Source organism: Lysobacter sp. ISL-50 (assembly GCF_018612875.1).
In the GTDB taxonomy this organism is placed as follows: Bacteria; Pseudomonadota; Gammaproteobacteria; order Xanthomonadales; family Xanthomonadaceae; genus Lysobacter.
Genome location: NZ_JAGGRI010000038.1, coordinates 113,120 through 169,840, shown reverse-complemented (window position 1 = coordinate 169,840; position 56,721 = coordinate 113,120). Strand labels below are relative to the sequence as shown.

The window sequence follows — 56,721 nt, the reverse complement described above, 5'->3', positions numbered from 1 at the left end:
CCCCGCCATCGAAGAACTGCGATCGCCCGCTTATGCCGCCGAGTCCGCCACCGGCTGTAACGACACCAGCAAGGCGCCGCGCCCGGCATGCGCGCCCAGCGCCGGCCCGGTCTCGACCACCCAGGCCTGCTCCAGGTCCAGCCGCCGGCGCAGCGCTTCGAGCAGGCGCTCGCCGTCCATGCGCGCATCGCAATGGCCGACGATCGCGCGCCACCGCAGCCCGCGCGGGCTGCGTTTGGCGATGTAGCGGGCGAACGCCTCTGGCGCGCCGGCCTTGGCGAACAGCCCGCCGCTGACGCCGAGACGCCCATCGGGCCTGACCTTGGCGATCGGGGTCAAGCCGGTGAAGCGCACCACCGGCCCGGCCCAGGGCGGAATGCGGCCGCCGCGCACGGCATGCGAGATGTCGCGCGCCATCGCCCAGGTGGCGGTCAGCGGACGCAGGCGTTCGAGCTCGGCGACGATCGCCGCCAGCTCGATCCCGTCCGCCGCCAGCTCGGCCGCGCGCCAGGCCAGCAAGGCCTGCCCGCCGGCGGCGTTGAAGGTGTCGAACACCTGCACCCGCCCGCTGCCGTCGGCGCGTCCGGCGGCCTGCTCGCCCGACTGCAAGGTGCCCGAGACCGCGCGCGACAGGCCCACGTACAGCACCTGGGCGCGATGGCCCAGGAGGAATTCGAAGACCCGGCGGAAATCGCCGGGCGGCGGCTGGCTGGTGCGCGGCTGCTCGGCCTGCGGCCGGGCCGCGCCGGCGGCCATGCGACGGTAGAACTCGGCGGTGGCCAGGCCGACCTTGTCCAGGTAATCGCGACCGTCCACCGACACCCGCACCGGCACGGTGTGCAGGCCGTAGCGTTCGGCCAGTTCCTCCGGCAGGTCGGCGGCGCTGTCGGTGACCACCGCCACCCGCTGCACCCGTTCCACGCTGCGTTGCTGCGCCAGCATGTCGTCGGCCTTCATGCCTTCAACCGCGCCGTGGCCGGCGCAGACATCGAACAAAGCCTGCGGCGAGGCGACGTGGCCGTGCACGCGCAGACGCGTGCTGCCGCCGGCCAGCACCAGCGAGTCGGCGCCGATCGCTTCCAGCGCGTCGCGCACGGCTTCGCGCGACAGTTCGGTGCCGATCAGCAGGCATTCGCTGCACCAGCGCCGGTGCGGGTCCACCGTGTCGTGCCGGATCGGAATCTGCGCATCGCCGGCGCCGTGCGCATGGCCGGCGCAGGCTTCGTTCGCGGCCCCGGCGGCGCCGTGCATGCGCAGCGTGCGCGGCCCGCCATCGACGAATTCGGCGATGCCTTCGAGCAGATCGACGAAGCCCTGCGCGCCGGCATCGACCACGCCGGCTCGCTGCAGCAAGGCCATCTGCTGGGGCGTGCGGGCCAGGGCGATGCGGGCGCGCGCCAGCGCGGCCGCGAAGCCCGGACGCGGATCGCCGTCGGCGCTGGCCCGGGCGGCTTCGTCCAGGGCGTCGGCGAAGGCGTTGATCACGCTCAGGATGGTGCCCTCGACCGGGTGCGCGAGCGCGGCGCGGGCGTTGCCGGCGCCATGGCGCACCGAGGCGGCCAGGGTGGTCGCGTCCAGTTCCGGCTGGGTGCGCGCGTGCTCGGCGACCCCGTACAGGAACTGCGCCAGGATCGCCCCGGAATTGCCGCGCGCGCCGTCGATGGCGTCGTCGCCGATGCGCCGCAGCAGTTCGCCGATATGCCGGCTGCGCCGGCTCAGCGCCCCGTTCAGCAGGCTGCCCAGGGTGTGTGCGAGGTTGTTGCCGGTGTCGCCGTCGGCGACCGGGAAAACGTTGATCCGATTGAGGGTGTCGCGGCCGGCGATGACCCGCCGGGCGCCCGCGATCAGGGCCCGGCGCAGCGCCGGAGCGGTCAGCGGAAGACGGGCGATCGCCATGGCCGCAGTCTGGCGCAAACCTGAGCAGGCCCTTGCTGCGCCGCAGCACGCCCGGCCCGGCCGAGTCGCCGGATTCGGTATGCAATTCGCGTTATAGTCGGCAATCGCTCACGGCCTGTCGGGCCGCGCCGACCCCCAAGGATTCCGCCATGTTACGGATCTGCCTGTGCCTGCTGTTCGCTTTCGCCAGCCTGGCCATTACCGAGGTCAGCGCGCGCGAGGTCAACAAGCTCAGCCCCAACGACGCCTGCTCCGACAGCGCCGCATCGCGCAAGGACACGGCGGTACGCAGCACCGGCCGCAACACCGCTCCGGCGACCGCGCGCGACACCAAGGCCAAGCCGAGCATGCACAGCGACTCCGACAACAGCAATCGCCTGCAGTCGCCGCGCTGGCACAATTTCCTGCCGGGCATGTTCCGCTGATCATTCGGCCTTAAGTCAACCGGCTCGCCCGTTTCCACCACCGCGCTTCGCAGATCCCCTTGTTCGAGTTCCTGCGCCGTCTGCGGCGCCCTCCCGCACCTGTCGGCGACACCGTCTGGCGCGACGCCGTCGCCGCCGTGCCGTGGGCGCGAGCGCTGGATGAAACCCGCCGCGAACGCCTGCGCGCGCTGACCGCTCGGTTCCTGCACGAGAAGACCATCAGCCCGATCGGCGAGCTGGAACTGGGCCCGGCCCAGCGCGCGCAACTGGCCATGCTGTGCTGCCTGCCGCTGCTGGAATTCGGCGAAGAAGGTTTGCGCGGCTGGTCGCAGCTGATCGTTTATCCCGATGCGTTCCGGGTCAATCGAAGCCACACCGACGCGGCCGGGGTTCTGCACGAATGGCAGGACGAATTGATCGGCGAATCCTGGGACGCCGGGCCGCTGATCCTGTCCTGGGCCGATGTCCAGGCCGACTGCGAAGACCCGCGCGCGGGCTTCTGCGTGGCCGCGCACGAGATGGCGCACAAGCTCGATGTGCTGGACGGCGTGCTCGACGGCACGCCGCCGTTGCCGCGTCCGTGGCAGCGCGAGTGGGCGCGCGATTTCCAGCTCGCTTACGACGATTTCATCGAACGGGTGGACGACCGGCGCGAAACGCTGATCGATCCCTATGCCGCTGAAGCGCCGGAAGAGTTCTTTGCTGTGGTTACCGAATACCACTTCAGCGATCCGGCGGCGCTGCGCGGGCAGATGCCGGCGGTCGCCGGGCATCTGCAGCGCTTTTACGGGCCGTCGCCGTTTGCTTGAAAGGATTTTGTGGGAGGGGCGGCTCTTGTGGGAGGAGGCTCTTGTGGGAGGGGCTTCAGCCCCGATGCTTTTCGATCAGGCCTGTGGAAAGTTCATGGCGAGCTGAGAGAAAAGCATCGGGGCTGAAGCCCCTCCCACAAGAGCCGCCCCTCCTACAAGAGCCGCCCTTCCCACAAAAACAGCGTCAGCCGCACCGAGTCGATCACAACCCCGGCGGCAACTTCACTTCGAACCGCGTGCCGCCCAGTTCCTGCGACGGGGTGACATCCAAAGTGCCGCGGTAACCACGCACCAGGTCCTGCACGATCGCCAGACCGATGCCGTGGCCCTGCACGCGTTCGTCGCCGCGCACGCCGCGCTGGAGGATCGAGGCGACTTTATCCGGGGCGATGCCGGGGCCGTCGTCGTCCACCGCCAGCAGCAGGCCCGGACGGCGGTTGGCCGCGACTTCGCCGGGCTTCACCGTCAGCAGCACCCGCGAGTTCGCCCACTTGAACGCGTTCTCCAGCAGGTTGCCGAGCAGTTCCTGCAGATCGCCCGGCTCGCCGTGGAATTGCACGCCGTCGGCCAGGTCGAATTCGCACAGGATGCCCTTGGGCGCGTAGACCTTTTCCAGGCCGCGCACGATCTCTTCCGCATGCGGCTCGATCGCCACGGGCGCGGCGAACAAGGCGTGGCCGCCGGAAGCCGCGCGCGCGAGCTGGTAGGACACCAGATCGTTCATGCGCCGCAGCTGGATGTCGACGTCTTCGCGCAATTCCGGATCGATCGGCACCGGGCCGTTCTGATCGTCCAGGCGCGCGCGCAGCACCGCCAGCGGGGTTTTCAGGCTGTGGGCCAGATCGGCCAGGGTGTTGCGCTGGCGGTCGAGGTTTTCGCGCTCGCTCTCGATGAAGGCGTTGATGCTCTCGGTCAGCGGCTCCAGCTCGCGCGGGTGGCGCTCGCTCATGCGCGAGGCCAGGCCGCGCTGCACGCGCTTGAGTTCCTCGATCACCCGCTTCAGCGGACGCAGGCTCCATTGCATGATCAAGGCCTGCAGCAACAGCAGGATCACGCCGGCGCCGCCCAGATAACGCCACAGCGCCTGACGGAACACCGCGACCTGATGGCGCAGCGCGCTGGTGTCTTCGAGGATGTAGATCGTGTACTGGAACTCGGACTTGGAATCGCCGTCCACGCTCCAGATCAGGCCGCGGCCGTAGCGGTAGGCCTCGCCGGAGCGGCCGCTGATTTCGGTCAGCGGCAGCGGGCCGTCGAAGGTTTCCTGCGTCGGCTTGAGCATGCCGCCGTCGGGCAGCACCGGGCCCTGGGCCGATACCGAGTCCCAGTGGTCGTTGGGCAGGATCACTTCGGCGTACAAGCCGCTGCCGGGCCGGTCGAAGCGCGGATCGGGCGGGTCGTAGGGCGGGATGATTTCGCCGCCGCGGCCGAAATCGGTGTCGGCGGCGTAGGCCAGCGCGTAACTGGTCAGGCGCTGGCGCAGGTTGTTTTCCGCGGTTTCCAGGAAGGCGCGGTCCAGCGCCACGCCGGCCAGGGCCAGGAACGCGAGCAGGCCGAGGCTGGCGGCCAGCAACTGGCGCGCGCGCAACGACCGGGGCTGTCCCCAGCTCATGGCGTCGGGCGGGCCGTCCGGCCCGCATCGGTGGGAGGCGCGGGCCTCATGGATCGGTGAAACTCCTGGAAAACGCTCGCCGCGGGCGGATACGGCCTAGTAGATCGCCGCCGCGCGAACGCTGTCAAACCTCATCGGCGGCGACGGCCGAAGCTCAGTCGCCGCTGCGCGGGATGGCGAAACGGTAGCCGCGGCCGCGCACGGTCTCGATCGGCTTGAGCGCGCCGTCCGGGTCGAGCTTCTTGCGCAGACGGCCGATGAAGACTTCCAGCACGTTGGAGTCGCGGTCGAAGTCCTGCTGGTAGATGTGCTCGGTGAGGTCGGCCTTCGAGACCAGCTCGCCGGCGTGCATCATCAGGTACTCCAGCACCTTGTATTCGTAGCTGGTCAGGTCGACGTTGCCGCCGTTGACGCTGACCGTCTGCGCGGCCAGATCCAGCATCACCGGGCCGCATTCCAGGGTGGGCTTGCTCCAGCCGGCGGCGCGGCGGACCAGCGCGTTGAGGCGGGCGAGCAGTTCTTCGACGTGGAAGGGCTTGACCAGGTAGTCGTCGGCGCCCTGCTTGAGGCCTTCGACCTTGTCCTGCCAGCTCGAGCGCGCGGTGAGGATCAGCACCGGGAATTTCTTGCCCTCGTCGCGCAGGGCCTTGATCAGTTCCATGCCGGACATCTTCGGCAGGCCCAGATCGATGATTCCCAGGTCGAACGGCACCTCGCGGCCCATGTACAGGCCTTCCTCGCCGTCTTGCGCGGCATCGACCGCGAAGCCCTCGCGCTTCAGGCGCGCGGCCAGGGTCTCGCGCAACGGCGCTTCGTCTTCGACCAGCAGAATTCGCATGGGCACTCCCTTGATGATATGCAGCCCGACAGGATCGTTTTGTGGACTGTCGGTGCGAAGGTTAGTCGTTGTCGTTGTCTTCGCGGCGTGTAGGACGGTCGTCGTCGCGGCGCCCCCGCTGCTGCGGGTCGTCCATATAGATCTTGACCCGGCCGGTGGAGTCCACCACCTTGACCCGGTTTACGTCGCGACCGTCGAAAGGGATGCGTTCGGCGCTGAGCACCTGGCCGCCGCCGCTTTCGCGCTCGAACCGGCGGACCGAGTTGGACAGCGAACTGCGGTCCTCGCGGCGCTCGTGGCCGCGCCAGGGGCGGCCGCCGTCGTCTTGCTGCGCCCAGGCGCCGCCGGCCGCCGCCAGGGAGGCGACGAGCAGCAACAACGACGGGACGCGGGCGGACCGGATGCTCATGACGTTCGAGGATGACCCCAGCGGAACAATAATGTGGCGAAGTTGCAGCGTGCAGGCATTTTCGAAACGTTGCGGTGAATCCGATCTGAACTTTTCCGCCTTATCCCAGCCGCCATTCAGGCCGGCCGGACCCCGGTCACACGTTGCGACCGCGGCCGCCCAGGCGACAGGCCCATCAAAAGATCTCGCCGACGCAGCAGCGCAGCGAGCCGCCGCCGGCCTCGATGGCGTCCAGCTCGACCGTGGACACGGCGAACCCGGCGCGGGCCAGCGCCGCGCGCGTGGGCTCGCTCAGCGCCCGTCCGGCGGCGGCGCTCATCCACAGGCCATAGGTCGATAAAGCGATCGAATTGGCGACGAAAGCCGCATGTTCGGCCGCCGGCAGAACGATGCCGTTGGGCGCGTAGAACCCGGCGATGGCCTCGGCCACGGCCGGATCGGCGAATCCGCCCGGGCACACCAGCGCGGCGCGCCCGGCCAGCACCGCCAGGATCACGTTGGTGTGGTATTCGCCCGGCGCCAGCTCGAACATCAGGGTCGCGCGCAGGCCCAGGGCGCGGTGCATCAGCCGCGCGCCCTGCTCGTCGCAGCGCTCCGACAAGCCGGCGAAGCCCAGGCCGCGGGCGCGGTCGATCACCAGCGCGCCGGTGAGTTCGCAGGCATGCGGTTGGGTGGACAGGTCCACTTCCGGATACCCCAGCACCTCGCCGAAGAAGGCGCGGATGTCCTCGCGCCGGGCTTCGCGCTGGCGCACCGGATGGCGCATGCGCCCGACCACGTAGCGCGGTTGCGCGCCGACGGCGGCGTCGCCGCGGCCGGTGGCGAAGACGTTGTTCGGGAACAGCGCGTCCGGGGTGACCGGGTCGCCGGCGAAGCAGATCGTCGGCAGCGACAGCGACAAGGCGCGGTGCAGGTCGCGGTGCTGGGCGCTGGCGCGATCGGGGTCGAAGGCGGCGGCCTGGGCCATGTAGCGGTTGTCGCCGGCCGATTGCTCGGCGCGGGCGAAGCCGTCGGGCGCGACCAGGAACGCTGCGCGCGCCGTGGCCGGGCCGAAATCCGATCCGAGTGTGCGGGCATGGTCGAAGAAGCTGTGCAGGTCGCGGGTGATCATCGGCTTGAGCTCATGCGCAAGGGCGACAGGCGCCGGCCGTGGCGGCTGCGGCGATCGCGTTGTTGGGACGGCGGGGTCGCGACAGCGGTTGCGGAACAGCGAGCGTGATGCGGGCTCGCGCCCGCCGTCAGGTCTGCGGGCGCGGCCTCAGGCCGCATCGCGCGCGGCGAAGGATTCGGTCACCGCCAGCGCCTGCTCGATCAGCGTCCAGTCCGCGCCGGGCTTGTGCGCGCCTTCGCTGAGCACCTGCCGGAACGCGCGGCCGCCGCGCTCGCCGTGGAACAGGCCGAGCATGTGCCGGGTCATGTGCTTGAGGAACACGCCGCGTTCGAGCTGGCTTTCCACGTAGGGCCGCAGCGAACGCAGCAACTCGGCGCGACTGCGCAACTCGCCGCCGAACCAGGCGGTATCGAGCCGGTGCAGCACGTAGGGTTCGTGATACGCGGCGCGGCCGAGCATCGCGCCGTCGGCGTGATCCAGGTGCGAGGCGGCTTCTTCCGGCGTGGCGATGCCGCCGTTGACGATCACCTGCAAATGCGGGCGTTCGCGCTTGAGCCGGTAGGCCCAGTCGTAGCGCAGCGGCGGCACTTCGCGGTTTTCCTTCGGCGACAGGCCCTTGAGCCAGGCGTTGCGCGCATGCACGACGAACATGCCGCAACCGGCCGCGGCGACCTCGTCGATGAAGGCGAGGAAGCCTTCGAAGCGATGATCGTCGTCCACGCCGAGCCGGCACTTCACCGTCACCGGCACGTCGCAGGCCGCGACCATCGCCGCGACCGACGCGGCCACCAGCGCCGGCTCGCGCATCAGGCAGGCGCCGAAGCGTCCGGCCTGGACCCGGTCGGACGGGCAGCCGCAATTGAGGTTGATCTCATCGAAACCGCGCTCGGCGCCGATCCGCGCCGCCTGCGCCAGCAACGCCGGCTCGCTGCCGCCGAGCTGCAGCGCCACCGGATGCTCGACCGGGTCCATCGCCAGCAAACGCGCGCGATCGCCGTGGATGACCGCGTTGGCGTGGACCATTTCGGTATACAGCCGAGCATGCGGGGCCAGGACGCGGTGGAAGACGCGGCAGTGGGAATCGGTCCAGTCCATCATCGGGGCGACCGATAACCGAATCGCTTGCGGGGTCAACGATTTTTCTATTTTTTCAATCACTTACAAAATCCGCCCTGCCCATTGAGTCCTGCAAAATCCTGCTAAATCCGCCCCACGATGTAGTAACCAGTTTACCAAGCGCTGGGGTGCTACACCGGATGGCAACACTGCAACCGCGCGGCACCAAATGTGTGGCCATTGTCCGTCGAAAGGGCTTCAAGGCGGTAACTCGGACGTTCCCCACCAAGACCGCCGCCAAAGAATGGGCCGAACGCATGGAGCGCGATCTAGGCGCTCAAGAGGCCCGCGGGGCGTCCGCGAATTTGACAGGTGGGCCCTCGCTGGAGTGGTGGATTGGTACAAGCATTATGTCAAACCGCTGAAAACGGTCAGCAAGACTCAGACCGGAAATCTCACTCGCGTTACCGAAGGGCTCGGGCACATCGTAGCTAGCAAACTTTCGCCGGGTGACGTCGTGGAGTACACGTGGAAGCGCTGACAGGGTGAGCACGTGCCGAAAGGTCAGGCGGTCACGGGTGCAACGATGAGGCGCAGGCGTTTAGCCAGCATTACGAGCTGCAACAGGCCAAAAAACGAGAGCTAGCGCAGCACGGACAAAACCAAAAGCAAACCGATGCCATACGTCCGCAACTCTGAACACCTACCCACTCATTTAGAAAAATACGCGCTCCGTCTCGCCCCTAGCGATGGCACCAGGTAATGATGGAAAGGATTCGCGAAAGCGTGTTCAGACAGCACGCCATCGCGAAATACAACCAACGCCAAGCGGTCCCAGCTTTGAATTCCAGGGCAGGCGCGAAGTGATTGGGCATTGGGTGACACACCTCACATGGAGAATAGTGAAATGTTGCGAGCTTTATTATTTTCGGCCTTAGCGGTCGGATTCTGCGTGTCCACCCCGACATTTGCGCAAGCCAACAAAGCCACGTTAGAAGCTAGGCAGCAAGCGGTACAAAAGAATCAACAAAAGCGTCTCCAAGCGATTACGCGACGCGGCCGACTCACTACCTACGAGCAGCTACTCGGCACAGGCAAAGTACGGATTGCGTCTTCCGCGAGCGCAACCGAGACAGCATCGCGCAGCGCGGCGATCGACCTAGCAGCATTGGGTTTCACGGCGGCCGATGTTCAGGCTTATAAGAAGCGCAACATCAATCTTTTCGATGTGGCCCACAGATTTTTCGAGGGTGTGACTTCTTCATCTGAGGCAATGCTGATGGCCGACACCGTGGTGATTGCAACGGCGGGCGAAGTAAATGCGGGGCGCAGTCGCAGCGACGGATTCTTATCCGAAACCCCCTTCACTGTCGTGAAATCCCTGAAAGGCTCTCGCGCACCGAGTGATGTAATTCTCGTCCCAAGCAACTCCGGTCCTTTGCCGAACGGCAACTATCGGACTAATTCCTCTGACACCACCTTCACGGCCGGAAAAAAGTACCTGTTGGTTCTGTCGAAGAACTGGTATGAGCAGTTCGTCGCGCTGAGTGATAAGCGATCCGAAAGTAACTTCACCGCGTTGCCCTACGACGCCTACGAAGTTGCTGACAACGGCACTCTGCTCCGTCGCTCCCATTCGATGCAAGCTGGCGCCGGCCCCAAAGACCTTCGATCTGTTGAAGTGGATCTGAGCAATCTCCCCCGAAGCAAGGGCAAGATGGGGGGCGCGCAATGAATCACATTCCGCTGCGTATTCTTTTAGTTGCGGGAGCAATGGCCTGGGCGGGGTTGGCCCAGGCCGCGGCCCCCACCGCGGTAGGACATTATGTCCGCGCCTCCGTGATTTCTGGAATGCACAACTCAGTTCCGCCGAACTGCGTCGAGGCCACCACTAGCGCCATCACTACATGGAACACAGTGGGTGCGAACTTCTCTATATTCCCGGACTTCTTAGTCTCCACACCTCGGCCAGACGAGCAAACGGTCGAGTACAACGAAGCGAATATCACCATTGACACGGGGCTCTTTTCGGAGCCCCGCGCCGTCATGGGAACGGCGAGGGACGTCAACCCTACAACAAAGATCATTACCAACTCCGACATCAGGGTAGATGATAGACGCGTGTGGAATCACGACCCGTCCGTCGAGCAGCTATCTTGCTCGACGCTACCCCCTACGATTAACCAAGTTGACTGGCAAACTGTGATGCTCCACGAACTCGGCCATGCTATCGGCTTCTTGCATGACGCAAGCATCGGTTGCGCGATGTACGGGGGTGGATCGCCGGGTACGATGCAGCGCACGCTATGCGCAGATGAGAAGCAGGCGTACATAGACAATTACAAGGCCCTTCGGATCACAAGCATTCCGAATGTGTCAGGGCCTCAGCAAGTCAACATTCCCGCCAAAATCTTCTATGCCGGCACTCCAGTGTTCCCGGTCAAAAGGAGGACGCAAACCATTCAGTGCGCGAGCGGATGGTCATGCAGTGATTACAACGGAAGCTACGCCACCAGCGCCCCTTCCCCGCTGACGTTCAATTTCAAATGCACCCCGGGCGACCCACTGCCTACAGCTACATTCAAGTGGCGCACAACCTTGACCGACGCCAATGGCGTCGTAACAAACGCGGTGGACCATACGAGCACATGCACTAGGCCGGCCGGGTCGCTGAAGGAACGTCCGAGCGGCGAACCGAAGCGAATCAACCGAGTCATTATCACCGACTGACCCACGTTCCTTAGTGCAACCTGATCCGCGTCAACCGTCGCGCCATGCTCTTCGCATGGCGCGACACGTACCAGCCAGTTGCGCAAGTTGTACTCGCCAGCCGGATTACTCGATGACGCAGCTAGATAAGCTCATATGGCACGAATTTCACAACTTCGTCGCCAATCCATCATCGGCGCGACCGACAGGCGCTCGAACACGGCCTGACGCGGCGGCTTGGGGATGGATGGATCGGGAGCGGTCATGGAGGCGAATGTGACGCGTGGAGGCTAATCTCGCCGATAACGGGCTAAGCCGCCTGCCCGAAAGTGAACCGGTCCCGTTTCTGGCCATGGACCGCGCCGGTACGGACGGCCAGCATGAGCCGATCGCCCAGGCCGATCCGATGGTGCTTTCGACCTCTTGGAACCTGTTCCAACAAACCCCGCTCGCCGGTCGGCCATGAAACTCCCGCCTCCGCCGTACGCCGGAATCCCTGAGATCAGCGCCGCCCTACGATCGCAATCGGCGCGGTGCACACCACGCGCTGCAGTTTGACCAGGGCCGGATCGTGATACGTCGCCACGCCGCCGTCAGCTTGTCGCGAACTATGCGGAAACCGTGCGTCGGCATCGATCACGCCGATGCATACGCGCACCGTCGTCGGCGTGGCGATATCGACCGGTGACCGATACGGTTCGAAGCTACGCAACGGCAAGGCAACGTGCGCCGTGCCTTGCAGGCGCTGACCGGGCGCGAGCGGTTTGGCGCCGATCCGGTCTTGCGCCGCGACCGCGCCGTCGGCGGCGAACGCGCGCAGCGCGAGCACGACCGCGCCGTCTTCGCCGCGGCTCACGTAGATGGTCTGTTCGCCGGCGGACTCGTCGTGTTTGAGCGGAGCGACCAGCGCCAGCAACGGCCGTTGCCCGCGATTGAGCAGCGACCATTCGATGTCCAGCCGGGTATTGGCGTCGCGCACCGTGGCGCTGATTTCGACTGCGTCCTCGCTCATCGCCTTCCCCGCGCCGCAGGCGCTCGCTGCGAATACCTGCGCCACCGCCAACAACCCCGTCGCCCAACCTCGCGCGCCACGCCCGGCGGCGCGCGCGCGGCGCGGCGTCGGACCGTCGGCGTTACCGCAACCGGCCTGGATGCCGGTGCATGTCGTCATCGCGATCGGCGCAAGCTCATCAGCGATAGTCATTGCGCGGACCATAGCCCATTTCCTCACGGATCGCATTTTCCGTCAGGGCGGCGGGCGTGTCCGGCGCGGGCACGGCCGGGGTCTTGGGATCGTTGTCGTGATCCACGGGCAGACCGACCGCCTGGCGTTCGGCGTTCTCGATGCCGTCGTCGGACTTATTCGGATCGGCGTCGTCGTGATATTGGCCGCCCGCCCAGTTATCGCTCATCGAAGCGCGAGCGTGAGCCAGTTCGTGATAGAGCACGGTGATCGGCGGCACCCGGCCGTCGTCGTCGTCCAGATGGAAGGCCGGGTTGATCTCGGCGAAACCGTCGCCGCCGGACTGGCCGCCGCCCTTGCCGTTCTCGATGCTCAATTCGCGGATGGTGAGCTTGTTGTCGTCGTCGAACCACAGGAACCCGCCGTCGTTGCCTTGCTTGTCGAGGTCCTTGAGCATCTGCTGCCCGGTCGGCGAGGCGGCCAGGGTTTCCAGATCCGCGCGCATGCGCGCCTGGAACTCCGGCGAGCCTTCGATCTGGATCGTGTCGGGCACGCCGATGATTTCCACGGTCACGGTCTTGGCGTTGTTGCGCGTGGCCTCGTTGACCGAAAGGTTGTCCTCGCCCTGGTAATAGACCGCGTTGGTTCCGTCGAAGTCGCCGACGAAATCGCGGCCGGCGCCGGTGTAGATCACATCGTTGCCCTTGTCGCCGAACAGGCTGTCCTCGCCCTGTCCGCCGGAGACCACGTCCTTGCCGTCGCCGCCGGAGATGCTGTCGTTGCCGAGATAGCCGTCGAGGTAATCGTCGCCTTCGCCGCCATCGACGTTGTCGTCGCCTTCGCCGCCGTAAATGGTGTCGGCGCCCGCGCCGCCCTTGAGCTGATCGTGGCCGGTGAAGCCGTCGAGGTAATCGTCGCCCTCGCCGCCGTCGACCTGATCGTGGCCCGCGCCGCCTTGAACGCGATCGTCGCCCGCGCCGCCATCGACCACGTCCTGGCCTTCGCCGGCATCGATCTTGTCGTCGTCGGCGCCGCCGTCGATCTTGTCGTCGCCGCTGCCGGCCTTGATCGTGTCGATGCCGTCGCCGCCTTCGATCACGTCGTTGCCGCCGCCGCTGCGCGCCGCGATGCCGCGGGACAACAGGCTGAAATCCAGCAGGCTGGAGGAATCGCCGAGATTATCGCTGCCGCTGCCGCCGATCATGCGATCGCTGCCGAGGCCGCCGATGATGCGGTCGTCGCCGGCGCCGCCGTCGAGCGTGTCCGCGCCCGCGCCGCCGGCGATGATGTCGTTGCCGTCGCCGCCTTCGACGCTGAAGTTGACCTGCATGTCCGGCGCCACGCCGATCACGTCGTTGCCGCCGTGGGTGCGGATGGTGATGTGCTCGGCCTGTGCGGCGCTGTAGCGATGCTCCTGGCCGTTGACGTTGACCGTGACATCGCCGGTCTGGGCGTCGCGGCTGACGCGCACGTTGTCGTCGTTGTCGCTGGTTTCGACCGTGACCTGATTGCCCTTCTGGGTGACGCTGCCGCCGGGGCTCTGCCGCGCGTAGTCCTCGCGCACGGTCGCGCTGGCGTGCGATTCGACCGCTTGCTTGACCGTGTCCTTGCCGAACACCGATTCCAGCTTGGTCAGTTGCGGCGCTTCGAGCTTGCCGGCCAGGCCGTTGATGAGGTGTTCGCGCTCGGCGACCGGGAGTTTGTCGACTTCGGTCTTGAGCGCCTTCTGGCTGTCGGGCGTGAGCGCATCGATCTGCTGGCGCGCCTGCTCGGGCGTGGCGGTTTCCAGTTGCTTGACGGTCGGCGGCGTCAGCTCGCGCGTTACCGGCGGCGACGGCGGCGACGGCGGCGGAAAATCGGGGATGGCCATGCCTGCGTCCTTGGGTCATGCGGGGGATGCGCCTGTAATACGCGCGCCACCGGGGCCGCACAATCTCGGGACTACCCTACGTAATGCGCTGCTTTTCCCTGGCTTGGAGCACGAAAGCTGCCGGATCGCGCTTTGTTTCATGACCTCATGCGTCGAGGCCGCGGCAATGCACCGAAACCGCCCGAAATCGAGGTAAAACACTGATTAAAAACAATAAAAATAGAACGTCGGCCTGGCGCCTGAATGTGGAGCCAGATGAGTTCGCGCGGCAGCGGCCGGACGTTGAAATTGCGCTCGAGTTCTTCCATGGTCACGGCCGGACACTCGCGTAAACGTCCGCGGATCATGCCGTTCGAGCACGTGGACCTTCGCCGCGACCCATGCCGTCATCGACCACCGGAGAACCATCGCCATGCAGATCCACTATCTCGAAATCGTGACCAAGCACGTCGATGCCGTATGCGCGGCCTACGCGGCGGCGAATGCAGTGCGGTTCGGCGAGCCCGATGCCGGCCTCGGCAATGCCCGCACCGCGATCATGGCCGGCGGCGGGCTGGTGGGCGTGCGCGCACCGTTGCGCACGACCGAGGCGCCGGTGGTCCGGCCGTATTGGCTGGTGAAGGACATCGAAGCCGCGGTGGCGGCGGTGGTCCAGGCGGGCGGCACGGTCGCGGTCGAACCCACGCCGATACCCGGTCATGGAACCTTCGCGATCTATCTGCAGGGCGGCAACGATCACGGCTTGTGGCAGCTCTAGCCGGTTGCGCGCCTGCATGGGCGCCGGCCGCCTGTCTGCGTGCGCGGCGCTGGCCGCTTTTGCCCGCCGCTGCGATGGCGGGCTGAGGCGTCGTCCAAGCCGGGCCCGCTGCGCGGCCGTCGGCAATCCAGACGACTTGGGGCGCTGAGTTCCGCCTCCTCGCGGCACACGGGCCCTCGACGCAAGCCGCGTGTCCTCCCGCGGCCTTTTACCCGCCGATTTGCGACCCAGCCCCCGGATCGGGATTACCACGCACACTTAAATCACTCTTTTTACCCAAATTTCATCCCCGCAGGCCGATGTTGATGCCGTGCCGGAGCGCATCCATTGGGGACGCCGGCGTGAGTTGGGGATCGACATGTTGATATCGCATCGTGGCCTTCGTGCCGGCTTTCCGGCACTTACGGTTCTGGCCGCGGCGGCGTTGTTCATGTCCAGCGCCCAGGCCCAGTTCAAGGTCACCTCGCCGTTCCGCAACAGCACCGAGGCCGGCTGGACCATCACCGGCACCAACAACACCGGCATCAACGACAGCGGCATCCTGACCGGCGGCTACGGCGCCATTCCCAACAACGTCAACGACGCCAACGGCAGCGGCTGGCTGCGCCTGAGCACCAACAGCAACAACCAGCAAGGCCTGGCCCTGTACACCGGCGGCTCGTTTCCGTCCTCGCAGGGCGTGATCGTCGAGTTCGACTACGTCAACTGGGGCGGCAACGGCGCCGACGGCACCACGTTCTTCCTCTACGACGCCACCGGCACCATGGCCGGCGCCCAGCCCGGCGGCAGCCTGGGCTATTGCGGCGGCAACGGCGGTTACCTGGGCATCGGCCTGGACGAATTCGGCAATTTCTCCGGCTCGCAGCCCGGCGTCGTCGGCGGCTGTCCGGCCAACAGCAGCAGTCCGGGCAGCCAGGCCGACCGGGTGGTATTGCGCGGCCCGCTCAGCGACAACAACCGCTGGCTCTCCAGCGGCGCGGTTACCGGCGGCATCGACACGCCCACCGTGACCACCCGCCCGACCGGCGACCGCCTGCGCGTGGCGCTGCTGCCGAACACGCCGTCGCCGGGCTACACCGTGACCGTCTCGCTCGGCCTGGACGGCACCACGCCGACGGTGCTGCTCAACAACGTCAACTTCCCTTATGCCGCGCCGGCCAATCTGCGCATGGGCTACGCCGGCTCGACCGGCGGCCTCAACAACATCCACGAAGTGCGCAACTTCATCGCCTCGGTGCCGGCCAACGTCGGCATCACCAAGACCGTCTCGGCGCCGCGCGTGCTCCGCGGTCAGCCGGTGACCTACACCGTCGTGGTCAGCAATCTCGACATCAACCCGATCGTCGCCGGCAATCAGGCGCCGACGATTCCGGGCACCGACGCGCCGGACATCGCCGACGCCCTGCCCGCGCAAGTCTCCGGCGCGACCTGGACCTGCGCCGCCAGCGCCGGCTCGACGTGCTCGGCGGCCAGCGGCACCGGCAACATCGCCATCACCGGCGGCTACACGCTCGCGCCCGGCGGCACGCTCACCTTCACCGTCACCGGTAACGTCGCCAACAACGCGGTGTGCAACGCCACCGTGCCCAATACCGCCACCGTCGAGTTCTCCGCGACCGACCGCTTCGGCGACATCGATCCGACCAACAACAGCGCCAGCGCCAATTTCGCGGTGGACTGCATCAACCTGGCGATCGACAAGACCACGCCGCAGACCCAGTTCACCGCCGGCGGCACCGGCACCTACTACATCGCGGTCAACAACAGCGGCAACATCGCCACGATCGGCCAGCTCACCGTCACCGACACCTTGCCGGCGGGCCTCAACGTTCCCGACGGCGCGGTCGCCCTGAGCGGCGCCAACGCCGCCAACTGGGCCTGCACCGCGGCCTCCAACACGCTGACGTGCATCAGCAATACCGCGATCGCGGCGGCGGCCAGCTCGACCTTCGGCTTCACCGTCAACGTGGACTTCGCCGCCTCCGGCAACATGGTCAACACCGCGCGCGTGGGCGGTGGCGGCGACGCCAACTGCCCGATCGCCACGCCCTGCCCCGACCCGACGCCGCCGAGCACGCCGGTGGTGCGTCCGTCGGTGAGCCTGCGCATCAGCAAGTCCGACGTCCCCACCACGTACACGCCCGGCGGCAGCACGACCTATGTCATCACCGCCTGCAACCAGACCGGACCGGACGTAGCCAACGGCGCCACCATCGCCGACACCCTGCCGCCCGGCGCGACCCTGAGCGGCCCGTGGAGTTGCGCCGGCAGCGGCCCCACGCTCGGCACCTGCCCGGCCAGCGGCGGTGCGGCAGGGGGCAACGCGGTATCGGTCACCGGCGTGGTCCTGCCGGTAGGCGGCTGCGTGAGCGTCAGCGTGCCGGTGAGTTTCAGTTCGAATCCGGCGGATTATTGAGGCGATGCGCCCGGGCCGATTTTCGACCCGATCAAACGCTTCTTGTACAGCCGGCCGCGCAAACGCCGCTGCCTCGACCCAGGCCGAGGCAGCGGCTTGCGACCTCAGTGTGCGTTGGCCAGAGCATCCTGCCCGGCGGTAGTAACGGTGCTGCCTATGCCCTTGACCACGCGGCCATCGCAATAGAACGTCACTTCGAAGTAACCGCTGACCAACCGGACCCCGCCATTCGGGCTGAGGCATGCGCCACCTCCGGCTGCGTGCAACTCCGCGAAACCCAGCGCATTGCGGCCCGCATCCGTCGCGGTGCTGCCCATGCCGCTGAGCACCGCGCCGTTGCATTGGAAGTTGGCGCGAAACCCGCCGACGAACTGGGTCAGATCGCCCGCCTGATGCAGGCAAGGATGATTGCCCGCCGCCGCGTCGAGCTGAGCGAAGCCCAGGGCATTGCTGCCGGTATCGGTCGCGGTACTGCCGATGCCGCTGATGATTTTCCCGCCGCACTGAAAGCTGGCGCGGAAGCCGCCGGGATACTTGCCGATGTTGCCGGTGTTCAACAAACAGCTGTAGCCCTTCGGAATGAAAGCGCTGAAGCCGCCCGCGTTCTGGCTGGCATCGGCGAGCGTGGTGCCTAATCCATTCACCGGCCAGCCATCGCAGTAACGCGTCGCGATCGCGCCTCCGTCGAACAATTGCGAGGTCGCCGTACCGCAAGCCGCCGCCGCGGACTCGACGAACCCCATCTGCAGCAGCAGCGCAAACGCCGCGGCGACGAATTTTCCTTTAACGGACATGGTCTTTCTCCTGATGTTTGACGATCGCAATCCCGGTAGCGAATGCGGGATTGCCCAGCGATGTAAGGGTCCGGCAAAGCACCTGTCGAGATTGCGCCCGCCGAATCGATGAATGCGAGCCGCGATGCATGCATCGCGGCTCGCAGCCATGCTATGTAGGGCCGAATTGAAACAGGGGACGAACTGTAAAAAATGACAGTGCCCCGTATTTGCACATCGCTTATGGCTTAGGCAATCCGAACCGGTTCCGGAAAAAATTCCCGTCTCTGCGGCAACGCCAGCAAATCGCAGCGCAACTAAGAGCTGACCGTCACCCGCCAGCAACGCTTATCGACCTGCGCCCAATCGATCTCAACCGGCAGGAACTTCTCGATCAGGCGCGCGTTGCTGGACAGGTGATCGCTGATGAAGGCGGTGGTGAATTCGCCACCGCCGGCCAGCGCCATCGGCAACAGCAACTGGTCCGACAGATGCTCGCCGACCGCGGCGCTGGAGGCCAGATAGCGCTCGACTTTCTTGACCACGCCGATGGCGACTTGTTCGGCGCTGATCCCGCGCTCGCCCAGCGCGTCGAACAACTCGGTGTGCTGCGCATCGCCGCTCACGCGCAGCATCAGCACGTTGCCCGGGCTTTGCGCATCGGCGGCGCGGCGCAGATGCAGGGCGTCCTCGCCCAGGTTCAGGCGCTCGCCGATCACCTGCAGTTCGCGATAGCCGATCTGATCGTGCAAGGCCGACAACAATGCCGTCGCCTCCAGGCGCGGCGCCGGGTCGCGCCGATCGAACGCGCACGGGCCCAGCCGCGCGCCGCCCGCCACGCGCAGTTGCACGCTGCCGCCGCCGGCCGGGAAGAAACCGTGGCGCTGCAAGGCGGACGCGGTGTCCACGCCCATGCGGCGCAGCGCCGGCAGATAAGCCTGCGCGATGAAGTCCGCGCTCGGCGCGAGCGGATTGTAGGTGCCGCCTTCCACGATCAGTTCCGAGGCCTGCGCGCACGACCACAGCGCCGGCAACACGGTCTGCAGCACCAGCGTCGCCGAGCCGGCCGTGCCGATCGAGAAACGATAGCGGCCGGCCTGCACCTGCCCGGGAACGAAGCGCAGCGTGGTCGCGCCCAGTTGCGCGCCATCGACGTGGGCGCGGCCGATCTGCGCCGCCGCGCCGACCGCGGTCAGATGCTGGCGCATCAGGCCCGGGCGCGAACGCTTGGCGCGGATGTGCTGCATCTCGAACGCGGTGCCGGTGCACAGGCTCAGGCTCAATGCGGTGCGCAGCAGCTGTCCGCCGCCTTCCTGCCCGCTGATTTCGATCAATTCCATCTTGCGATCCATGACAGTGAGCGGCCTTGCGGTCGCCCGTACTCCTTATCCATTGCGAACGGTCCGCGCCGTTCGCCGATTTCGATTGCCGCGCGGTGCCGCACGCGAAAACTGATACCTCCCGCGCCGCCGCTCAACCCTTCACGCACACCACCTGACGCAGGGTATGCACGATCTCGACCAGGTCGCTCTGCGCGGCCATGACCGCGTCGATCGACTTGTACGCGGCCGGCGACTCGTCCACGACGTCGGCGTCCTTGCGGCATTCCACATGCGCGGTCGCCTTGGCGTGATCGTCCAGGCTGATGCGCTTCTTCGCCTCGGTGCGGCTCATCACGCGGCCGGCGCCGTGGCTGCAGCTATGGAAGCTGTCCGCATTGCCCAGGCCGCGGACGATGAAGCTCTTCGCGCCCATGCTGCCGGGAATGATGCCCAGCTCGCCCTTGCGCGCGCTCACCGCGCCCTTGCGCGTCACCAGCACGTCCTTGCCGAAATGATGCTCGCGGTTGACGTAGTTGTGATGGCAGTTGACCGCTTCGGCCTGCGCCTGGAACGGCTTGGCGATCACCGTGCGCACCGCTTCGACCACGTGCTGCATCATGATCTGGCGATTGTTGCGGGCGAATTGCTGCGCCCACTCGACCGCGAACACGTAGTCGTCGTAGTGCTCGCTGCCTTCGGGCAGATACGCCAGGTCCTGATCCGGCAGATTGATCATCCAGCGGCGCATGTCCTGCTTGGCCAGCTCGATGAAGTGGCTGCCGATCGCGTTGCCGACGCCGCGCGAACCGGAGTGCAGCATGAACCACACGCGGCTCTCCTCGTCCAGGCAGACCTCGACGAAGTGATTGCCGGTGCCGAGCGTACCCAGATGACTCAAGTGGTTGCTGCGCTCCAGCTTCGGGTGCTTGGCGACGATGCGATCAAAGCCCTCGTGCAGACCGGCCCAGCGCTGCAGCGAGGCCTCGGGCGGATTCGCCCAGGCGCCCTTGTCGCGCTGGCCGCGGCCGACGGTGCGACCGTGCGGCACGGCCTTCTCGATCGCCGCGCGCACTTCGCCGAGCTGGTCCGGCAGATCCTCGGCCATCAGCGTGGTGCGCACCGCGATCATGCCGCAGCCGATATCCACGCCGACCGCCGCCGGCACGATCGCGCCCACGGTCGGCACCACCGAACCCACGGTCGCGCCCTTGCCCAGGTGCACGTCGGGCATCACCGCGACCCAGCGGTGGATGAAGGGCAGCCTGGCGATGTTCTGCAACTGACGGCGCGCCTCGTCTTCCAGCGGCACGCCGCGGGTCCAGTGCTTGATCGGCACCGCGCCCGGCTCGTTGATGACGTCGTAATGGACTTCGGCGTTGCTATTGGCGTTCATGGCCTTGCTCTCTGTGTTGCGGGCCTTGCGGCCCTGCCTCCCGCCGGCGCTCGTGGCCGGCGGGAAAGTGAAGGATGCAGCGTCGCGGTGCGCGCGGCCAGCGCTGTTCAGCGCATGGGGCATTGCGACCGCTCGCGGCGGTAAAGGGCGCGGCACGATGCGACCATAAAAAGCGGAAAGTTGAACGTTGGAGGTTGTAGTTCCGCCCGCATTCGCGTCGTGACGCGCTTGAAACAAAAACCGATGCATCGCGACCAGGTGATGCGGAACATTCTGCGCTCTACCGACTGAGCTACCGTTTCGCAACGGGCGGGATTCGAACCCACGACACCAGGATTAATGTAGTTCCACAAGCATTCGCGATACAGCGGCGAAACGATGAGCGCACGGCTCGAACAGCATGAAACCGGCGCGCTGCGACAAGTTTTTCCGCGAAACGACTTACTCACCGTTCTACCCGGCTGAACTACCGCCTTGCGGCGGGCGGGATTCGAACCCGCGTCTGTGAGTCCCGATGTAGTTTCGCGAGCATTCGCAGTACGACGGCCGGACCGATCCAACCCGGCCCGAACCCACCCGCAAACCCGATGCCCTTGCACTGCGACAAGAAGCGACGAAACGTTTTCCCGCTCTATCCGACTGAGCTACCGCCCTTGCGGGCGGGCGGGACTCGAACCCGCGACCTGGCACGTGATAGGTGTAGTTTCGCCAAGCATTCGCAATACAACGGCAAACTCGAATCCTTCGAAGCCGGCCGGCGGACCCCATTGTCCGCCGGCCGCATCCTGCGCCGCCTCGCACCGGCCTGGCGCGTGCGGCGGACGGGCATCCGCTCCCGTCCTCGCGAACGCGTTCCCTGCGTTCGCGCCGCGGCGCGTCCTTGCGCCCCGGCGGCGCGATCCCTGCGCCGCCTTACAACGGTATCGATCCGATCCGATCGACCCAGCGCGCGGCATCGCTGCCCTGCGCCGCGTAGACCGCCAACAGATCGAACACCGCATCGCTGAAGCCGCCGATATGCAACACGTCCAGCGACTCGACCGCCTGGCTGGTCGCGGTCGGCTGCAAGTCGATGCAGACCAGCCGCGCGTCCGGGCAACGCGCCTTGATCCGCGCCCACTCGCGCATCGTCGCGGTCGCACCGCCGCTGCGGGTGTCGCGCCAGCTCTCGTTGTCGGACACCATCACCAACAGATCGACCTTGGCCTTCTCCCGGTTCAACTGCGCCAACGGCGCGCTCACCGCGGTACCGCCGCCGCACAACGACGCCAACTGCGCCGCCTGGGTGGTGACGCTGTCGCGCGGGTTCAGCCGCAACCGGCGCACTTCGGTGTCGAACGGCATCACCCGCGCGGCCGCATGATTGCGCTGGATGCACGCCGCGATCAGCGCCGCCACGTCCACGCACCGCACCTTGCTGGTCGCGCCCTTGCGGTAACCGCTGATCGACGCGCTCATCGAACCCGACACGTCCACTGCGACCACCACCTCGCCCTGCAGCGCCGGCACCTGGCCGGTCGCGATCTCCATCGCCTTCTGCAGGGCGGCAATGATCGGCGCCGGCAATTCGCCGCCAGCGTGATACGCGCTCAACAACTGGTACGGGAACACGCGGGCATTGCGGATTTCATCGGCGTCGGCCAGACGCGCGGCGATCTCGGTCACCACCGCCGGATCGGCGAACACCCCATGTCGCTGGAAGGTGTTGAGGTTCATGCGCAAGGTCTGCCACGACACCGTGCGCGCCAACTGGGTCCAGTGCGCCACGCTTAACGGCAGCGAGGTGAAGTACTGGAACGGCAGCTTCGGCATCGGCGCATCGGTCGAGCGCTTGAAGGCCTCGAACGCGCGCACCTTGGCCGGCAGCGCCGCTTCGTCGAACGGCTTGCCGATCAGCCACGCATACAGCGCCGCGCGCTCGGCATCGGCCGGCTTGGGATGGACCATCTTGATCACGTCGGCCAGCGAGGGCTGCTGGCCGATCGCCGCGGCCAACAACTGCTCCACCGAGGCGTTGTCCAACCACTGCCGCACCAGGCGCTTGGGCTGCGAACCCAGCGACTTGCGACCGATCCGGCCGCTGCGCACGATCTGGACGAACGTGCGCAGCATGCGGCCGTTATCAATCACCCGGCCGAACGCACGCTCGAACGCGGCGCCATCGCGGGCGGTCAGGCTGGCCAGCAGCAACGCCGGCATGTCCTTCATATGGCCGCGTTGGCGGGTGTGGATCGCGGTCTTGGCCACGAAGTCCGGCTGGACCTGCGCGCACAGGGCCAGGACGTGATCGAGCTGCTCCTCGGCGCTGGCGTAGTAAGTGTTGTTCAAACAGCCGGTGGCCGCGTACAGCGCCAGCGCCGTCTGCGGGCGGCGCACATACGCCAGGCCGCCGGCCTCGTTGCGCGAGGTGGCCGCCGGTGCCGAAGCGCCACGGGCGGAAGCGAAGAGATTGAAGTTGGCCATCGGGGCATTCCGTCTGGGGACTTGCCTGTACCAGAGCAAGTGCCGTGCCAACTTCGGAGACGGAACACCATCGCATTGATTTAAAAGAAATTTACCTGAATACCCATATTCCAATCGCGTCTTTGATCCGGAAAATATCTATACTAAAAGATAAGAATCTATCCAATCGGATCACCATGAAACGCCAAGTAGTGATCGGCATGCTCGGCACCCAGCTCGACGCGGCCGGCTATGGCCCGGGCCGCTGGGAGAAGTGGCGGCCGACCGTGTCGCTGGGCATGCATGAGGATTTCCTGCTCGACCGGCTGGAGCTGCTGGTCGATGAGCACCGCTTCGCTCAACTCGCCCATCAGGTCGGGGAGGATCTGGCCCAGGTCTCGCCCGAGACCCGCGTCCGCCGCCACGACACCTTCCTCGCCGATCCGTGGGATTTCGAAGCCGTCTACGGCGTGCTCGACGACTTCGTGCGCGGTTACGACTTCCGCCCCGAGGAAGAGGACTACTACGTCCACATCACCACCGGCACCCACGTCAGCCAGATCTGCTGGTTCCTGCTCACCGAAAGCCGCCTGTTCCCTGGCCGCCTGCTGCAGACCGCGCCGCCGCGCAAACAAAAAGGCACCGATCCGGGTTCGTATGCGTTGATCGATCTGGACCTGTCGCGCTACGACCGCATCGCCCAGCGCTTCGCCGAGCAGCGCCTGCACGATCGCGACCTGCTCAAGAGCGGCATCGCCACGCGCAATCCCGCGTTCAACCGCATGATCGAGCAGATCGAAACGGTGGCCACGCGCTCGAAGTCGCCGATGCTGCTGATGGGCCCGACCGGCGCCGGCAAGAGTCAACTGGCGCGGCGGGTGTTCGATCTGAAGAAACAGAAGCATCAGCTGCCCGGACGCTTCGTCGAGGTGAACTGCGCGACGCTGCGCGGCGACGGCGCGATGAGCACCTTGTTCGGCCACATCAAGGGCGCTTACACCGGCGCTTCGGCCGATCGCGCCGGCCTGCTGCGTTCGGCGCACCAGGGCCTGCTGTTCCTCGACGAAATCGGCGAGCTGGGCCTGGACGAACAGGCCATGCTGCTGCGCGCGCTGGAGGAGAAACGCTTCCTGCCAGTCGGCGGCGACAAGGAAGTCGAAAGCGATTTCCAGCTGATCGCCGGCACCAACCGCGACTTGCAGTTGTCGGTGCTGGAAGGCCGCTTCCGCGAGGATCTGCTGGCGCGGCTGAATCTGTGGACCTACCGCCTGCCCGGCCTGGCCGAGCGCGCGGAAGACATCGAGCCCAACCTGGATTTCGAACTCGAACGGCATTCGCGCGAGAACCACCAGCGGGTCATGTTCAACAAGGAAGCGCGCGAACGTTATCTCGCCTTCGCCCGCGGCGGCGATGCGAGCTGGAGCGGAAATTTCCGCGATCTGGGCGCCTCAGTGATGCGTCTGGCGACCCTGGCCGAAGGCGGACGCATCCGCATCGATCTGGTCGAAGAGGAGATCACGCGCCTGCGCCGGCAATGGCACGGCGCGCCGGCGCAGGCCTCGGCGCTGGAGCGCGTACTCGGCGAAGACGCCGCGCGACTGGACCGTTTCGAGCGCGTGCAACTGGAGGACGTGCTGCGCGCGTGCGCTCAGGCCAAAAGCCTGTCGCAAGCCGGCCGCGAATTGTTCGCGGTGTCGCGCGCGAGCAAGGCCAGCAGCAACGACGCCGACCGGCTGCGCAAGTATCTGGCGCGGTTCGGGCTGGATTGGGAGCGGGTGAAGGCGCGGGACTGAGGCGACGGCGCGGATCGTCCGCGCCGCCGTTCGCGCGCAATTGAGTTAGAGCGCCCCGCCGTTGCGCAACTCGGCCGCCGCCAGCACCGCCGCGGCATTGCGCGGCAGACTGCGCGGCCCGGTCACGCAGCTGACGAAGACGAAGCGGCGGCTGCCGCGGTCGATCTGGCCGACCTGCCAACTGATCGCTTCATTGCCGACCACCAGCGAAGCGCTCTTGCCGATCACCGAGGTGTCGCCGATCCGCGGGACGCGCACGATCGCCACGCCGTTGCGGCCGACCATCACTTCCGGCGGCTGGCCCAGCATGGCCTGCACTTCGGTCATGGCCTGACGGCTGGCCGGCAATTCGTTGCGGAACAGGCGGCTCAGGAAGTGCATCTGCTCGCTGGGCGAAATCTCCAGCGAACCGCCGTTCCAGTACTCGCCGCCGCTGCGGGTGTCGGCGTTGCCGTAGGTGAATCGGCTCAGGTACTCGCCCATGCGGCCGGCACCCAGGTTCTGCACCTGTTCGCGCGCGTCGCCCGGCGGCGCATAGCCCAGGGCCGCTTCGAGGTTCTGCGCGCCGCGGGTCGCCGCGTTGCCGCGCACCACACCCGCGTCCAGTCCGGCCAGGTTCGCGGCGATCTCGAAGGTCTCTCCCGGCGCGACCCGGCGCGCGCAGCCTTGCGCGGGCGAACGCCGGACTTCGCCGCCGTTGACGTCGAACAGCAGGAAACAGGCGCTGAGCGACGGTTCCTTCGGCTGCGCGGCCGGATCGGGAAAGACCTCGAAGTCGCCGGGCGGGCGCATCTGCTGCGGCGCGGCGACGACGGCGCCGACCCACAGCGTCACCACGGACATCACGGCGGCGAATCCGCCTTTCACGGCTGTCATGCCTGCATTGCTCCTTGCTCGGATACGGCTGATCGACTGCGGCTGGTTCCATCGTTAGCCCGGCGGCCATGCCGGCGCGGCGGGATCGTACAGGCACGGCGCCTTGCGGCGACACGCGGCCGCACCCAGGATGCCACGCCTCGCCCGCGCTTTTCGAGCGCGATCCCGCAGTCGCGCCGCCTTCGGCTTGACCGCAAGCGCGCTTGAGGTTCTATCCTCAGCCGCCACCGCCCGCCAAGGACCGCATGACCGCCATCCCGCCCGTCGAGACGCCCGCCGCCGACCACCCCACCGACGGCGCCGCGCCGGTCGCGCGCGCCAGCGAGCGGCGCAGCGAATGGTCGGTGATCGCCTCGCTGCTGCCGTACCTGCGGCCCTATGTGGGCCGGATCGCGCTGGCGCTGGCGATGGTGCTCGCGGCCAAGCTGATCAATCTGTACGTGCCGCTGGCGCTCAAGCATCTGATCGACCGCCTCAACGTGCCGGTGACCCCGCTGCTGTTGCCGGTCGGCCTGCTGCTGTCGTACGGCATCGCGCGCATCGGCGTGACCTTGTTCACCGAACTGCGCCAGGTGGTGTTCGCGCGGGTCATGGCGCGCACCTCGCGCCAGGTGACCTTGCAAGTGTTCAAGCATCTGCACGGACTGAGCCTGAAATTCCATCTCGCCCGCCGCACCGGCGGCGTCGCCCGCGATGTCGAGCGTGGCGGCAGCTCGATCGCCGAACTGCTGGACTGGACCATCTACACCATCATCCCGGTCTTGCTGGAAGTGGCGATGGTGACCACGGTGCTGGTGTGGATCTACGACTGGCGCTTCGCCGCCGTCGCGATCGGCACCCTGGTGCTCTACGGCGCATGGACGTTCTCGGTGACCGAGTGGCGCACGCGTTATTACCGCGCGCTGGTCGAGGCCGACACCCGCTCCAACGAGCGCGCGGTGGATTCGCTGCTCAACTACGAGACGGTCAAGTACTTCAACAACGAAGAGCACGAAGCGCGCCGCTACGACGACAACCTGCGCCATGTGGAAAATTCCATGGTGATGTCGATCAAGACCCTGGCGGTGCTCAATCTCGGCCAGAGCCTGGTGGTCGCGCTGGGCGTGACGGCGATGATGTGGCTGGCCGCGCACGGCGTGGTCGAGGGCACGATGACGGTCGGCGACCTGGTCCTGGTCAACGCGTACCTGCTGCAGCTGTCGGCGCCGTTGTTCATGCTCGGCATGATGTACCGCGAAGTGAAGCAGGCCCTGACCAACATGGAGCGGTTGTTCGGCCTGCTCGACGAACGCCAGGACGTGCGCGATGCGCCCGACGCGCAGACGCTGACCGCGGCGCAGCCCAGCGTGGCCTTCCGCGATGTGCGCTTCAGCTACGACACCCGCCGCGAAATCCTGCGCGGCATCGATTTCGAGATTCCCGCCGGCGCCACCGTCGCGGTGGTCGGCCACTCGGGCTCGGGCAAATCGACGCTGGCGCGGTTGCTGTATCGCTTCTACGACATCGACAGCGGCGCGATCGAGATCGACGGCCGCGATCTGCGCGCGCTGACGCAATCCTCGCTGCGCGGCGCGATCGGCATCGTTCCGCAGGACACGGTGCTGTTCAACGACACCATCGGCTACAACATCCGTTACGGCCGGCCCGAAGCGCAGGACGCCGACGTCGAAACGGCCGCGCGCGCCGCGCACATCCACGACTTCATCGTCGGCCTGCCCGACGGTTACGAAACCCCGGTCGGCGAGCGCGGCCTCAAGCTGTCGGGCGGCGAGAAGCAGCGCGTGGCGATCGCGCGCGCGTTGCTCAAGAACCCGTCGATCCTGATCTTCGACGAAGCCACCTCGGCCCTGGATTCCAAGTCCGAACGCGCGATCCAGGACGAACTGGACCGGCTCGCGGTGGGCCGCACGACCCTGGTGATCGCGCATCGCCTATCGACGGTGATGGATGCGGACCAGATCCTGGTGATGGACGCCGGCCGCATCCTCGAACGCGGCACCCACAGCCAGTTGCTGGCGATGGACGGGGTGTATGCGCAGATGTGGGATCTGCAGCAGCGGCAGGAAGACGAAGTGGTCGCTTAGACCTCCCTCTCGCGCTCCCTCTCCCGCTCCGTCTCCCTCTCATGCTCCCTCTCCCGCTTGCGGGAGAGGGCTGGGGTGAGGGATGAGCGCCGCAGGCGCGAATGCTGTTGCCTGGATTCCGCGCCGGCCCGCGCACCTTCAACCCAACCCCACCCCGGCCCAAACGCATAGCGTTTGGGCGTTCGCGGACGTGTGAGCCAGTGGCTCGCAAGCAACGTCCGCTCCCCCCGCGCCCCGAAGGCAGTCACCTTGGGTGGCAAGCGGGAGAGAGGCTCAATCGGGGTTCCATCAACCGGTGATCACGCCGCCGGATCGGGCTCCCAGATCATGTACACATCGGCGCGCTGATAATGCGAGCCCGGCCGCGGCGCCGGGTGATGGCGGAAGCCCACGCTTTCGTACAGTTTCAGCGCCGGCCCGAGTTTCTTGCTCGACTCCAGGAACAGCTCGCGCCCGCCCATCTGCACGAACGCTTCGATCGCCCCGCGCATCAGCTTGCGGCCGATGCCGCCGCCGCGCAGCGCCGGTTCCACCGCCATCTTGGTCAGCTCGACCAAGCCGTCGTCGTAACGCAGCAGGGCGACCGTGCCGAGCACGCGATCGCTGTCGTCCACCGCGAACAGCACCCGGCCGCCGCCGTCGAGCAGATGGGTCTGCGGATCGCCGAGCACTTCGCGATCGACCGGTTCGACCTTGAACCAGCGTTCCAGCCATTCGATGTTGAGGCGAGCGAAATCCTCGCGCCAGCGCGGATGGAAATCGACGATGCGCACCTCGCCGACGATCTCGATCGGGACGGGGTTGGCGGAAGAGGACGAGTCGTTCATGGGCCGATGATAGCCGCCGAAAGGCCTGCCGGCGCCACCTGGATGGGCGAAGCTTCGCGGCGACGATACGCACCAACGAAAGCGGCGGCCTCGCGGCCGCCGTCGTTCGGATTCACATCAAGTGGCGCAACGCTCAGCCCTGCCCCGGCGCCTTGCCGTGGCCGCGGTTCGCCGGCTTGGCCTTGTCCTTGCCGCCATGGGCTTTTTCGCCGCCGCCCTTGCCGGCCTTGCTCTTGGCCGGCGCGGCATCGGCGTAATCGCGATACGGGCGATTGGGAAAATCGCGGCGCAATTCGCTGTCGATGACGATCGGCCGGCCCCAGCGGTCGTAGGTCGGCACGAAGCCGCGCTTGAGCTTGTGGAACTCGCTCGAACCGGGCTTCACCCCGAGCCGCAGCGCCACCCCGCCCCAGCCTTCGACATGATCGCGGTCCCATTCGTCCACCACGTAGCGGCAGGGACGGCCCAGCACCTGGGCGATCGCGCAGGCGTAGTAGACATCGCCTGGCGTCCAGCGGCGGCGGTCGAGCAGATCGCTGACCAATTCGCGCGGCGCGCCGTAGTAACGCACCATCTCGTCCACGAACGGTTCGCGATAACGCGCGCCATAGCGGCTGATGTCGCCCAACCACGCATCCACCCAGCCGTCGCCGCTGCGCGGGTCCCAACCCGCCGGCAGATCCTGCGCGTGCGCGGACGCACCCAGCAAGGCCGCGATGGACGCGGTCAGGGCGAAGAAACGGGTCTTGAGTTTGTCGGTCATGGCGGGCTCCCTCGGACCGTCGGTCCCATGGCGTCTGCGATCGCGCAGCGGGCGGTGGCTATCGACTCAACTCACTAGATCGGGGGCGATGCGCCCGGATCAAACCGCGGGGCGCGCGCGCGTTCATCCGGCAGCCACCGAGCGCGCCGCGTCAGCGCGAAATCGTGAACTTGCCGAAGGCCACGCCCAGATCCCAACCCTGGCCGGTGCCGGCCAAGGCCAGCGAGACCTCGCCCTTGGTCATGACCTGGGCCTTGCTCGACCTGGACGCGCCGGCATGCGCTTCGGCGGTGGCGTAATTGCCGAGGGTGTCGCTGATGCCGTGCACGCCGGAGAACTCGCCGGTGCCGTGGTCGATGCGCGACTTGCCCACGGTCAGGCCGCCGCCCTTGGCGCTGATCTTCACCGCCATGCTCTGGCCGTTACTGCAGCTGATGGTGCCGCGGCCGGAGGAGGTCTTGTAGAACACCGACCAGCCGGACATGGAGAACTTGAGCTTGCAGGTGATGGTGCCGTGCGCCGACGCCGCGCCCGGTACCGCGATCGCCGCCAGCAGCAGCGCCGCGAGCAGCGCGCGCGGCGCGCGGCGGCGGGAAACGGTATGGATGGCGGAACCTTCGCTATCGATGCGCATGGCGAACCTCACGGGATCTGAGCTCACAATTATGGGAACGCTGCCGCGAACGGCGGCAGCAACGCAAGCGCAGGCTACCACCGCGCGATGACCGCGGCGCCTGTCGGCTCCGACAGTGGCAGCGGCATCGCCGGCCCAACGCTTCGGTCGAACGCGCCGACCGAAACGGCGACGGCGCCATGGGGCGCCGTCGCGGGGGCGAGGGTGACGGCCGGAACAGCTCAGCCGGCGCACGGATCACCGGCGTGAATCAATCGCCCCGATCAGAGACCTGGATCAATCGTCGTGGCGCCAATGGCCGTTACCGCGGCCGTTGCCGTGACCGCGTCCGTCACGGCGGTCGTAGTAGCGATTGTCGTAACGGTTGTCGTAACGATTGTCGTAGCGGGCGTCGTAGTACGTGGTGCGGCACTTGCCGTGGCGGTTGCAGTCGCGGTCGTAATAGCCGCGATTGTTGTCGTAGCGGTTGTAGCCGTAATAACGCGGCGGCGGCGCCGGGCGGTAGCGGTAATCGACGTAGCGCGGGACGTTGCGGTAATAGGTCGGGCGGCCCCAGCGGTCGCGGACCACGACCAGGCGGTCGGCGTAGCCGTAGTTGCCGTAACGGTAATAGGGGGTGTTGTTGCGCACGATCACGTCGGCGATATCGACGATCACGCGGGCCAGCTGATCGTCGGCACGGGCCGGCGCGGGCAACGCCGTCGCCACCGCGCCGAAACCGGCGGCGAGTACGACGGGTGCAAGCCAGCGAGAGAAAGCGGTCATGGCGGGGCTCCTGGGACGCCTGCATCGTCGGCAGGCACGGTGCGACTGTGAGCCCGCGACAGTGAACCGGTTTTTAATGATTCCGCCCGGGCGTCGCCGCCGCCGGATCGCGTGAGCGGCCGTTCAGTTCGCCGCGATCGCGGCCAGCTCGCGCACCGTCCGCGGCAGCTGCGCCGCCTGCTCGACCCGGCGCAGGCGCGGCGCGTCGGCGGCGATGTCCGCCTCGTTTTCGTGCGCCCAGGTGGTGTGATACGGGACATGAATGCCCCAGCCGCCCAGCGCCAGCACCGGCGCGATGTCCGAGCGCAACGAATTGCCGACCATGACGAACTGCGACGCCGGCAGATCGAACTCGCGCAGCAGGCGCGCGTAGGTTTCCACGTCCTTCTCGCTGACGATCTCGATGCGCCGGAACAGGTTGGCCAGCCCGCACTGCCTGACCTTGGCTTCCTGATGGAACAGATCGCCCTTGGTGATCAGCACCACCTCGAACTCGGCCGCGATATCCGCCACCGCTTCGGGAATGCCCGGCAGGATCTCCACCGGATGGCGCAGCAAGTCCTTGCCCAGCTCGACGATGCGATGCAGATCGGCCGCGCTGATGCGCTGGCCGGTGATCTCCACCGCCGCCTCGATCATCGACAAGGTCATGCCTTTGACGCCGTAGCCGAACACGCCGATGTTGCTTTTCTCGATGGCGTACAGGCGCTCGTGCAGGCGCGAGTCGTGCAGATCGACGTAGGCGCCGACGATGCGCTCGAAATCGAGCTGGGCCTGGTCGAAATAATCCTGGCTGCGCCAGAGGGTGTCGTCGGCGTCGAAGCCGACCATGCGGATGGGGGAAGCGCTCATGCCGGCATTATCCCGCATTGCCGCGCGCGCGGACAAAAAAAGGGCGGCCGAAGCCGCCCTTCACACAACGCAGGAACTCCTGCACCCCAAGGGCGCGGCCGGAATCAGCCGCCCTTCTTGCCGCCACCGTTGGATTGGACCTTGGCGACGTAATTCTTGTATTCGTCCGGCGTCAGCGAACCGTTGGCGTCGGAATCGGCCTGATCGAACACCTGACCCAGCGCCGGTACCGCGGCGGCCTCGGTCTTGCTCAGATTGCCGTCCTTGTCGCCGTCCACGTCGGACCAGCTCTTCTTCTGCGGAGCCGCCGCCGGCTGCGCGGCGGTGGCCGCGCCGGTGTCCTGCGCCGCGCTGGCCGCGGTCGCGGCGTCGCTGCTCGGCGGCGCCTGTTCGCCGGCCGATTGCGCGAAGGCGAGCGGCGCCGACAAGGTGGCGGCCAGAGCCATCGCGAGGATCATCGGCTTGCGGGACTTATGCTTGAAATTCATGTCGGTTCTCCTGGAATGAATGTGCTGAGCCGCGCGGTTGCGTTACCTGGGACTGGTTCGGCTTGTTCGCGCAGTGGGGCTTACCGCACGGCCCCAACCTTGCCCTCGCGCTTGTGAACGAAACGGAGCGCGCGGGTGTTAAAGCTACGTTCGCTTAACCACAGCGCGGCGCGCACGCGTTAGGCCGGCGGCCACTTGGGCGCGGACAGGCCGCAAAACGTGACCTGCGCCGGTAATTGCACAGCGCGCGGTCGGCGCGAATTCGCTGAACGCAACACAACCTTTACGAATGCGCCGGTCAACGGCGCCCGCCGCGCCGCGGCGGCCGGTTTCGAAAGCCCGGTTGACCGGATTGCGACCGCGGTTACTTGCGCACCGCCGCGAACCGCACCTCGCGCCGCGTCTGCTCCGGCGCGGCCACGCTTAGGCAATCTTCGGCCTCGGTTTCCAACGCGGCGCGGTCGGCCGCGCTCAGGCGCTTGAACGGGGCGATCGTCAAGGTCGCCAGCGCGGCCTCGCGCTGCAATTTCCACACGCCGCCGACGAAACCGTCGATCAGCACGGTCGCGGCGACCAGCCCGTTGCGGGTGAACACCGATGCGCGCCGCGATTCGGGCAGAATCCGCGCCCGCTGCGCATGCGCCAGCAGCACGTTGTCGAATTCCGGCAACAGCCGCGGCGGCGCCGGCGTGTCTTCGTGCGGGCGCGGCGCATCGGGCAGATCGAACAGCTCGGTGCCGTCTTCATCGCGGAACACACGCAATCGCGGACGCAGCCGCTGCAGATGCTGGCGCGTCGCGGTCAGCCCCGACCACACGCTGGCGTCGCGCGCGCTGGCCGGGCCGAACGCGCCCAGGTAACGCAGCAGCATCGCCTCGATCGCGGCATCGTCGGCTTCCTCGGCGATGGCCGCGCCGAGCCAGTCCTGCGCGGTCGCGAAGCTGGCGGCCTTGTGCGAATCCCAGATTCCGGCCGGCGGCACGTGCACGAGCGGCTCGACGCTGCGCACCAACAGCGCGAGTTCGTTGCTGTCGTGCGCCGGCCAATGCGCGCTCAGGGCCGCGCCCAGCGCGGTCGCGCTGAGCGGCTGCTCGCGCAAGGCGTCGGCGCCGGCCCGGCGCACCGTCGCCAGATCGAGTCCGTCGAGGGCCTTGGCGTGCGCGCTTTGCATCGACAGACGCCGCAGCACCGGCTGCAGCACCGGACGCAAGGCGCGGTAGTCGTCCGCGCTGACCAGATGCAAGGTGCCGCGCATCATCGTCGCGCGCACGATCCGGCGCTCGTGCATGGCCTGCGACAAATCGTCCAGCGAAAATTCTTGCAGGCGCGTCCACAGCCCAAGGTACGGCGGGTTCGGCGCCTGTGCCTGCAGCCCGATCAAGCGCTCGATCATCTGCAGCGGCGATTGCACGCTGCGTTCGAGCAAGGACTGCCGCGCGAGCAGGGCGCGATTGAGCGCGCGCACGCGCAAGACCTCGCCCTCGCCGCCTGACGCCGCGGCGGCGCGCGGTTTGACCGGCATCGTCCGCGGCCTCAGCGCGGCCGCGGGCAACGCGGCGGCCAACTGGCGTCGTCGCGGCCGTCGCGCCACAGGAACAGTTCGCCCGACTGCTGGTCCTTGGGACCGCGCGAGAACAGCATCGAATGCCCGTCCGGCGACAGCAGCGCGCCGATCTCGCTGGCGATGCGCGGCGGGCTCCATTGCTGGACGCTGGAGCCCGCGGGTGCGGTGGACGCGGCGTGGGCCGCGAACGCGCAGGCGAACACGGTCAACACGAGCGCTGAAAAATGCACGCGCGCACACCTCATGCCTCGTCCTCGCCGAACACATCCACGCGCGGTTCGCCGTCCTCGTCCAGGCTGACCGCGACCACGATCGGGCGGCAGCAGACCTGGCAGTCTTCGATATAACGCTGATCGCCGGCGGAGTCGTCGATGACCAGTTCGATCGGTTCGCCGCAATACGGGCAGAAGACTTCGGCGCTCGGCAACATGGCGGACTCCGGCAGCGGTGGCTGACGCAGGATGCGGCGCGAAACCGGCCGCGTCCAGTGACGTTCTTCATTCCTGGCGGCCATGGCGCAAACCCGGTCGCGGCGAAAATCGGGCCGGCGACGCGACGCCGCGCGCAGTCGGTTCAGCTGCCGAATTCCTGCTCTGTCCGCGCGCCGGCGCCGCTGGTCGCGACAAGTTTCGCGCCGTTCACCCGGCACTAACCCGCTCGGGCGGACGCTGGACATACATGGCCCGGGCTGGCATCAGCCGTCGTGCCCGTCCGGTGCGAACGGCGCTGTTCGACGGCGCCCACGGCGGCCGCGCGCGGAGAGCAAGCATGAAAACCCGCCATGTGTTCAGCACCCCCGATCTGGCCACTGCGCAAGCGGCGATGGACGCCGCGCGCGAGGCCGGCGTGCACGACAACGACATTCTTCTGATCGCGCGTGCGGACATCGAACTCGAATCGATTCCCAACGAACGCCGCGAAGCCGACACCGACCTCATGCCGGCCGCGGTGCGCGGCGCCGGTTACGGCGGCGCCGCCGGCCTGTTGGCCGGATTGCTCGCGGTGGTGATCGCGCCGATCGGCCTGACCATCGCTGGCGCCGCCGCGGCGACCATCGCAGGCGCGATGGTCGGCTGCTGGGCCTCGGCGCTGGTGGGCTCGTCCCTGCCCGATCCGATCCGGCGCAAGTTCGACGCGCATATCCAGGCCGGCCGCATCCTGGTGGTGATCGACGGCGATCGCGAAGTGCTCACCCAGGCCGAAGCGCGCATGCTCGCCAACACCATCGGCGCGGAAATCCTGCCGTTCGATTCGTTGGCCGCATTCGCTTAGCGCAACGGCATAGATGGCGTGATGCCAGTGCAGCATCGATGTGGCCGCGTTCGCGGCGCGATCTCGCATGCTTACGATTTCCTAGCGCGCAAGCCTCATTGCGCGCGTGATCGCGGTTGAAGATCGCGGGCGGTGCACGCCCGTGCGCCGCGAACTGCCGAGCCGGTCGCAAGAACGCTTCGGCTTCGATGGCACTCTCGGCCCGGCTTCACCCCCATGCTCAAGCCGGAGAACCGCAATGAAACGCTCGACGCTCTCCCTGCTGTATTCCAGCGCGCTGCTGGCCGCGTTCGCCGCGCCGGCGGCGCAAGCGCGCGACGATGCCGCAACCACGCAGGCCGCCAAGGCCAATCCGTTCACCGCGACCGAAGTCGCGCGCTTCAACGAACCGTGGGCGATGACCTTCCTGCCCAACGGCCGCTTGTTGGTCACCGAAAAACGCGGTGTGCTCAAGGTGCTGACCATCGGCGGCACCGCGCAGACCATCACCGGCGTGCCGGCGGTGGCCTACGGCGGCCAGGGCGGTTTCGGCGATGTGATCCTGCATCCGTCCTATGCCAGCAACGGCCTGATCTACATCAGCTACGCCGAGAGAGGCAGCACCAGCGGCACCGCCGGCGCCACCGTCGCGCGCGCCAAGCTCACCCTCACCAGCAGCGGCGGTTCGCTGAGCAATCTGCAGGTGCTGTGGCGCCAGCCCAAGGTCAGCGGCAGCAATCACTACGGCCATCGCCTCGCCTTCGGTCCCGACCGCAAGCTGTGGATCACCTCCAGCGAACGGCAGAAGTTCGATCCGGCGCAGGATCTGAATTCGCCGCTGGGCAAGGTGATCCGGCTCAACGACGACGGCAGCGTGCCCAGCGACAATCCCTTCTACAGCCGCGGCGGCGTCGCCGCGACGGTGTGGTCCTACGGCCACCGCAATCTGCTCGGCATCGCGTTCGATGCGCAGAACAAGCTGTGGATCCACGAGATGGGGCCGAAGGGCGGCGACGAACTCAACCTGATCGAACGCGGCTCCAACTATGGTTGGCCGCTGGTGTCGCAGGGCGATCACTACGACGGCACGCCGATCCCGCGCCACAGCACGCGCCCGGATCTCAACGCGCCCGAAGCGTGGTGGACCCCGGTGATCGCGCCGGCCGGCTTCGTCATTTACTCCGGCACGCGCTTCCCCAACTGGAGCGGCAGCGGCCTGATCGGCGGCCTGGCTTCGCAGGCGCTGGTGCGGGTGCGCTTCAACGGCAACACCGCCGCCGAAGCCGAGCGCTATCCGATGGGCAAGCGCATTCGCGAAGTCGAGCAAGGGCCGAATGGCGATGTCTGGCTGCTGGAAGACGGGACCAGTGCGCGGTTGTTGCGGTTGACGCCGATTTGAAGCGGGAATGAGTTGAGAGGAGTGAGGAGTGAATCGCGGCGAATAACGCGCTTCGGCCAACGCCTTCCACCAACCAATAAAAAAGCGGGCTTCGGCCCGCTTTTTTTGTTTCGGACAAGACAACAGCGCCCCGCTCTACTCACTCCTCTCCACTCGCTCCTCCCACTCGTTCCTGCTTCACTGAGCCGCGCGCAGCGCAGGTCCACGCGTCCCCAACGCAAGCTGATAGCGCTGATGCAGCGCCTGCACCTTGGCGATGTATTCCTGCGTTTCCCGATACGGCGGCACGCCGCCGTAGCGCGCGACCGTGCCGATGCCGGCGTTGTACGCGGCCGCGACCAGGGTCAGGTCGTTGTGATAGCGGCGCATCAGCGACTTGATATGGCGCGCGCCGGCGCTGATCGATTCGGCCGAGGAGAACGGATCGGCGACGCCGTATTCCTTCGCCGTGTCCGGCATCAACTGCATCACCCCTTGCGCGCCCTTGTTCGACACCGCCTTGGCGTCGAAGCCGCTTTCGGCGTGCGCGATCGCGCGCAGCCACGCATCGTCCAGGCCGTTGGCCTTGGCCGCGCTGCGGAACTGCGCGGGGAATTTGTCCAGTTGCGGCTTGCCGACCTTGCCCAGGCCCGGATGCGCCGGTTCGCCCGGTGGGGTTTCCACGGTGAAGCCCATCAACCGCACCGAGCCGGGCAGCTTGCGCGTGCTGTAGACGGTCTTGCCGTCCTGCTGGCGCTCGTACAGATTTCCGTTGATCACGCCCATTTCGCCCCACAGATTGGGCAGCTTGACCGCGTTGTCGTCGATCTCTTTCGGCGTGCAGCGCGAACCGGGCTCCGGCGCGGTCGCCAGGCTGACGGTGCCGTCGCGCACGCAGCGATACACGGTGCGCGCTTGCGCACCGGCGCTCAGCGCCAGCAGCACGAGGGCGGCGGCGATGCGCAGGGCGGGACGGGGCGGACGCGCGTTCATGAGCCGCGATTTTAGGGCGGCGCGCCCGCTACGCCAGCGCCACAGGTCAGGGCGGCGGCGTGGCGTTCACGTAGGCGACCGGCGCGTTCAGGCGGCGACGCGCTTCGTTCAGCGTCGGCGGCCGCGAAGACGCGCCAGGACGGATAAGCGACGGGCGGCCCCGTGGCCGCCCGTGTGATGCGACGACAGCGGCGCGAGGAACGAGCGCTGGCCCGATCCTCGCGCCGCCTTGGCTGGCCTCAGCCGCCGGAACCGCCGCCGTTGGACGGCGGCGCGGCGGTGTCCGCGGGTGCGGCGTCGGTCGCCGGTGGCGCGGTGGACGCGGCCGGCGCGTCGGTGGTCCCGCCCTTGCTCGCGCAGGCGGCAAGCGAAAGCGTGGCCACGGCGGCCGTTACGTACAGCGCGTTGCGGATGTCGATCTTCATCAGAGCGGTTACCTCCAGGAATGGGCCGGGTTCGCGGGGGACGAACGGCGGCCGGACTGCCAGTCGCGGCGGCGGCGGACGCGGTGCGGGGGAACACCGGGATCGCCCGGCCGCTCGCCGGTTACGCGTGCCAGGGGAAGCGACGGCACGCGCTGCACACTGCGGTCACCGGCATGAACGCAAACGGATGCCGCGCCGGCGTCCGCTACGTTTCCTTAACCCGGTGCGCGCCGACTTGCGTTAGCCGCGCGGCCTGAACAGCGCGAAAGCGTGAACCAGGGCTCGTTTGCGCGCATTGCGCGGCCGCGTGTGCGGCTGAACACAACAAAACGTTTACGTACACAGCGCTGCGAAGTGGTTTCTCGATGGGCCGTGGTTGTTCGCGTCGTCGAGGAACGCTAGCCCCGCGTTCGCGCCGCGCGCGAGGCGATGCCGAAGCCACGACGTGGCGAACGCGCGGCTCGCAACGATCGAACGCCTCGATCGCCGTCGCGCGCATCCGCGCCGAACCGCCGCGCGCACTCGCCTCGCCACCGCCCGCACCACCGCCCTCGCCGCCACGCCCACGCCCGGCTCATATCGCCATGCCGCGCTGCGGATTGAAACCCGCCGCCGACTCGGCCTATGGTGCGATCACAGCGGCGCAGCGCGCCGCACGCCATCGAGCGAGGGGAACCACCTTTTGAGCCAGCCGCCGAGCCAGCCGACGCCGTCGCGCGCGTCCGTTCCGTCCTCCCGTCCCGAAACCCCGGCCGATCATCCCAATACCGTGCGCGCGGTCAGCCGTTGGCAGATCGTCGGCCTGTCGATCAACGACGTCATCGGCAGCGGCATCTACCTGTTGCCGGCGACCGCCGCGCTGCTGCTCGGCCCGTCCAGCCTGTGGGCGGTACTGCTGGCCGGCTTCGCGGTCGCGCTGCTGGTGCTGTGCTACGCCCAGGCCGCGAGTTATTTCGACCAGCCCGGCGGCGGCTATCTGTACGCACGCGAAGCCTTCGGCCCGTTCGCCGGTTTCGAAGTGGGCTGGATGCTGCTGGTCACGCGCATCTCCACCGCCGCCTCGCTGAGCAACGGCCTGGCCGAAGCGGTGGCGCTGTTCTGGCCGGCGGCCAAGGGCGGGCCGGCGCGGTTGTTCGTGGTCGCCGGTTCCCTCGGCCTGCTGGTGCTGATCAACGTTCTGGGCGTGCGCACCGCGGCGCGCGCCGGCGTGGCGCTGGCGATCGGCAAGCTGGTGCCGCTGGTGTTGTTCGTCGCCGTCGGCGCGTTCTACTTCGATCCCTCGCTGCTGCATTCCGACGCGCCGCTGAAGATGGAAAATCTCGGCGAGGCCGCGTTGCTGCTGCTGTTCGCCTATGCCGGGTTCGAGAATCTGCCGGCGGCCGCGGGCGAATACCGCAATCCGCGCCGCGACGTGCCGTTCGCGTTGCTGACCATGATCACCTTGGTCACGATTATTTACTTCACCGTGCAGCTCGTCGCGCTGGGGACGCTGCCCGACATCGCGACATCGTCCAGTCCTTTGGCCGAAGCCGCCGCCCACTTCAGCGGCACCGGTCTGGCGCTGGTGCTGACCATCGGCGCGGCGATCTCGATCCTGGGCACCAACAGCAACACGGTGATGATGGGGCCGCGCTATCTGCTGGCCTTGTCGCAGGACGGCTACGGCCCGCGCGCGCTCGGCGCGATCCATCCGCGCTTCCACACGCCGGCGCGGGCGGTGCTGGTCATCGGCGTGATCGCGCTGGCGCTGGCGCTGACCGGCTCGTTCCAGCAACTGGCGCTGTTGTCGGTGGTCGCGCGCCTGTGCACCTACATCGGCACCGCGGTGTCGGTGCTGGTGCTGCAAAAGCGCCATCGCGAACGCGAAGGCGCCTTGCACCTGCCCGGCGGCCCGCTGATTCCGGTCGCCGCGATCGTGCTGTCGCTGGGCTTGTTGGCCAGCGCCAGCGCGAAGAATCTGATCGCCGGCGCGGTCGCGCTGCTGGTCGGCGCGGTGATCTACAAGCTGCGGCGCAAGCCGGACGCGGCCTGAGCGTTCGGCGATGCGGGCCGCTTCGGCGGCCCGCTCGGATGCCTGGCGGATAACACGATCGCGATCGCGCGCCGATGCCGCCCGCGCGGGCGGGGTTGGCTTGACCTCAATCTTGCTTGAGGTCGTAGCCTGCCGGCTTCTTCATCTGCGAGTGATCGCCATGACCTCTTCCCTACGGCTCGCGCTGATCCTTGGCAGCGCGCGCGAAGGCCGCTTCTGCGACGTGGTCGCCGAATGGGCGCGGCGCCGCGTCGCGCGCCACGGCGGTTTCGAGATCGACCGCATCGATCCGCTCGACTGGCCGCTGTCGGGCCGCATCGACCGAGGCGACGAAGCGCAATTGCAGCAACTGCGCGAACGCCTGCACGCGGCCGATGCGTTCCTGGTGATCACGCCCGAGTACAACCACGGCTATACGGCCGCGCTCAAGGCCTTGATCGACGCGTGCTACGAACCCTGGCGCGCCAAGCCGGTGGCGTTCGTCAGCTACGGCGCCAGTTCCGGCGGCCTGCGCGCGATCGAGCAATTGCGCCAGGTGTACGGCGAACTGCATGCGGTGACCTTGCGCGACTGCGTCAACCTGGTCCATGCCGGGCGCCAGTTCGGCGCCGACGGCGAATTGCGCGAGCCGCAGGCCGCGCATCAGGCCATGACCACCACGCTTTCGCGCCTGAGCTGGTGGGCCTGGGCGCTGCGCGACGCGCGCACGGCGATGCCGTACGAAGCGGCGGCCTGACTCAGCGCAACGGCGGCGCGGCCGGCGGCGTCGGCGCGCCTTCGGGCAGCGCCATCAATTGCCGTTGCAGATCGTAGAGGATCTCCGCATCGCCCGGCTGCCATTCGCGCGCTTCGTTGCCGCGGAAGTGACGATGGAACGCGGCCAGGGCCGCGCCGGGTTCGCGCAGGTCGTAACCGACCAGACGCAGCGCCGCCCAGGCGTCGAATCCCGGCGGCGGCGAGGGCCGGTCGTCGCGCGGCCACAGGCCGAAACCGGCCTGCGCCAGACGCGCCCACGGGAACAGCACGCTGGGATCGGTCTTGCGCGTGGGCGCGATGTCGCCGTGGGCGACGATCATGTAACGCGGAATGCCCAGCCGCGTGGTGATGTCGCCGAGCAGCTTCAGCAGGCTGCGAATTTGCGGCTCGGCGAACGGCTCGCTGCCGTCGTTGTCGATCTCGATGCCGATGGACGTCGAATTCAAATCCCAGATATCGCCCCAGCGGCCGGCGCCGGCGTGCCAGGCGCGCTGGTCTTCGGCGACCAGCTGATAGATGCGGCCGTCCTCGCCGATCAGATAGTGCGCGCTGACCTGCCCTTGCGAGTTGCGCGTGCGCAAGGTCAACAGCGAGCGCTCGACGCTGTCCTGCTGGGTGTGGTGCAGCACGATCAGCTGCGCGTGGCGTTCGTTGTAGTTCGGCGAGGGATGCCACTGCGCCAGCGGATTGTGCGGCGGCGCGCTGGCGCAACCGGCCGCGGCGAGCACGCTGACGGCCAACGCGAAGGCGAACGGATGCCAGGAACGGAACGGAAACGTCATGCGACTGCGCTCGTGCTGCGATCGAGCGGTCAGTGTAGAGGATGCCGTGGCGGCTGAATGCGCGCGCGCCGATGCAGGCCGCGAACATTTGCCATCATCGGCCTGTACGCGCCGCATCGTTACAACTGTCACCCGGCGCGGCTTTGGTGACGCGCTGGACAGTTCGGCCGACTCGGCGGACCTACAGTGCCGCCGACGCGGGCCCCTGCCCGCGCGCCGGCGACCGCGCCCAACCGATCGCACCTCGTCGATCGCGCGGCGGTCGGAAATCTCGCCACGACAGGAGGATCGCGCATGAAACGCAAGTCTTACGGCTATCTGGCCGCGTTCGCGTTGGCCGCTTTCGGATTCGGATTCGGCGTGCAGGCCGCGGGTTCGGCCCCGCCGGACAAGGCGCTGTGCAGCATCAAAGTCTGCCAGGACCGCTGCGGCGGCCTGCCGGGCTGGAGCCCGGGCAACGGCGAGCCTTGCCGTTGCTGCGATTGATCGCCGTCAGTGGCCGGCGCTGCTGAAGCCGGCCCGTCGAAATCCATCAGGTGCATCGGACGCCGCGCGGGCCTTGCCCGCGCGGCTGCGCTTGGCCTCAGTTGCGAACGCCGGGCGTGTCGAGCTTGGGATCGACGCGGTTCTTCTGCTCGTCGCGACGCTGCGATGCGCTCTTGCACACGCGCTCGACGCGGTTGCTGCCGATCGCGCGCACGCGTTCGCAGGTGACCCGGTCTTCGACCTTGTCCGCCCCGGCCGACTGGATCCAGCTCAGGTCCTGATGGGCCTGCTCGCGATCGCCGGCGCTGAGGTCTTCGTAGCGGCGGCCGTCGAGCAGCTTGCTCAGACGGTCCTGGCGCGAACGCAGCTCCTGGCGCGTGGCCGCATTCAATTTGCCGTAGTTGCCGCGACCGGCGTCGATGTCGCCGCGGATCAGCTTCTGCTGCTCCAGCACCGCCGTCGCATCGAACGGCGCGGGCGTGTCGGAGGCGATCGCCGCGGCGCAGGCCGTGGCGAGGATCAGGCTCAGTAACGTCTTGCTCAACGAAAACTCGATTTTGCGCATGGTTCCATATGCCTCGTCGGTGCGGCCGCGAACGCCGCAGGTACGGACCGAACGGGTCCGCTCGCCTTCCATAGGTGCCGGCTGGTGTGACCGGGCCGGCTTCGCGGACGATCCCCATCGTGGCCGGCGTCCCGATCCTAATCGAGACGCCGGCCACACTCCATGGACTTTCGACCTATGCGGCCGGGCACGACCTTGCCGACTTGGGCGATAAGACACACATGCGCCACGCGAGCGGTACGCCCTGCCGGTGCGGCGCGCGCTTCAACGCGGCCGGATCAGGGTTTGATCCAGTTATTCGACACCGCCAGCATCGACAGCAGCTTGACGCTGTCGCCGTAGTAATCGCCGGGCGCGCCGGTGGCCATGTAGGTCCACAGCTTGTCGAGCCACGCCTGCGCATCGGGATCGACGGTGGCGGCGACCGCGAACGGCGCGGTGAAGAACACTTCGTTGTAGTTGTCGATCACCGCGCCGTCGAGCTTGTAGCCGGCCTTTATGTTGTTGGGATTGTTCCCGGCCTTGGCCCGGATCCATTGGCTGAGCTTGCGCGCGGCGTTGCGCGAACGCGTGTCGCCGCTGACCGCCGCGTCGATGCCGATGCGCCACGGCACCCGCCCGGCGTTCCACGAATACGCACCGTCGTAGTCGCCTTCAAGGAAGCCGGCCGGCGCCGGCTTGGCGGTGGTGTTGGTGTTGACGATGAAGTCCGGCAGCAGGCCGGTGTTCGGCGCGTAGGTGCTCTGCATCTTCACGATCAGGTTCTGGTGCGCGTCGAGCACGCCGGTCCAGTAGCTGTCACCGAGCTTGGCGCCAAAGGCGCGGAAGTGGCCGAGCATCCAGTCCGAGCTGCGGGTGGAGTTGTAGTACGCCGGCGAGCTGCTATCGACCCAGTCGCCCAGATTCACCAGCCTGGTGGTGGGATGCACGTTGCTGCGGCGGATCGCGGCGATCACCTTGCGCGCTTCGCTGAGGTAGTTGATCGAGCCGGCCGAGCCCCATTGCGCATCGGCCAGCAGCAAGGCGTAGGCGATGTCGAGATCGCCGTCGGTGGCCGAATCGGCGCCGACCACGTTCTTGCAGTTCACGTCCTGCGCCCACGCCAACAGGTCGGGGTCGTTGACGCTGGGATGGCCGCGGTTGTAGCGGTGCAGTCCGTCGAAGTACGTCTGCGCCTGCGGATCGTTGCCGGCCATCATTACCGTGATCAGCATGCCGTAGCCCTGGCCCTCGGAGACCACGTAGGCATCGCCGGTGTCGGCCTTGATGCGATATTCGCCCGACTTGCACGCGGTCTTGAGGTAGCGCTGTTTCCAGCTGTTGTAGAACGAAGCGGTGGACTGATCGGCCGAGGCGCGGCCGACGCTCGGACTGAGCGTACCGCTGACATAGGCCTGGCGATGACTGCCGAAGGGATAGTTGGGCGCGGCCTGCGCGGCGCCGATGAAGGCGGTGGCGGCGACGGCCAGGGCGAGCCATTGCAGGCCGCGGCGTACCGCGGTGCGATGCGTGGATTTCGTGACGATAGCCATGAGGTATCTCCGAAGTGGGGAACGACAACCGGACAAGGCCGCGCGCGCGCTCGCCCGCTTCACGCGCATGAAAGCGCATGTGGGAGAGGATCGATTCGACGAAACAAGGTCGGTGCGAAAGCGGCGAGGGGTGCAGCCGTGCTCGCGCATGCTCGAGCACGGACTGCCTGCGCAGGCTAGCGCGGCGCGAGAGAAGACATCGTTGTCATCCGTGACCGCACGTGTGAAAGCGGCATGCGCCGCCTCTCAATTAGACCAAGGTCTTAGATCACAAATAACTCAACCAGGGGTCGCGGCGGCGGCGTTTGACTCCGGCGAACCAGCGAGACAACGGATACAGGATCGCCAGGACCAGCAGCCACATGCCGAACACCGCCGGCAGTCCCATGCCCCAGCCCGCTTCGAGCAGGCGCTGGCCGTTGCCGATGATGCCGGGGAACGCCGACGCCGGAATGCCGCCGGCGACGCCGATCGCCACGGCCAGGCCGTGCGCCAGGTAGATGTGCAGCAGGTAGGTGAACAACGGCGTTCGCCCGTACGCGAGCAGCACCGGGCGCAACGGCCCGCGCAATCGCTCCAGGGCGAGCATCAGCAGCAACGACACGCCCAATGTCGCCAGGACATATTGCAACGACGGCGGATACTTGGAGACGTTGACGAACGACATCGCATCGAAGAGCGGATCGGCCATGCGTCGCCACGGCCTGGGATCGCCGAACGCCAACACGCCGCGCAGGATCGCGAACGTCGCCAACAACGCCAGCGCGAGCGCCGCGATCGCGCGCCGGCGCCGCCCGGCTTCGAGCATGAACATCGGCCCCAGGCCGTAACCAATCAGCATCACCCCGGTCCACGGCAGCGCCGGATAGGCGACGAAACTCTCGATGCCCGGCAACGGGCCCGGCCGCATCAGCACGGTCCACAGCGGCGCCCACGCGCCCAGCGACTGCGCATCGAATCCGGCCAAAAATCCGTGCCCGGCGACGATCAGCATGCCCAGCGCCAACACCGCTTGGCGCGGCAGCCACAGCAACGCGGACATCGCGATCATGGCGAAGCCGATCGCCCAGATCACCTGCAGGAACACGAACGGCCACAGGAACTGGAAGCCGAACCCGACCACGGTCAGTTCCAGCAGCACCAGCCAGGCGCCGCGCGAGAGCGTGAAGCGCGACAGTTCGGCGCGGCTCTTGCCGCCAACGCTCTGCAGGTAGATCGATACGCCGGCGAGAAAGACGAAACTCGGCGCGCACAGGTGCGTGACCCAGCGCGTGGCGAACAGCACGGGCGTGGTCTGATCCAGATCGGTGGGACTGAACTGCAGCGCCTGGCGATGGAAGAAATCGCGGACGTGATCGAGCACCATCAGCGCGATCACCAGACCGCGCAGGGTATCGATCATGTCCAGCCGCGCCGCGCCCAGGCGGGTCAGGCCGGGGGCGTCGGTATCGCTCGCGGGCGGCGCGGAAACGGCGGCGTCGGCCGGGATCGATGACGGCGACGATGGCATGGACATGCGCGGGCCCCGAAGCGCCGCCGGATGCGCGGCTGGCCGCGAGCATAGCGCGGCCGCCGCGACGCGCGCCGGATTCAGCCCGGCGGCGTCGATTCATTCCTTGCGGATCGCGTGCCCGCCGAACTCGTTGCGCATCGCCGCGAGCAGTTTGTCCGCGAAGGAGTCCTTGTCGCGCGAGCGCAGGCGTTCGAGCAAGGACGCGGTGATCACCGGCGCGGAGACGTTGAGGTCGATCGCCTCGGCCACGGTCCAGCGGCCTTCTCCGGAGTCTTCGACGTAAGGCGCGATGCCGTCCAGGCTCGGGTTCTTGCCGAGCGCGTCCGAGCTCAGGTCCAGCAGCCAGGAACGCACGACGCTGCCGTGGCGCCAGATTTCGGCGATCTGGTGCAGGTCCAGGCCGAAGTCGGCCTTGTGGCCCATGATCGCGAAGCCTTCCGCGTAGGCCTGCATCAGGCCGTACTCGATGCCGTTGTGGACCATCTTGGTGAAGTGTCCGGCGCCGCTGGGCCCGACCCGGCCCCAGCCGCGATCGGCCGCCGGCGCCAGGGTTTCGAAGATCGGCCGCAGGCGTTCGACCGCGGCTTCTTCGCCGCCGATCATCAGGCTGTAGCCCTCCTTCAATCCCCATACGCCGCCGCTGGTGCCCGAATCGACGTAGTGCAGGCCGTGCCCGGACAGTTCCGCGGCGCGGCGCAGGGTGTCTTTGTAGTTGGAGTTGCCGCCGTCGATGATCGTGTCGCCGGGCGCGAGCAGCGGCACCAGCTCGGCGATGGTCGCATCGACCACCTTTCCGGCCGGCACCATCAGCCACAGCGCGCGCGGCGCCGGCAGCGCGGCGACCAGTTCGGCCAGCGACGCGGGCGTGCCCACGCCGCGCGCGGCGGCCTGCTCGCGCGCCGCCGGGCCGGGATCGTAACCGCTGACCGTGTGTCCGCCGCGCACCAATCGCTCGGCCATATTGGCGCCCATGCGCCCGAGGCCGACCATGCCCAGTTCCATGCTGACTCCTTCGTGTTTATGCGTTCGAATGCGGTGACGCGGCGGGCGCCGACGGCGCCGCCGCGAAGTTGCCGATATTCCGGCTTGTCGCGGTAAAGAAGTGTGAGCGTGTTGGCGTTGGGCAAGGGGGGCGTGGGTGCGACGGTACATTCCATCTTGGCGATGGGACGACCTCGCGGAAGACCGCGCGGAGTGGACGCTCTTCTGCGTGGGGGCTTGGCGGCGCAACCGCGCCACTTACTCAAGCGTTCTTACCTACCGTCATTCCCGCGAAGGCGGGAATCCAGCGACTTCAAACGTTCTCGCACGAAAGGCCCTGGATTCCCGCCTTCGCGGGAATGACGGGCTTGAGGGGACGCGGTTACCTTGCACGAAAGACGCTGGATTCCCGCGTTCGCGGGAATGACGGGCTGGGGGCGACGGAACGCAAACGGGGCGACGATGAGTGAAGCGGCATCGGATGCCTTACGACTTTTACCTCTCCTCCGCCATCTCTCGCTTGTCGCTACCTTCCACCGTGCAGCCCACTACCGTCCCTCACCCCGCTTGCGCATCTGTATCGCCTCGAACACCGCAATAGCCGGCGCCGCGGGCTGATCGCCGGGAATGTCGTGCGAGCTGTTGGCGATGGTCACCCGCTTGGCCAGCCGCGAGGTCGCGATCAACGCCATATGCGTCTGTTCGCGCGCATCGGTCAGCGCCTTGAGATCGTCCGGCGGCGCGCCCGCGTACGGCTGGTCGGCGCTGAGCACGATCACCGGTTTACCGTCGTGACGCTCGCTCTTGGGCACGGCGCTGCCGTACATCGACAGGCGGTCCTGCGAGCCGGAAATCATAGTCTGCCAGAACGCCGGCCTGGAGCGCCAGGCGCGGATCGCGGCGTTCAATTTGTCGCTGTGGTTCGGGTTCGGCCCGCGCAGGCAGTTGCGCAGATCCGACGGCGGCCTGGCCGCGCTCAGCCGGCCGTCCTTCGCGCCCCGCTCGCAGGCGGCGTACAGCGCGAGCATCTTCGGCGCGATCGCGGCCTCGGTCCTGGCATAGCCGGCGGAAAACTCGCCGACGTTCTGCTCCGGCGGATCGACCAGCACCAGCGCCGCGACCTGCTTGGGATAACGCTCGTCGAAGCGGCGCACAATCTGGCTGCCGTAGGAGTGGCCGACCAGGATCAGCGGCGTGTCCAGTTCGGCGGCATCGATCAACGCGCGCAGGTCGGCGACATCGGCCTGCAGGTCGCGCGGCAAGGGGCCGGCGTCGCTGTGGCCCAGGCCGGCGCGATCGTAGGAGCACACCCGGTTCTGCAGCGCGATCTGCGGCTGCGACTTGGCCCAGGCCAGCGAGTCGGCGCCGAAGCCCGACTCCAGCAGCACGGTCGGTTCGCCCTGGCCGGTGCAGCGCAGGTTGAGCCGGCGGCCGCCGCCGATGTCCACGAGCCGGTCGGGTTCGGCGTACAGGTCCAGGCTCGTATCCGGCGCCGGCCGCGCCTTCGAGGCGCCCTTGCCGGCAACCGCCGGCGTGGCCTTGGCCGCGGCCGGTCGCGCCGGCGCCGGCGCATCTTCGGCCCGGGCCGCGCCCAGGCTCAGCAGCAGTCCGGTCAGGGTTCCGGCCCATGCGCTGCGTGTGATCCGCCCATTGCTCATTACCGGCCTCACCTTCGGTCAATGAAGGCGCGATGGTAAGCAGTCCCTTGGTCATCGCTGCGGCGTCGCGGCACACGCAAGACAGATTCGATTCAGTTCCGCGGCGCCTGCCGCGTGGATCGCCGCCGCGGGCGGCGCGAAATATTTTTCGCCCGCGTGTCGAACCGGCGCGCGCCGGTTCGTCGTCCTTGCAAGAACGCGGCACTGCAACCGGCTTAAACCCCAAGCCCGCCCGCCGCGTCGACCCGACGACAAGCACAGGAGAAACACCCATGCGCTACATGATGCTGATGATTCCGCAAGGCTACGAATCCGCCAAGGCCGGCACGCTGCCCAGCGCCGAACAGATCGAGACGATGCGGGCTTACAACCAGGAACTGCAGGAGGCCGGCGTGCTGATCTCGCTCGACGGCCTGCACCCGCCGTCGATGGGCGCGCGGGTCAGCTTCCGCGGCGGCCGGCCCACGGTCACCGACGGCCCCTTCCCGGAGGCCAAGGAAGTGCTCGGCGGCTTCTGGATGCTCGATGTGGCTTCGCGCGATGAGGCCATCGCCTGGGCCAAGCGCTGCCCGGGCTCGGACAACGAGACCATCGAGATCCGCAAGGTCATGGAAATCGAGGATTTTCCCGCCGACGTGCAAGAATCGGTCGAGCGCCTGGAATCGCAAGGTCGCTGATCGCGGCATCGTTCACTTCCCCGAACCTCAGGACGCCTCGCCATGTTGCAGATCATTATTTTCGCCATCGCCGCGCTCATCGTGTTGTTCCTGGTCGTGGCGGCGATGCGGCCATCGGCTTTCCGGGTCGAACGCAGCCTCCTCATCGACGCGCCGCCCGCGGCCGCGTTCGCCCAGGTGCAGGATTTCCATCGCTGGCCGCAGTGGTCGCCGTTCGAAAACGTCGATCCCGACCTGCGCCGCAGCTATGAAGGCGCCGAGTCGGGCGAAGGCGCGATCTACGGCTGGGTCGGCAACAAGAACGTCGGCGAGGGCCGCATGCTGATCCTGGAAACCCGGCCGGATCAGTACATCAAGATCCAACTGGATTTCCTCAAGCCCTTCGAAGCCCACAACCTGGCCGAATTCACCTTCACGCCGGTCGGCGCGCGAACCGAGGTGACCTGGGCCATGAGCGGCCGCCACAGCTTCCTGTTCAAGGCGATGGGCATTTTCATGAGCATGGACAAGATGGTCGGCGGCATGTTCGAAAAAGGCCTGCGCGACCTCAAGCAGCTCAGCGAGAACTCGCTGGCGCAATAAGCCGCCGCCGACCCGCGCAAACACGAAGGCCGCCGGAACACCGGCGGCCTTTTTGTTGGCGCGATGGCGCCCGCGGCCTCAGGCCACTTCGCGGCCTGCGGCGGTCTGCCAGATTTCGTACCAGTCCTGCGCGCTCAGCTCGATCGCCAACGCCTGCACAGCATCGCGCAGGCCCTGCACGCGGCCGCTGCCGGTGATCGGCCACGGCCGCGAGGGATGCCGCAGCAACCACGCATACGCCATCGTCGCCACCGACGCGCCGCCGTAGCGTTCGCCCACCGCCGCCAGCACTTCGCGCACCTCCCGGGCGTGCGTGTCGGCATCGTCGAACAAGCGCCCGCCGCCGAGCGGCGACCAGATCATCGGCCGCATCGCCAGCGCCTGGCATTGCTCCAGCGTGCCGTCGTCGAGCGGCGGCAGATGCAGCGGCGACAGTTCGATCTGGTGCGTGGCCAGGCGATGGCGCGAGTTCAACAGCGCCAGCTGCGCTGGCGTGTGATTGGACACGCCGACATGCAGCACCTTGCCGGCGGCCTTCAGGTCCTCGAAGGTGCGCGCCAGGGCGTCGGCGTCCATCAGCAGATCGGGGCGATGGATCAGCAGCAGATCGAGGCGATCGGTACGCAGCGCGCGCAGCGAGTTCTCGACCGAAGCCAGCACGTGCTCGCGCGAACTGTCGTAGGACTTGATCCGGTGTTCGGGCCGCTGCGCCGAGGTCAGCTTGATCCCGCACTTGCTGACGATCCTGATGCGATCGCGCAAGGACGGCTCAGCCGCCAGCGCCTCGCCGAACAGCGACTCCACCCGGTAGTCGCCGTAGATATCGGCGTGATCGAAGCTGTCGATGCCCAGCGCCAGGGCCTGATGAATCCAGTCCCGGCGCTGATCGACATCGAAGTTCCATTCGGCCATGCGCCATACGCCGGCGACGATGGGCGACAGTTGCAAGGCGGGCGTGTCGGTTTCGGTATTGGCGGGCATGGCGCGGGCGCGAATCGGGGGGAGCCAGTCTATCCTGCGGCCTCAGCCGGCCAATGCGGCGAAGGCCTCGATCTCGAACAACATCCCGTCCAGGGCCAGACGCGGCACCGGAATCAAGGTGCAGGCGGGGCGGTGATCGGCGCCGAACGCCGCGGCCAGTTCTTCGCCGAACACGTGCAGGCGCTCGTGGCTGTGATCGACCACCAGCACGGTCAGCTTGACCACATCGCGCGGGCCGGCGCCGGCCGCGGCCAGGGCGGTGATCAGGTTGGCCATGGCCTGGCGCACCTGCGCGCGGAAGTCGGGGTCGAGCGCGCCGTCGGCGGTTTCGCCGCCCTGCCCGGCGACCAGGAGCCAGCGCGCGCCGGCCTCGACCTGAGCCAGATGCGAATAGCCGTTGGGCGCGGGATCGTACAGGCCGGCGGGATTGCTGAGGACGAAGACCGGCCGGGATGATGCGGGATTCATGCGGATTCCTTGCGAATGGGGGAAGGCGATGAAGCGGTGCGGACGCGTCGATGCGCGTATTCGAATCGCTCGTCACGATACGACGATCCACCCCGCGCCGCCGTGACATGCCCGCTGCGAAGAAATTTTATGTTCAGGCCCCGCTGTGCCCGACGGGCAATGCGAACACCTCGCTCAAGGCCCGCGGCATCGCGATGGCGTACCCCTGCCTTGTCGATGCCCAGCGCCCGCACCAGTTCCAGAGTCTTGCGTGTCCTCGACATATCAGCGCGGTATAGGTGATTTCCAGGCTCAGCCGTCCCGGCGCCAGCGTGGCGCGACGCAGTTCGTCGCGCAGGAACGGCCACAGCCGCGGATCGCTGAGCGAGTTGGCGGACAGGTTCACCGACGGCGCAATATCCGGGGTCGCGCGCAAGGCCCCGATGTAGTCGCGCAGCAAGGTGCCGACGACCCAGCGGTCCAGGTCGATCATCAACCCGTAGCGCTCGGCTGCCGGCACGAACTGCGCCGGCTCGATGATCGCGCCGTGCTCGTCGCGCATGCGCAGCAGGATCTCGTAATGCCGCTGTGGGCCCGGATGCGGGCCGAGCTCGCGGATCTCCTGCGCGAACAGCGAGAAGCGGTTCTCGGCGATGGCGTCGCGGAAGCCGGACACGATCAGGTTCTCGCGGCGGTAGCGGCGCGCGCTGTTGCGGGTGCCTTGCGCACGCGGCCGACGTCAGCGCTTCGCTCAAGCCGCCGCGTCGTCCTCCCCGCTCGCCAGCGCGAAGCCTTCGTCGAGCCAGCCGGTGACGCCGCCGGCCATCAGCTTGACCGCATAGCCCAGCCCGGCCAGCCGCACCGCGCCGCGCGCGGCGCCGTTGCAATGCGGGCCGGCGCAGTAGGTCACGAACAACGTCGAAGCCGGGTACGCGGCCATGCGCGAGGCGATCATCTTGCGATGCGGCAGATTGATCGCGCCAGGCAGGTGGCCGCGTGCGTACAGCTCGGGGCTGCGCGTATCGACCAGCACGAAGCCGGGCTCGGCCGTGGCCATCGCGGCATGGGTGTCCCAGCAATCGGTCTCGAAGGCGAACTGCGCCTGGAAGTGCGCCAGCGCCATTGCGGGCGCGGCGGCGGGAATCTCGGTGACGGCATTGCGCATGATCAACTCCGGCGGGGTGAGGACGACGCGCTCATTGTCGGCAGCGCCCGCCTGCGCCACCATTGGCAGGATTGCCACACTTCGATCAAATCATGCCGAAGTCCGCCGCCGTGCTCCGCAAGCCCGCGCGCGCCGCCGCGAAGACCGGCGCGCCGATCAATCCGCGCGTGGCGGTGCTGGCCTACGAGGGCCTGTGCGCGTTCGAGTTTTCCTGCGCGGCGGAAGTGTTCGGGCTGGCGCGGCCGGAACTGACCCGCGAACGCCTGGGCCGCGATTGGTACCGCTTCGAAACCTGCGCCGCCCAGCGCCGCCCCTTGCGCGGCCAATACGGCCTGAAGATCCAGGCCGACGCCGGACTGGACCGGCTGGCGCGCGCCGGCACGGTGATCGTTCCGGGCTGGAGCGGCAGCGACACGCCGGTGCCGGCCGCCATCGTCGATGCCCTGCGCGAAGCGCATGCGCGCGGCGCGCGGCTGCTGTCGATCTGCTCGGGCGTGTTAGTGCTGGCCGCGACCGGACTGCTCGACGGCCGCCGCGCCACCACCCATTGGCGTTACCTCGAGACCCTGCGCGAACGCTATCCGCGCATCCGCATCGACGCCAACGCCTTGTACGTGGACGAAGGCCGCCTGCTGACGTCGGCCGGCAGCGCCGCCGGGCTGGACCTGTGCCTGCATCTGGTGCGGCGCGACTGGGGCCCGCGCATCGCCAATCACGTCGCGCGGCGCCTGGTGATCGCACCGCATCGCGAAGGCGGCCAGGCGCAGTACATCGAACGGCCGGTGCAGCGCAGCGAACGCGGCGCGCTGGCGCCGCTGCTGGACGACATGCGCCGACGCCTGGCCGAGCCGCTGACGATCGCCGAACTGGCGCGGATCGCGGCGATGAGCGAGCGCAGTTTCATGCGCCATTTCAAGCAGGCCACCGGCGCCACGCCGGCCGACTGGCTGATCCAGGCGCGGGTCGAACGCGCGCGCGAGCTGCTGGAAACCACGCCCGCCTCGATCGACCGCATCGCCGGCGAGACCGGTTTCGGCAGCGCGATCACCATGCGCCATCACTTCCGCCGCAAGCTCGGCGTCAGCCCGCGCGACTATCGCCGACGCTTCGCGCGCGAACGCGGCTGAGGCGCGGCGGCGCTCGGCAATGAGCGCACGCGCCAAACCCGATCGCGATAACCGTCACGGATCGGCAACTACGCTGTCCGCCGCCGCCGGCTTTGTCCGTCGACCGTTAATGGGCCGCGTCCTCGCGCCGCCCGTTCTCCAGCTTCCGCCAGGATGGCATGCCGCGAACGGCCGCCCTGGCCGTGCGCGGTCTGCTTCCACGCGGGCGCCCCACAGACCACGGAGCCCCCATGAGCACCTTCACCACGCGCGCCGGCATCGAGCTGTACTACAAGGATTGGGGCAGCGGCCCCGCAGTGGTGTTCTGCCACGGCTGGCCGTTGACCGCCGACAGTTGGGAAGCGCAGATGTTCTTCCTGGCCGGCAACGGTTTTCGCTGCATCGCCCACGACCGCCGCGGCCACGGCCGTTCCGCCCAACCTTGGGACGGCAACGACATGGATCATTACGCCGACGATCTGGCCGAACTGATCGAACACCTGGACCTGCGCGATGCGAGTCTGTTCGGTTTCTCCACCGGTGGCGGCGAAGTGGCGCGCTACATCGGCCGTCACGGCACCGCGCGGGTCAAGAAAGCCGGACTGATTTCGGCGGTGCCGCCGCTGATGCTCAAGACCGACCGCAATCCCGGCGGCCTGCCGATCGACGTGTTCGACGGCCTGCGCGCGGCCTCGCTCGCCGACCGTTCGCAGTTGTACAAGGATCTGGCCGCCGGCCCGTTCTTCGGCTTCAACCGGCCCGGCGCCAAGCCTTCGCAAGGCGCGATCGACTGGTTCTGGGTGCAAGGCATGGCCGGCGGCCACAAGAACACCTACGACTCCATCGCCGCGTTCTCGGCCACCGATTTCACCGAAGACCTGAAGAAATTCGACGTGCCGACCTTGATCGTGCACGGCGACGACGATCAGGTCGTACCGATCGACGCCGCCGGCCGCGCCTCGGCCAAGTTGATCAAGGACAGCAAGCTCATCGTCTACCCGGGCGCGCCGCATGGATTGACCGACACCCACAAGGACCGGCTCAACGCCGATCTGCTGGCGTTCTTGCAAGGCTGAAACTTCGCGGCGCGATCTCGATCGCGCCGCGATATTTGCATCCCCCGCCCGAAGAACTTATCCAGCCGTTGACCGCCGTCAGGGCGGTCAACGGCGCCTCACTCAAGGCGCCGCCGGCTTGCGCGCCTGCAACTGCCGCTCCAGGTCGCGCTCGAAGGCTTCGCTTTCGGCCAGCTTGCGATCGATCTGCGCCATCGACAGCCAGCGCCCCTGCGCGAACACGCCGTCGATCTTCGCCACGTTCTGGATATCGGCCAGCGGATCGGCGTTGAGCAAGACCAGGTTCGCGCTTTCGCCCTCGCGCACCGCGCCGCTGCCGGCGCCCGGGTCGAACAGGCGATGGGCGTTGATCGAGGCCGCGCGCAGCACTTCCACCGGCTTGAGGCCGATCTCGCGCAGTTCGATCATTTCCTGCTGCGCCGACACGCCGAACGGCAGCCCGGGCAAGGGCGCGTCGGTGCCGACGGTGAAGCCGACCCCGCGTTTCCATAGTTCGCGCGTGAGCACGCGGCCGAAGTCGTAGCCGGCCGAGAAACGGTCGGCATTCTCCTGATCGCGGAAGGCCTGGCTCAGATAGCGGTTGGCCGGCGGCGCCCAATCGCGGCGGGTGACCGGATCGACCAGTTTCAGCCACTGGCTGGATACCGGCGGCACTTCGCGCTGCACGTACATGCCGACGATGGTCTTGAGCGTGATCAGGCCCGGCGATACCGACATGCGGCTATCGACCATCGCCTGCGCCAGCGCGTCGATGTCCTTCGGCGCCAGATCGCTGCCGACACGGGCGAAGCGCGCCAGCTCTTCGATGTGGGCGACGTTGGTCATCGGATGGGCGAAGGCGAAGTCCCGGTCGGCGCAGCTGTCGCACCCAAGTTGCGGCAGATGGCCGGTGGTGATGAAGCCTTGCCGCTTGGCTTCCTCGACCACGGCCAGATAGGTTTCGCGATTTAGGAACTGATACGGCTTGATGAAATCGTAGCCGCGTTCGCGCGCGCGGCGCACCGCGGTGACGCCGTCGGCGGCGGTGGTCGGCGCTTCGGGTTTCGACGCCGGCACCGCGCCTTCGGGCTTGGCCTCGACCGCCGCGCGCGGGCCGTTGATGAGCTTGCCGACGTACAGCTTCGGCCCGTCGATGCGGCCGGCGTCGATTTCGCCGCGCAGCCACAGCAGGTCGTCGTCGCTGCTCACGCTGCCGCCCAGATTGGCCGCGCCGGTGACGCCGGCCTTGAGCAGGCTCAGCATCACCTGGCGGTCGTAGCGGTGGTCGCCGCCCAGATCCAGGCCGGACAGCGTCGCGTCCTTGCTGCCGCGAATCGCGCCCTCGGTGGCGATATGCAGGTGCGCATCGACGAAACCGGGCACCAGGAACTTGCCGCGCCCGTCCACCACGGTCGCGTCCTTGACCTTCGCCACCGCGCCGGGCAGCAGAATCCGGGCGATCTTGCCGTCGCGGATCAGCACCGTGCGATGCGCCAGCACTTCATCGGTATCGGCCGGAATGACGGTGACGTCGCGGACCACCCAACTGCCGGCGGGCTCGACGGAGGCCGCGGCCGGCGGCGCCGTCGCGGTTGCGGCGGCGGCCGTCGCCGGCGCCGCGCCCAAGACCATGCCCAGCAGATAAGCGATCATTCCTGTCTCCCACTCGTGACGTGTCGATGATAAGCGCCGGCCGTGAAGCCGCGGCGGCCGGAATCGGGCGGCGCGCGCGCAGCGTCCGCCCTCAACAGATGCGCGTGGTTGCGCTATGGTTGAAAGCCCCGTCGCAATCGTCGTCGCCCGTCGCGAACGCCCTGGCGGGCGCGGCGCGCGCGATCGCGGCGCCGGTTCCCGATTCAGAGTGTCGAACATGAAACCGAACATCGTCGTATTCACCGGCGCCGGCGTCAGCGCCGAAAGCGGCCTGAAGACCTTCCGCGACATGGGCGGCCTGTGGCACGAGTACCGTCTGCAGGACGTCGCCTCGCCGCAGGCGTTCGAGCGCGATCCCGCGACGGTGCTGCGTTTCTATAACGAACGCCGCAAGGCCGTGCTGGCCGCGCGCCCGAACGCGGCGCACGAAGCCATCGCGCGGCTGGAAGACAAGTACAACGTCGTCGTCATCACGCAGAACATCGACGACCTGCACGAGCGCGCCGGCTCCACCCACGTGATCCACGTGCACGGCGAAATCCTCAAGGCGCGCAGCAGCGCCGACGAATCGCGCATCTACACGCTCAAGGGCCCGCTGATCGAAATCGGCGATCTGTGCGAGTTGGGCAGCCAGTTGCGTCCGGACGTGGTCTGGTTCGGCGAAGGCGTCCTGCATCTGGAGCAGGCGGCGCAGCATTTCTCCAACGCCGACAAGGTGCTGGCGATCGGCACCTCGCTGACCGTGTTCCCGGCCGCTGGGTTGGTCGATTACGCCCCGCCCACCGCCGAGCGCGTGTTCGTGTCGCCGGAACTGCAGGAGGTGCCGCGTTATTACCGTTTCCTGCAGGGCACCGCGGTGAAGACGGTGCCGCCGTTGGTGGCGCAGTGGTTGTCGCGCTGAGACGGTTCATCGCGCTTCGATAAGGCTGACCGCGGCAGTCAAGTCGCACCGTCGCCAGGCACATTCATTCGACCTTGAAGGTTATGTCCCCACGACATAGCCTCGAATCCAGTTGCTTCAAGGATTGGATATGCG

54 protein-coding genes are annotated in these 56,721 nt (G+C 67.6%); 19 read left to right on the top strand and 35 right to left on the bottom strand.

What is annotated here, in order from left to right:
- Positions 1-30: 30 nt before the first annotated feature.
- A complete protein-coding gene (locus J7J50_RS20650; RefSeq protein ID WP_215057054.1) occupies positions 31-1,896 on the bottom strand; it encodes a DegV family protein in 1,866 nt (621 codons plus the stop codon).
- 149 nt (positions 1,897-2,045) lie between these two features.
- Between J7J50_RS20650 and J7J50_RS20645 the strand changes: the two genes are divergently transcribed.
- Both J7J50_RS20645 and J7J50_RS20640 read left to right on the top strand, forming a co-directional pair.
- A complete protein-coding gene (locus tag J7J50_RS20645; protein WP_215057055.1) occupies positions 2,046-2,321 on the top strand; it encodes a hypothetical protein in 276 nt (91 codons plus the stop codon).
- Between the two features lie 53 nt (positions 2,322-2,374).
- A complete protein-coding gene (locus J7J50_RS20640) occupies positions 2,375-3,130 on the top strand; it encodes a M90 family metallopeptidase (protein ID WP_215057205.1) in 756 nt (251 codons plus the stop codon).
- Between the two features lie 202 nt (positions 3,131-3,332).
- Here the strand turns inward: J7J50_RS20640 and J7J50_RS20635 are convergent, their stop codons facing one another.
- From J7J50_RS20635 to dusA, 5 genes are all read right to left on the bottom strand, one after another.
- On the bottom strand, positions 3,333-4,742 hold the full coding sequence (locus J7J50_RS20635; protein WP_215057056.1) for a sensor histidine kinase: 1,410 nt from the start codon (positions 4,740-4,742) through the stop codon (positions 3,333-3,335).
- Positions 4,743-4,896: 154 nt separating this feature from the next.
- Complete coding sequence (locus J7J50_RS20630) at positions 4,897-5,580, bottom strand: response regulator transcription factor (protein ID WP_031372686.1); 684 nt, start codon at positions 5,578-5,580, stop codon at positions 4,897-4,899.
- Positions 5,581-5,641: 61 nt separating this feature from the next.
- Complete coding sequence (locus tag J7J50_RS24935; protein WP_251044061.1) at positions 5,642-5,989, bottom strand: hypothetical protein; 348 nt, start codon at positions 5,987-5,989, stop codon at positions 5,642-5,644.
- A gap of 175 nt (positions 5,990-6,164) precedes the next feature.
- Positions 6,165-7,100 (bottom strand): arginine deiminase-related protein, encoded by a 936-nt coding sequence (locus tag J7J50_RS20620; protein WP_215057057.1) that lies wholly within the window; start codon positions 7,098-7,100, stop codon positions 6,165-6,167.
- A gap of 147 nt (positions 7,101-7,247) precedes the next feature.
- On the bottom strand, positions 7,248-8,258 hold the full coding sequence (dusA, locus tag J7J50_RS20615) for a tRNA dihydrouridine(20/20a) synthase DusA (RefSeq protein WP_343222554.1): 1,011 nt from the start codon (positions 8,256-8,258) through the stop codon (positions 7,248-7,250).
- An 850-nt stretch (positions 8,259-9,108) separates the two neighbouring features.
- Here dusA and J7J50_RS20610 point away from each other — a divergent pair.
- From J7J50_RS20610 to J7J50_RS20600, 3 genes are all read left to right on the top strand, one after another.
- Positions 9,109-9,891: a hypothetical protein gene (locus J7J50_RS20610; protein WP_215057059.1), complete on the top strand. Its 783-nt coding sequence runs from the start codon at positions 9,109-9,111 to the stop codon at positions 9,889-9,891.
- The gene (locus J7J50_RS20605; RefSeq protein ID WP_215057060.1) at positions 9,888-10,886 is read left to right on the top strand and encodes a matrixin family metalloprotease; all 999 of its coding nucleotides are present in this window, start codon (positions 9,888-9,890) and stop codon (positions 10,884-10,886) included. Before J7J50_RS20610 ends, J7J50_RS20605 begins: the two co-directional genes overlap by 4 nt.
- 262 nt (positions 10,887-11,148) lie before the next feature.
- Positions 11,149-11,331: a hypothetical protein gene (locus tag J7J50_RS20600; protein WP_215057061.1), complete on the top strand. Its 183-nt coding sequence runs from the start codon at positions 11,149-11,151 to the stop codon at positions 11,329-11,331.
- Between the two features lie 36 nt (positions 11,332-11,367).
- Here J7J50_RS20600 and J7J50_RS20595 read toward each other — a convergent pair whose 3' ends face one another.
- Positions 11,368-12,069: a hypothetical protein gene (locus tag J7J50_RS20595; RefSeq protein ID WP_215057062.1), complete on the bottom strand. Its 702-nt coding sequence runs from the start codon at positions 12,067-12,069 to the stop codon at positions 11,368-11,370.
- The gene (locus J7J50_RS20590; RefSeq protein WP_215057063.1) at positions 12,056-13,918 is read right to left on the bottom strand and encodes a M91 family zinc metallopeptidase; all 1,863 of its coding nucleotides are present in this window, start codon (positions 13,916-13,918) and stop codon (positions 12,056-12,058) included. The genes J7J50_RS20595 and J7J50_RS20590 overlap by 14 nt, the downstream gene beginning before the upstream one ends.
- A gap of 412 nt (positions 13,919-14,330) precedes the next feature.
- Between J7J50_RS20590 and J7J50_RS20585 the strand changes: the two genes are divergently transcribed.
- Together J7J50_RS20585 and J7J50_RS20580 are read left to right on the top strand one after the other, a co-directional pair.
- Positions 14,331-14,675 (top strand): hydroxylase, encoded by a 345-nt coding sequence (locus tag J7J50_RS20585; protein ID WP_215057064.1) that lies wholly within the window; start codon positions 14,331-14,333, stop codon positions 14,673-14,675.
- Between the two features lie 430 nt (positions 14,676-15,105).
- A complete protein-coding gene (locus J7J50_RS20580) occupies positions 15,106-17,091 on the top strand; it encodes a DUF11 domain-containing protein (RefSeq protein ID WP_215057065.1) in 1,986 nt (661 codons plus the stop codon).
- Positions 17,092-17,195: 104 nt separating this feature from the next.
- Here J7J50_RS20580 and J7J50_RS20575 read toward each other — a convergent pair whose 3' ends face one another.
- The 4 genes from J7J50_RS20575 to J7J50_RS20560 form a co-directional block, all read right to left on the bottom strand.
- The gene (locus J7J50_RS20575; protein WP_215057066.1) at positions 17,196-18,035 is read right to left on the bottom strand and encodes a hypothetical protein; all 840 of its coding nucleotides are present in this window, start codon (positions 18,033-18,035) and stop codon (positions 17,196-17,198) included.
- Between the two features lie 146 nt (positions 18,036-18,181).
- A complete protein-coding gene (rtcA, locus tag J7J50_RS20570; RefSeq protein WP_215057067.1) occupies positions 18,182-19,204 on the bottom strand; it encodes an RNA 3'-terminal phosphate cyclase in 1,023 nt (340 codons plus the stop codon).
- A gap of 133 nt (positions 19,205-19,337) precedes the next feature.
- Complete coding sequence (locus J7J50_RS20565; RefSeq protein WP_215057068.1) at positions 19,338-20,579, bottom strand: RtcB family protein; 1,242 nt, start codon at positions 20,577-20,579, stop codon at positions 19,338-19,340.
- Positions 20,580-21,491: 912 nt separating this feature from the next.
- Positions 21,492-23,042, bottom strand: a complete 1,551-nt coding sequence (locus tag J7J50_RS20560; RefSeq protein ID WP_215057069.1) for a TROVE domain-containing protein — start codon at positions 23,040-23,042, stop codon at positions 21,492-21,494.
- A gap of 176 nt (positions 23,043-23,218) precedes the next feature.
- Between J7J50_RS20560 and rtcR the strand changes: the two genes are divergently transcribed.
- Complete coding sequence (rtcR, locus tag J7J50_RS20555; protein ID WP_215057070.1) at positions 23,219-24,814, top strand: RNA repair transcriptional activator RtcR; 1,596 nt, start codon at positions 23,219-23,221, stop codon at positions 24,812-24,814.
- A 45-nt stretch (positions 24,815-24,859) separates the two neighbouring features.
- Here rtcR and J7J50_RS20550 read toward each other — a convergent pair whose 3' ends face one another.
- A complete protein-coding gene (locus J7J50_RS20550) occupies positions 24,860-25,690 on the bottom strand; it encodes a penicillin-binding transpeptidase domain-containing protein (RefSeq protein WP_215057071.1) in 831 nt (276 codons plus the stop codon).
- 245 nt (positions 25,691-25,935) lie between these two features.
- Here J7J50_RS20550 and J7J50_RS20545 point away from each other — a divergent pair, with 245 nt between their 5' ends.
- The gene (locus tag J7J50_RS20545; RefSeq protein WP_215057072.1) at positions 25,936-27,774 is read left to right on the top strand and encodes an ABC transporter ATP-binding protein/permease; all 1,839 of its coding nucleotides are present in this window, start codon (positions 25,936-25,938) and stop codon (positions 27,772-27,774) included.
- 299 nt (positions 27,775-28,073) lie between these two features.
- Here J7J50_RS20545 and J7J50_RS20540 read toward each other — a convergent pair whose 3' ends face one another.
- The 9 genes from J7J50_RS20540 to J7J50_RS20500 form a co-directional block, all read right to left on the bottom strand.
- Positions 28,074-28,601, bottom strand: a complete 528-nt coding sequence (locus J7J50_RS20540) for a GNAT family N-acetyltransferase (protein WP_215057073.1) — start codon at positions 28,599-28,601, stop codon at positions 28,074-28,076.
- Between the two features lie 133 nt (positions 28,602-28,734).
- Positions 28,735-29,364, bottom strand: coding sequence for a hypothetical protein (locus J7J50_RS20535; protein ID WP_215057074.1), 630 nt, complete (start codon positions 29,362-29,364; stop codon positions 28,735-28,737).
- Between the two features lie 151 nt (positions 29,365-29,515).
- A complete protein-coding gene (locus J7J50_RS20530; RefSeq protein ID WP_251044059.1) occupies positions 29,516-29,998 on the bottom strand; it encodes a hypothetical protein in 483 nt (160 codons plus the stop codon).
- A gap of 276 nt (positions 29,999-30,274) precedes the next feature.
- Positions 30,275-30,763, bottom strand: coding sequence for a hypothetical protein (locus tag J7J50_RS20525; RefSeq protein WP_215057075.1), 489 nt, complete (start codon positions 30,761-30,763; stop codon positions 30,275-30,277).
- A 123-nt stretch (positions 30,764-30,886) separates the two neighbouring features.
- Positions 30,887-31,615 (bottom strand): HAD family hydrolase, encoded by a 729-nt coding sequence (locus tag J7J50_RS20520; RefSeq protein WP_251044057.1) that lies wholly within the window; start codon positions 31,613-31,615, stop codon positions 30,887-30,889.
- Between the two features lie 104 nt (positions 31,616-31,719).
- Entirely contained in the window at positions 31,720-32,103 is a 384-nt protein-coding gene (locus tag J7J50_RS20515) for an EF-hand domain-containing protein (protein WP_215057077.1), read from the bottom strand.
- 364 nt (positions 32,104-32,467) lie between these two features.
- Complete coding sequence (locus J7J50_RS20510; protein WP_215057078.1) at positions 32,468-33,625, bottom strand: winged helix DNA-binding domain-containing protein; 1,158 nt, start codon at positions 33,623-33,625, stop codon at positions 32,468-32,470.
- A gap of 11 nt (positions 33,626-33,636) precedes the next feature.
- Complete coding sequence (locus J7J50_RS20505; protein ID WP_215057079.1) at positions 33,637-33,897, bottom strand: hypothetical protein; 261 nt, start codon at positions 33,895-33,897, stop codon at positions 33,637-33,639.
- 11 nt (positions 33,898-33,908) lie between these two features.
- Positions 33,909-34,097 (bottom strand): CPXCG motif-containing cysteine-rich protein, encoded by a 189-nt coding sequence (locus J7J50_RS20500; protein WP_215057207.1) that lies wholly within the window; start codon positions 34,095-34,097, stop codon positions 33,909-33,911.
- A 338-nt stretch (positions 34,098-34,435) separates the two neighbouring features.
- Between J7J50_RS20500 and J7J50_RS20495 the strand changes: the two genes are divergently transcribed.
- Positions 34,436-34,939 carry a hypothetical protein gene (locus J7J50_RS20495; protein ID WP_215057080.1) on the top strand — a complete coding sequence of 168 codons (504 nt, stop codon included), beginning with the start codon at positions 34,436-34,438 and terminating at the stop codon, positions 34,937-34,939.
- A 238-nt stretch (positions 34,940-35,177) separates the two neighbouring features.
- Entirely contained in the window at positions 35,178-36,317 is a 1,140-nt protein-coding gene (locus J7J50_RS20490; RefSeq protein WP_215057081.1) for a PQQ-dependent sugar dehydrogenase, read from the top strand.
- 177 nt (positions 36,318-36,494) lie between these two features.
- On the opposite strand, the gene J7J50_RS20485 is transcribed toward J7J50_RS20490, so the two are convergent.
- The gene (locus J7J50_RS20485; protein WP_215057082.1) at positions 36,495-37,289 is read right to left on the bottom strand and encodes a lytic transglycosylase domain-containing protein; all 795 of its coding nucleotides are present in this window, start codon (positions 37,287-37,289) and stop codon (positions 36,495-36,497) included.
- A gap of 239 nt (positions 37,290-37,528) precedes the next feature.
- Positions 37,529-37,714 (bottom strand): hypothetical protein, encoded by a 186-nt coding sequence (locus J7J50_RS20480; protein WP_215057083.1) that lies wholly within the window; start codon positions 37,712-37,714, stop codon positions 37,529-37,531.
- 769 nt (positions 37,715-38,483) lie between these two features.
- Here J7J50_RS20480 and J7J50_RS20475 point away from each other — a divergent pair.
- Together J7J50_RS20475 and J7J50_RS20470 are read left to right on the top strand one after the other, a co-directional pair.
- The gene (locus J7J50_RS20475) at positions 38,484-39,746 is read left to right on the top strand and encodes an APC family permease (RefSeq protein ID WP_215057208.1); all 1,263 of its coding nucleotides are present in this window, start codon (positions 38,484-38,486) and stop codon (positions 39,744-39,746) included.
- A 160-nt stretch (positions 39,747-39,906) separates the two neighbouring features.
- Entirely contained in the window at positions 39,907-40,482 is a 576-nt protein-coding gene (locus J7J50_RS20470) for an NAD(P)H-dependent oxidoreductase (RefSeq protein WP_215057084.1), read from the top strand.
- Between the two features lies 1 nt (position 40,483).
- On the opposite strand, the gene J7J50_RS20465 is transcribed toward J7J50_RS20470, so the two are convergent.
- Entirely contained in the window at positions 40,484-41,284 is an 801-nt protein-coding gene (locus J7J50_RS20465) for an N-acetylmuramoyl-L-alanine amidase (RefSeq protein WP_215057085.1), read from the bottom strand.
- Positions 41,285-41,578: 294 nt separating this feature from the next.
- Between J7J50_RS20465 and J7J50_RS20460 the strand changes: the two genes are divergently transcribed.
- Entirely contained in the window at positions 41,579-41,770 is a 192-nt protein-coding gene (locus J7J50_RS20460) for a hypothetical protein (protein WP_215057086.1), read from the top strand.
- 97 nt (positions 41,771-41,867) lie between these two features.
- On the opposite strand, the gene J7J50_RS20455 is transcribed toward J7J50_RS20460, so the two are convergent.
- The 5 genes from J7J50_RS20455 to J7J50_RS20435 form a co-directional block, all read right to left on the bottom strand.
- Positions 41,868-42,314, bottom strand: coding sequence for a hypothetical protein (locus tag J7J50_RS20455; RefSeq protein ID WP_215057087.1), 447 nt, complete (start codon positions 42,312-42,314; stop codon positions 41,868-41,870).
- A gap of 299 nt (positions 42,315-42,613) precedes the next feature.
- A complete protein-coding gene (locus tag J7J50_RS20450; protein ID WP_215057088.1) occupies positions 42,614-43,867 on the bottom strand; it encodes a glycosyl hydrolase family 8 in 1,254 nt (417 codons plus the stop codon).
- 268 nt (positions 43,868-44,135) lie between these two features.
- Complete coding sequence (locus J7J50_RS20445; RefSeq protein WP_215057089.1) at positions 44,136-45,383, bottom strand: heparan-alpha-glucosaminide N-acetyltransferase domain-containing protein; 1,248 nt, start codon at positions 45,381-45,383, stop codon at positions 44,136-44,138.
- Positions 45,384-45,476: 93 nt separating this feature from the next.
- Entirely contained in the window at positions 45,477-46,382 is a 906-nt protein-coding gene (gnd, locus tag J7J50_RS20440; RefSeq protein ID WP_215057090.1) for a phosphogluconate dehydrogenase (NAD(+)-dependent, decarboxylating), read from the bottom strand.
- A 527-nt stretch (positions 46,383-46,909) separates the two neighbouring features.
- A complete protein-coding gene (locus J7J50_RS20435) occupies positions 46,910-48,019 on the bottom strand; it encodes an alpha/beta hydrolase (RefSeq protein ID WP_215057091.1) in 1,110 nt (369 codons plus the stop codon).
- 272 nt (positions 48,020-48,291) lie between these two features.
- Here J7J50_RS20435 and J7J50_RS20430 point away from each other — a divergent pair, with 272 nt between their 5' ends.
- Both J7J50_RS20430 and J7J50_RS20425 read left to right on the top strand, forming a co-directional pair.
- Complete coding sequence (locus J7J50_RS20430) at positions 48,292-48,696, top strand: YciI family protein (RefSeq protein ID WP_215057092.1); 405 nt, start codon at positions 48,292-48,294, stop codon at positions 48,694-48,696.
- Between the two features lie 42 nt (positions 48,697-48,738).
- Complete coding sequence (locus J7J50_RS20425) at positions 48,739-49,278, top strand: SRPBCC family protein (protein WP_215057093.1); 540 nt, start codon at positions 48,739-48,741, stop codon at positions 49,276-49,278.
- A gap of 78 nt (positions 49,279-49,356) precedes the next feature.
- Here J7J50_RS20425 and J7J50_RS20420 read toward each other — a convergent pair whose 3' ends face one another.
- From J7J50_RS20420 to J7J50_RS20405, 4 genes are all read right to left on the bottom strand, one after another.
- Positions 49,357-50,259 carry an aldo/keto reductase gene (locus J7J50_RS20420; RefSeq protein WP_215057094.1) on the bottom strand — a complete coding sequence of 301 codons (903 nt, stop codon included), beginning with the start codon at positions 50,257-50,259 and terminating at the stop codon, positions 49,357-49,359.
- Between the two features lie 42 nt (positions 50,260-50,301).
- Positions 50,302-50,727, bottom strand: a complete 426-nt coding sequence (locus J7J50_RS20415) for a RidA family protein (RefSeq protein ID WP_215057095.1) — start codon at positions 50,725-50,727, stop codon at positions 50,302-50,304.
- 133 nt (positions 50,728-50,860) lie between these two features.
- Positions 50,861-51,382, bottom strand: coding sequence for an EAL domain-containing protein (locus J7J50_RS20410; protein ID WP_215057096.1), 522 nt, complete (start codon positions 51,380-51,382; stop codon positions 50,861-50,863).
- Between the two features lie 75 nt (positions 51,383-51,457).
- Positions 51,458-51,871, bottom strand: a complete 414-nt coding sequence (locus tag J7J50_RS20405) for a rhodanese-like domain-containing protein (RefSeq protein WP_215057097.1) — start codon at positions 51,869-51,871, stop codon at positions 51,458-51,460.
- 92 nt (positions 51,872-51,963) lie between these two features.
- Here J7J50_RS20405 and ftrA point away from each other — a divergent pair, with 92 nt between their 5' ends.
- Both ftrA and J7J50_RS20395 read left to right on the top strand, forming a co-directional pair.
- Positions 51,964-52,998, top strand: coding sequence for a transcriptional regulator FtrA (ftrA, locus tag J7J50_RS20400; protein WP_215057098.1), 1,035 nt, complete (start codon positions 51,964-51,966; stop codon positions 52,996-52,998).
- A gap of 230 nt (positions 52,999-53,228) precedes the next feature.
- Complete coding sequence (locus J7J50_RS20395; RefSeq protein WP_215057099.1) at positions 53,229-54,053, top strand: alpha/beta hydrolase; 825 nt, start codon at positions 53,229-53,231, stop codon at positions 54,051-54,053.
- A gap of 102 nt (positions 54,054-54,155) precedes the next feature.
- Here J7J50_RS20395 and J7J50_RS20390 read toward each other — a convergent pair whose 3' ends face one another.
- Entirely contained in the window at positions 54,156-55,685 is a 1,530-nt protein-coding gene (locus J7J50_RS20390; protein ID WP_215057100.1) for an amidohydrolase family protein, read from the bottom strand.
- 217 nt (positions 55,686-55,902) lie between these two features.
- Between J7J50_RS20390 and J7J50_RS20385 the strand changes: the two genes are divergently transcribed.
- Positions 55,903-56,586: an NAD-dependent deacylase gene (locus J7J50_RS20385; protein WP_215057101.1), complete on the top strand. Its 684-nt coding sequence runs from the start codon at positions 55,903-55,905 to the stop codon at positions 56,584-56,586.
- Positions 56,587-56,721 lie beyond the last annotated feature (135 nt).

Bases quoted from the DNA above. Each gene is read 5' to 3' on its own strand.
- J7J50_RS20520 (WP_251044057.1), bottom strand. From the start codon at position 31,615: ATGAGCGCTTCCCCCATCCGCATGGTCGGCTTCGACGCCGACGACACC.
- J7J50_RS20460 (WP_215057086.1), top strand. From the start codon at position 41,579: ATGAAACGCAAGTCTTACGGCTATCTGGCCGCGTTCGCGTTGGCCGCT.
- J7J50_RS20465 (WP_215057085.1), bottom strand. From the start codon at position 41,284: ATGACGTTTCCGTTCCGTTCCTGGCATCCGTTCGCCTTCGCGTTGGCC.
- J7J50_RS20565 (WP_215057068.1), bottom strand. From the start codon at position 20,579: ATGAACGCCAATAGCAACGCCGAAGTCCATTACGACGTCATCAACGAG.
- J7J50_RS20515 (WP_215057077.1), bottom strand. From the start codon at position 32,103: ATGAATTTCAAGCATAAGTCCCGCAAGCCGATGATCCTCGCGATGGCT.
- J7J50_RS20485 (WP_215057082.1), bottom strand. From the start codon at position 37,289: ATGAACGCGCGTCCGCCCCGTCCCGCCCTGCGCATCGCCGCCGCCCTC.
- J7J50_RS20490 (WP_215057081.1), top strand. From the start codon at position 35,178: ATGAAACGCTCGACGCTCTCCCTGCTGTATTCCAGCGCGCTGCTGGCC.
- rtcR (WP_215057070.1), top strand. From the start codon at position 23,219: ATGAAACGCCAAGTAGTGATCGGCATGCTCGGCACCCAGCTCGACGCG.
- J7J50_RS20545 (WP_215057072.1), top strand. From the start codon at position 25,936: ATGACCGCCATCCCGCCCGTCGAGACGCCCGCCGCCGACCACCCCACC.
- J7J50_RS20450 (WP_215057088.1), bottom strand. From the start codon at position 43,867: ATGGCTATCGTCACGAAATCCACGCATCGCACCGCGGTACGCCGCGGC.
- J7J50_RS20395 (WP_215057099.1), top strand. From the start codon at position 53,229: ATGAGCACCTTCACCACGCGCGCCGGCATCGAGCTGTACTACAAGGAT.
- J7J50_RS20430 (WP_215057092.1), top strand. From the start codon at position 48,292: ATGCGCTACATGATGCTGATGATTCCGCAAGGCTACGAATCCGCCAAG.
- J7J50_RS20415 (WP_215057095.1), bottom strand. From the start codon at position 50,727: ATGAATCCCGCATCATCCCGGCCGGTCTTCGTCCTCAGCAATCCCGCC.
- J7J50_RS20595 (WP_215057062.1), bottom strand. From the start codon at position 12,069: ATGACTATCGCTGATGAGCTTGCGCCGATCGCGATGACGACATGCACC.
- J7J50_RS20550 (WP_215057071.1), bottom strand. From the start codon at position 25,690: ATGACAGCCGTGAAAGGCGGATTCGCCGCCGTGATGTCCGTGGTGACG.
- J7J50_RS20560 (WP_215057069.1), bottom strand. From the start codon at position 23,042: ATGGCCAACTTCAATCTCTTCGCTTCCGCCCGTGGCGCTTCGGCACCG.
- J7J50_RS20525 (WP_215057075.1), bottom strand. From the start codon at position 30,763: ATGACCGCTTTCTCTCGCTGGCTTGCACCCGTCGTACTCGCCGCCGGT.
- J7J50_RS20480 (WP_215057083.1), bottom strand. From the start codon at position 37,714: ATGAAGATCGACATCCGCAACGCGCTGTACGTAACGGCCGCCGTGGCC.
- gnd (WP_215057090.1), bottom strand. From the start codon at position 46,382: ATGGAACTGGGCATGGTCGGCCTCGGGCGCATGGGCGCCAATATGGCC.
- J7J50_RS20510 (WP_215057078.1), bottom strand. From the start codon at position 33,625: ATGCCGGTCAAACCGCGCGCCGCCGCGGCGTCAGGCGGCGAGGGCGAG.
- J7J50_RS20585 (WP_215057064.1), top strand. From the start codon at position 14,331: ATGCAGATCCACTATCTCGAAATCGTGACCAAGCACGTCGATGCCGTA.
- J7J50_RS20530 (WP_251044059.1), bottom strand. From the start codon at position 29,998: ATGCGCATCGATAGCGAAGGTTCCGCCATCCATACCGTTTCCCGCCGC.
- rtcA (WP_215057067.1), bottom strand. From the start codon at position 19,204: ATGGAATTGATCGAAATCAGCGGGCAGGAAGGCGGCGGACAGCTGCTG.
- J7J50_RS20575 (WP_215057066.1), bottom strand. From the start codon at position 18,035: ATGGCTGCGAGCCGCGATGCATGCATCGCGGCTCGCATTCATCGATTC.
- J7J50_RS20535 (WP_215057074.1), bottom strand. From the start codon at position 29,364: ATGACCGACAAACTCAAGACCCGTTTCTTCGCCCTGACCGCGTCCATC.
- J7J50_RS20390 (WP_215057100.1), bottom strand. From the start codon at position 55,685: ATGATCGCTTATCTGCTGGGCATGGTCTTGGGCGCGGCGCCGGCGACG.
- J7J50_RS20650 (WP_215057054.1), bottom strand. From the start codon at position 1,896: ATGGCGATCGCCCGTCTTCCGCTGACCGCTCCGGCGCTGCGCCGGGCC.
- J7J50_RS20445 (WP_215057089.1), bottom strand. From the start codon at position 45,383: ATGTCCATGCCATCGTCGCCGTCATCGATCCCGGCCGACGCCGCCGTT.
- J7J50_RS20470 (WP_215057084.1), top strand. From the start codon at position 39,907: ATGACCTCTTCCCTACGGCTCGCGCTGATCCTTGGCAGCGCGCGCGAA.
- J7J50_RS20405 (WP_215057097.1), bottom strand. From the start codon at position 51,871: ATGCGCAATGCCGTCACCGAGATTCCCGCCGCCGCGCCCGCAATGGCG.
- J7J50_RS20605 (WP_215057060.1), top strand. From the start codon at position 9,888: ATGAATCACATTCCGCTGCGTATTCTTTTAGTTGCGGGAGCAATGGCC.
- J7J50_RS20385 (WP_215057101.1), top strand. From the start codon at position 55,903: ATGAAACCGAACATCGTCGTATTCACCGGCGCCGGCGTCAGCGCCGAA.
- J7J50_RS20580 (WP_215057065.1), top strand. From the start codon at position 15,106: ATGTCCAGCGCCCAGGCCCAGTTCAAGGTCACCTCGCCGTTCCGCAAC.
- ftrA (WP_215057098.1), top strand. From the start codon at position 51,964: ATGCCGAAGTCCGCCGCCGTGCTCCGCAAGCCCGCGCGCGCCGCCGCG.
- J7J50_RS20635 (WP_215057056.1), bottom strand. From the start codon at position 4,742: ATGAGCTGGGGACAGCCCCGGTCGTTGCGCGCGCGCCAGTTGCTGGCC.
- J7J50_RS20495 (WP_215057080.1), top strand. From the start codon at position 34,436: ATGAAAACCCGCCATGTGTTCAGCACCCCCGATCTGGCCACTGCGCAA.
- J7J50_RS20630 (WP_031372686.1), bottom strand. From the start codon at position 5,580: ATGCGAATTCTGCTGGTCGAAGACGAAGCGCCGTTGCGCGAGACCCTG.
- J7J50_RS20500 (WP_215057207.1), bottom strand. From the start codon at position 34,097: ATGTTGCCGAGCGCCGAAGTCTTCTGCCCGTATTGCGGCGAACCGATC.
- J7J50_RS20425 (WP_215057093.1), top strand. From the start codon at position 48,739: ATGTTGCAGATCATTATTTTCGCCATCGCCGCGCTCATCGTGTTGTTC.
- J7J50_RS20420 (WP_215057094.1), bottom strand. From the start codon at position 50,259: ATGCCCGCCAATACCGAAACCGACACGCCCGCCTTGCAACTGTCGCCC.
- J7J50_RS20590 (WP_215057063.1), bottom strand. From the start codon at position 13,918: ATGGCCATCCCCGATTTTCCGCCGCCGTCGCCGCCGTCGCCGCCGGTA.
- J7J50_RS20620 (WP_215057057.1), bottom strand. From the start codon at position 7,100: ATGATCACCCGCGACCTGCACAGCTTCTTCGACCATGCCCGCACACTC.
- J7J50_RS20645 (WP_215057055.1), top strand. From the start codon at position 2,046: ATGTTACGGATCTGCCTGTGCCTGCTGTTCGCTTTCGCCAGCCTGGCC.
- J7J50_RS20435 (WP_215057091.1), bottom strand. From the start codon at position 48,019: ATGAGCAATGGGCGGATCACACGCAGCGCATGGGCCGGAACCCTGACC.
- J7J50_RS20540 (WP_215057073.1), bottom strand. From the start codon at position 28,601: ATGAACGACTCGTCCTCTTCCGCCAACCCCGTCCCGATCGAGATCGTC.
- J7J50_RS24935 (WP_251044061.1), bottom strand. From the start codon at position 5,989: ATGAGCATCCGGTCCGCCCGCGTCCCGTCGTTGTTGCTGCTCGTCGCC.